The sequence below is a fragment of the Streptomyces humi genome, from assembly GCF_001005085.2.
In the GTDB taxonomy this organism is placed as follows: Bacteria; Actinomycetota; Actinomycetes; order Streptomycetales; family Streptomycetaceae; genus Streptomyces; species Streptomyces humi.
In genome coordinates, this window is record NZ_LBMU02000081.1 from 1 (window position 1) to 48618 (window position 48618).

The following is a 48618-nucleotide window of genomic DNA, read 5'->3' on the forward strand; positions in this document are numbered from 1 at the left end:
ACCAGCTCAAACCCCGCGACTGGGACCGCGCGGAGACGGACGGCATCGCCCCCCTCATCACCCGCCTCAACACCGTCCGGCGCGCCAGCCCGGCCCTGCGCCAGCTGCGCGACCTCCACTTCCACCACGCCGACCAGGAAGCGGTGATCGTCTACAGCAAGCGGAGCGGATCGAACACGGTTCTGGTGGTCGTCAACCTCGACCCCCACCACACCCAGGAGGCCACGGTCTCGTTGGACATGCCGCAACTCGGCCTGAACTGGCACGAGTCGGTGCCGGTGCGCGACGAGCTCACCGGCGAGACCTACAACTGGGGCAGGACCAACTATGTGCGCCTGGATCCGGGACACCGGCCCGCGCACGTTCTCACCGTCCTGCGACCGTCCCCGCAGATCGGAGGGTCACCCACACAATGATCGTCAACGAACCCGTCCCGGACACCTTCGAGGACACTCCCGCCAAGGACCGGGACCCCGACTGGTTCAAACGCGCGGTCTTCTACGAGGTCCTGGTGCGCTCCTTCCAGGACAGCAACGGCGACGGCATCGGCGACCTCAAGGGCCTGACCGCCAAGCTCGACTACCTCCAGTGGCTCGGCGTCGACTGCCTCTGGCTGCCACCGTTCTTCAAGTCCCCCTTGCGGGACGGCGGTTACGACGTGTCCGACTACACCGCCGTCCTCCCGGAGTTCGGCGACCTGGCGGACTTCGTGGAGTTCGTCGACGCCGCCCACCAGCGCGGTATGCGCGTCATCATCGACTTCGTCATGAACCACACCAGCGACCAGCACCCGTGGTTCCAGGAGTCGAGGAAGGACCCGGACGGCCCGTACGGCGACTACTACGTCTGGGCGGACGACGACAAGCAGTACCAGGACGCCCGGATCATCTTCGTCGACACCGAGGCGTCCAACTGGACCTACGACCCGGTCCGCAAGCAGTACTACTGGCATCGCTTCTTCTCCCACCAGCCGGACCTCAACTACGAGAACCCGGCCGTCCAGGAGGAGATCATCTCCGCGCTGCGGTTCTGGCTGGACCTGGGCATCGACGGCTTCCGCCTGGACGCGGTGCCGTACCTCTACCAGCACGAGGGCACCAACTGCGAGAACCTGCCGGCGACCCACGACTTCCTGAAGCGGGTGCGCAAGGAGATCGACGCCCAGTACCCGGACAAGGTGCTGCTCGCGGAGGCGAACCAGTGGCCGGAGGACGTCGTCGACTACTTCGGCGACTACCGCAGCGGCGGCGACGAGTGCCACATGGCGTTCCATTTCCCCGTGATGCCACGGATCTTCATGGCCGTGCGCCGGGAGTCCCGCTACCCCGTCTCGGAGATTTTGGCCAAGACCCCCGCCATCCCCTCCGGCTGCCAGTGGGGCATCTTCCTGCGCAACCACGACGAACTGACCCTGGAGATGGTCACCGACGAGGAACGCGACTACATGTGGGCCGAATACGCGAAGGACCCGCGTATGCGCGCCAACATCGGCATCCGCCGCCGCCTCGCCCCCCTCCTCGACAACGACCGCAACCAGATCGAACTCTTCACCGCCCTGCTGCTCTCCCTGCCCGGCTCGCCGATCCTCTACTACGGCGACGAGATCGGCATGGGCGACAACATCTGGCTCGGCGACCGCGACGCCGTCCGCACCCCCATGCAGTGGACCCCCGACCGCAACGCCGGCTTCTCGTCCTCCGATCCGGGGCGCCTGTACCTGCCCACGATCATGGACCCGGTCTACGGCTACCAGGTCACCAACGTCGAGGCCTCCATGTCCTCGCCGTCGTCCCTGCTCCACTGGACCCGCCGCATGATCGAGATCCGCAAGCAGAACCCCGCCTTCGGACTGGGCACCTACACCGAACTCCAGTCGACCAACCCGGCCGTGATCGCGTTCCTGCGGGAGTACGAGGACGACCTGGTCCTCTGTGTCCACAACTTCTCCCGGTTCGCCCAGCCCACCGAGCTCGACCTGCGGCAGTTCAACGGCCGGCACCCGGTGGAGCTGTTCGGCGGGGTGCGGTTCCCGGCGATCGGCGAGCTGCCGTACCTGCTCACCCTCGCGGGGCACGGCTTCTACTGGTTCAGGCTGCGCGCGGACACGGCCCAGTAGCGGACACGGCCCAGTAGCGCACACGGCCCTATAGCGGACACGGTCCAGTAGCGGACACGGTCCAGTAGCGGACACGGCCGACAGCAGACACGGCCCGATGAACGAGAGCCCGGGCGGCGGCGGTTTCCTCCGGCCCGCCCGGGGCACGCATCACTCACACCCCCGACGACCCGGGGAAAGGACGTACCGCCATGGCGGAAACGGTCACCCCCTCCACGCCCGCTCTTCTCGCCTCGCTCGACCCCCTGCTGCGCGAGTGGCTGCCAAGGCAGCGCTGGTTCGCGGGCAAGGGGCGCCCGGTCACCGGCTTCTCCCAGGTCGCCGAGACCGAGCTGCTGCCGTCGGACGGCAGGGTGGGCCTGCACCATCTGCTGGTCCGTACCGAGCAGCCGCCCGCCCCCGCCGAGGCCGGCGACTGCTACCAGCTCCTCATAGGCGTGCGCGAGGCGCTGCCACCCCGGCTGGCGCCCGCGCTGATCGGCCACGTACCCGACGGCCCGCTGGCCGGCCACACGGTCTACGACGCCCTGTACGACCCGCGGCCCGCCGAGGTGCTCCTGGAGGCGCTGCGCACGCGGGCCCGCATCGGGTCCCTGTGCTTCGAACGGGCTCCCGGCCGGGAGATACGCGACGGGCTTGCGGCCCGCCTGCTGACCGCCGAGCAGTCCAACTCCTCGGTCGTCTACGGAGATACGTTTATTCTGAAGCTGTTGCGCCGGGTGGTGCCCGGCGTCAACCCCGACCTGGAGATCCCCCTGGCGCTGGCCCGCGAGGGCTGTGCCCGGGTACCGGCCCCGACCGCGTGGCTGCGCGCGGAGCCGGCCGACGAACCCGGCGCCTCGTACGTCCTGGGCGTGCTGCAACCGTTCCTGCGCGGCGCGACCGACGGCTGGGAGCTGGCGCTGCGCGAGCTGGCCAAGGGTGAGGACTTCGCCGCCGAGGCGCGGGCGCTGGGCCGGGCCACCGCCGAGGTGCACACGGCCCTGGCCGACGCGCTGCCCACCGTCACCCTCGGCCACAGCCGGCTGGAGCCGCTGGTCGACGGCATGACCGAGCGGCTGGCGGCGGCCGTGCAGGCGGTCCCGGCGCTGCGGCCGTACGAGGACGGGCTGCGGTCCGCCTACACGGCACTGGCCGACCTGGCCGCCGAGGGCCGCACCTGGACCGCCCAGCGGGTGCACGGCGACCTGCACCTGGGGCAGTGCCTGCGCGCGCCGTCCGGGGAGTGGTCGCTGATCGACTTCGAGGGGGAGCCCGCCCGGCCGCTGGCCGAACGCCGGCTGCCGCAGCCGCCGGTGCGGGACATCGCCGGGATGCTGCGGTCCTTCGACTACGCGGCCCACTCGGCGACCTCGGCCGCCGAGGGCTGGGCGAACCGGTGCCGGGCGGCCTACTGTTCCGGCTACGCCGAGATCACCGGCACCGACCCCCGCACCGACCCCGTCCTGCTGCGGGCCTACGAGACCGACAAGGCCGTCTACGAGGTCGTCTACGAGGCCCGGCACCGCCCCGACTGGCTCGCCGTGCCCCTGTCGGCAGTCCACCGCCTCGCCACCTCCGACCCGACCTGATCCCGGGAGACGCGTCCGTGACCTCCACGAAGTCCGTATCCGTAGCACCCGACGACCGCGATCGGCTGCAACTCGGCACGCACCACGACCCGCACTCGGTGCTGGGCGCCCACCCGGTGCCGGGCGGCGGGATAGCCGTGCGCGCGTTCCGGCCGTACGCCCGCGCGGTGACGGTCGTCGCCGGCCGGGATCTGCGGGCCGAACTGCACGACGACGGCGACGGCTTCTTCTCCGCCCTGCTCCCGCTCTCCGACGTGCCGGTCTACCGGCTGCTGGTGGAGTACGACGGGACGGTCCAGGAGGCCGAGGACGCGTACCGTTTCCTGCCCACGCTCGGCGACCTGGACCTGCATCTGCTCGGCGAGGGCCGGCACGAGCGGCTGTGGGAGGTGCTGGGCGCGCATCCCATGACCCACCAGGGCGTGTCCGGCACCCGGTTCACGGTGTGGGCGCCGAACGCGCGGGGCGTGCGGCTGGCCGGCGGTTTCAACTTCTGGGACGGCACCGGGTATCCGATGCGCTCGCTCGGCTCCTCCGGGGTCTGGGAGCTGTTCGTGCCGGGGATCGGCGAGGGCGAGCTGTACAAGTTCGACATCACCCGCCCGGACGGTTCCCACACCCTGCGCGCGGACCCCATGGCCCGTCGTACCGAGGCCCCGCCGAGCACGTCGTCGATCGTCCACGCGTCCCACCACGAGTGGACGGACGGGCAGTGGATGAAGCACCGGGCCGACACGCCCGTCCACGAGGCGCCCTTCTCGGTCTACGAGGTGCACCTGCCGTCCTGGCGCCCGGGCCTGACCTATCGCGACCTGGCCGAGCAGCTGCCCGCCTACGTCGGCGAACTGGGCTTCACACACGTCGAGCTGATGCCGGTCGCCGAGCACCCGTTCGGCGGCTCGTGGGGCTACCAGGTCACCGGCTTCTACGCGCCGACGGCCCGGCTCGGCACCCCGGACGACTTCAGGTACCTGGTGGACGCGCTGCACCGGGCCGGCATCGGCGTGATCATGGACTGGGTGCCGGCGCACTTCCCGCGCGACGACTGGGCGTTGGCGGAGTTCGACGGCCGTCCGCTGTACGAGCACTCGGATCCGCTGCGGGCCGCGCACCCCGACTGGGGCACCCTGGAGTTCGACTTCGGCCGCCGGGAGGTGCGCAACTTCCTGGTGGCGAACGCCGTGTACTGGTGCGAGGAGTTCCACATCGACGGGCTGCGGGTGGACGCGGTCGCCTCGATGCTCTACCTCGACTACTCGCGCGAGCCGGGCCAGTGGACGCCCAACGAGCACGGCGGCCGGGAGAACCTGGACGCGGTGGCGTTCCTCCAGGAGATGAACGCGACGGTGTACCGGCGGGCCCCGGGCGTGGTCACGATCGCCGAGGAGTCGACGGCCTGGGAGGGCGTCACCCGGCCGACCGACGCCGGGGGCCTCGGCTTCGGGCTGAAGTGGAACATGGGCTGGATGCACGACTCGCTGGAGTACATGGCCCACGAGCCGGTGCACCGCAGGTACCACCACCACGAGATGACCTTCTCGATGGTGTACGCGTACAGCGAGAACTACGTGTTGCCCATCTCCCACGACGAGGTGGTGCACGGGAAGCGTTCACTGGTCTCGAAGATGCCGGGCGACTGGTGGCAGCAGCGCGCCGGCGAGCGCGCCTACCTGGGCTTCATGTGGGCCCACCCGGGCAAGCAACTCCTCTTCATGGGACAGGAGTTCGCACAGGGCGCGGAGTGGTCGGAGGTGCACGGCCCGGACTGGTGGCTGCTGGACCCGGCGTACGGCGCCGCGGCCGAGCACCGGGGTGTACGGGACCTGGTCCGTGACCTCAACACGGTCTACCGGGGGACCCCGGCCCTCTGGCAGCGGGACACGTCCCCCGCCGGTTTCCAGTGGGTCGCGGGCGAAGCGGCCGAGGACAACGTCCTCGCGTTCCTGAGGTACGACGCGGACGGCACCCCGCTCCTCGCGGTCTCCCACTTCTCCCCCGTGGTCCGCCACGACTACCGGCTCGGTGTCCCGGACGACGTCCCTGCGTGGCACGAGGCCCTCAACACGGACGCGGCCGGCTACGGCGGCAGCGGCATCACCAACCCCGACCCCGTCAAGCCCGAACCCCACCCCGCCCACGGCCGCCCGGCGGCCATCCGCCTGACCCTGCCCCCGCTCGCCACGGTGTGGCTGCGGCCGGCCTGAGGTCCCCGGCGGCCGGGGAGGAGGCCCGCGGGGCCTCCTCCGCCATGGTCGCCCGAGTGATCACTCGCGTGGTCACCCGGCGTCGGCCAGGCCCGCCGGCAGCCCCCCGGTGTGCAGCACCCCCAGTCGCTGGGTGGCGCGGGTCAGGGCCACGTACAGGTCGCTCGTGCCGTACCGGGACGGTTCCACCACCAGGACCGAGTCGAACTCCAGTCCCTTGGCCTGGCGGGGGTCCAGGAGGACGACCCGGCGGGTGAGGTCGGGTTCGGTGCCGGCCGTGACGCCGTCCAGGCGGGCGGCCAGGGAGCGGTGCAGGTCGCGTGGGGCGATCACCGCCAACCGGCCCTCCGTGGGCACGAGTTCGGCCACCGCCTTGCCGACCGCGCCCGGCAGGTCGTCGTGCACCCGCCGGACCCAGGGGTGCACGCCCGTCGAACGGACCGAGCTCGGCGGTTCGAAGTCCGGGTGCTGGGCGCGGACCACGGCCGCCGCGAGGTCCATGATCTCGGACGGGGTGCGGTAGTTGACGCCGAGGCGGGTGTGCTCCCAGCGGTCCGCCACGTACGGTTCGAGGATCTTCGACCAGGAGCCGACGCCCGCCGCCTCCGCCGTCTGGACCGGATCACCGACCAGGGTCATCGAACGGGTCGGGCTGCGGCGCATCAGCAGCCGCCACGCCATCGGGGAGAGCTCCTGCGCCTCGTCCACGATGATGTGCCCGAACGCCCATGTCCGGTCGGCCGCGGCCCGCTCCGCCGCGCTGCGGAAGTCCTCCTCCTCCTGGCGTTCGGCGAAGCGTTCGGCGTCGATGATGTCGTGCGCCGACAGCACCTCGGAGGCGTCCGGGTCGTCGTCCTCCTTGTCGTCGAACTCGTAGGTCCGGGAGGCGTACGACACGTCGAGCACGCCCTGCGCGTACGCGATCTGCGTTTCTCGCTCGCGTTCCGCCCGGGCCCGGGCGACGCGCTCGTCGACGCCCAGCAGCTCGGCCGCCTCGTCGAGGAGCGGGACGTCCGAAACCGTCCAGGCGCGTGTCACCGGGCGGCGGATCGCGGCCGCGTCCGCCTCGCCGAGGTAGCCGTCGGGCGCGGCGAGGAAGTCGGCGACCAGGCGCCGCGGGGTCAGCAGCGGCCACAGCCGGTCGACGGCGGCCCAGACCTCGGGGTTCTCGGCGAGTTCGTCCCGGATCTGGGTGATGTCGGAGGCGTCGAGCAGGCTGCTGCCGTCGAAGGGGTCGGTGCCGACCCGCTCGGCGTACAGCTCGGTGAGGGTGTTGAGGATGTGGCCCTCGAAGTACTCCCGGGCCACATTGTGCGGGAGCCGGGCGGCGCGGGTGCGCTCGCGGGCCATGTTGACCAGGCCGTCGTCGAGCATCAGCACCTCGCGGTCGTGCTCGACGGTGATCACCGGGTCGGGCAGCGCCTGCCGGTCGCGTACGACGGCGGCGAGCACGTCGGCCATGTCCGCGCGCCCCTTCACGGCGGCGGCCTGCGGGGTGTCCGCCGCCGTCGCCTTCACACCGGGGAACAGCTCGCCGACCGTCGCGAGGAGCACACCGGTCTCGCCGAGCGAGGGCAGCACCTCGCCGATGTAGCCGAGGAAGGCGGGGTTCGGGCCGACGATCAGGACCGCCCGCTTGGCGAGCAGTTCGCGGTGTTCGTAGAGGAGGAAGGCGGCGCGGTGCAGCGCGACCGCGGTCTTGCCGGTGCCGGGTCCGCCCTCGACCACCAGGATCCCGCGGTGCGGTGCCCGGATGATCTCGTCCTGTTCGGCCTGGATGGTCTGCACGATGTCGTTCATCCGGCCGGTGCGGGCCGAGTCGAGGGCGGCGAGCAGCACGGCGTCGCCGGACGGGTCCTCGTGCCCGGTGCGCTCGCGGTCGCCGAGGTCCAGGATCTCGTCGTGCAGGGAGGTGACCCGGCGGCCGTCCGTGCCGATGTGCCGGCGGCGCCGCAGGCCCATCGGGGTGTGGCCGGTGGCCAGGTAGAAGGGGCGGGCGACCTCGGCACGCCAGTCGACGAGGACCGGGGTGCGCTCGGCGTCGTCCAGGCGCAGCCCGATACGGCCGATGTGGTGCCTGGTGCCGGAGGTCAGGTCGATCCGGCCGAAGCAGAGGGAGCCGTCCACGGCGTTCAGCGCGGCGAGCAGTCCGGAGCGTTCGGCGACCAGGATGTCCCGCTCCAGTCGGGCCTGCATCGGCTTGTCACCGAGGGCGAGGGCGTCCGCGACCGCGCCCTCGGTGTCCCCGCGCAGCGCGTCCACCCGTTCGTACAGTCCGTCGATGAATTCCTGCTCGTGGCGCAATTCATCGTCTGGAAATTCGGTGTTTGACAATTCCGCTCCCGCCCGGATATACTGTGCCCACTGAACTTCTTCACGACCTCACCGACTTGGCTCGATGTGAAGTCACGAACTCTTGAATATACGCAAGAAAATCCCCCGAGCGCAATTGCCCGGGGGATTCTTCGTATAACCGGCCGGTTCAGTCCAGCACGTCGGACAGTTCCTCGATCAGCCGCCGCTTCGGCCGGGCGCCCACCATCGACCGCACCGGCTCCCCGCCGCGGAAGACCATGAACGTGGGCATCGACAGCACCTTGTAGGCGTTCGTCGTCTCCGGATTGGTGTCCACGTCCAGCTGGACCACCTTCAGCCGCTCGCCCTCCTCCGCGGCCAGCGCCGTCAGCACCGGCCCCATCTGCCGGCACGGCGGGCACCAGTCCGCGGTGAACTCCACCAGCACCGGCAGCTCCGCCCCGATCACCTCCGCCGCGAAGTCCGCGTCCGTCACCTCGGCCACACCCGCCGCCTTGATCATGGGTAGGTCCCTCCCAGCTCGCACACCGGTTCCGGGCCCCCCGGAACCAGCGCCTCGGCGGCCAGCCCGGCTCGGGCCCGCTCGGCCCGCTCCAGCTGGGCCCCGACCGTCGCCCGCACCGTCCGCAACTCGCCGATCAGCGAGTCCAGCTCCGCCAGCTTGCGCCGGTAGACCGCGAGCGAGGCGGGGCAGGTGTCGCCCTCTGGATGCCCGGCCCGCAGACACTCCACGAAGGGCCGGGTCTCCTCCAGCTCGAACCCGAAGTCCTGGAGCGTCCGGATCTGCGTGAGCAGCCGCAGGTCGCTCTCGTCGTACGTCCGGTGGCCGTTGTCGGCCCGCCGCGCGGGCAGCAGCCCACGCGCCTCGTAGTACCGCAGGGTGCGTGTGGTGGTCCCGGCCCGCGCGGCCAGCTCGCCGATGCGCATGGGTACGACCGTAGGCCTTGACGTCGGCGTCAAGGCAAGGTCGGTTGCAGCCCGGCCGACTCCTCGACCTCCAGCAGCGAGGCGCTGTGCCGTTCCTCGTCGAAGGCCCGGCGGCCGCCGCGCAGCCCGAACAGCCGCTTGGCGAGGGCGATGTAGAGCACGGCGAGGATGTTCAGCACCAGCGTCGCGATCTTCAGATAGCTCACTTTCTCGGTGAGTTCCCAGATCTCCAGCGGCAGGAACGCGGCGGTGGCGACCACGGTCAGGTATTCCGCCCAGCGCTTGGCGTACCAGAGGCCGACCGCTTCGACGAGTTCGATCAGCGCGTACGCCAGCAGTACTCCGGCCACCAGCAGCAGCGTGGAGTGTCTGTATCCGAAGGCCTTCTGGATGGAGCCGACGATTGGTGAATGGTCGAGGTCGTAGTGGAAGTGCCTGAAGACCGGCCGGAAGGTGTCCAGGTACTCGTTGAACAGCCGTCGTACCGCGTCCTGGCTGTTGCTGAATTTCCACACCGCGACCGCGACCAGCACGATGAACACGCCCCGCACGGCCCGCTCGACCGCCAGGAACCGCAGGATGAACAGGTCCCGCAGCACCTTTCCGCGCGGCACCAGCGGGGCGTCCGCGGCCGGTCCCGAGCCGTGCGGCTCGCCGAGCACGAAGTCACCGCAGCGCAGACACCGCCACACGTCCCCGACCGCGGTCTGGGCGTGCAGCCGCACCCGCAGCCGCGGGTCGTCCGGTGCGTAGGTGACGTGCCCCTTGCGCGCGCAGTGCCGCCGATCCCAGTCGATCTTCATCCCCCGTGCCTCCTGCCAGGAATGCCAACGTGCCGTTCCGGTTGGTCCGGAGCGGCACGTTAGTGGATCCGGGTGAGAAACGGCGGCCGGGGTCAGCGGGCCCCGGCGTCGGCCAACTCCCTTTCCTCGGCCGGGACCTCCGTGCGGGCCTTGCCGCGCCCCGACAGCAGCACGGTCCCGACGGGAGCCGGCGAAGCGGCGGTGGGCGAAGCGGCGGACGTCCAGGACCGGACGCGGGTGGCGCAGTTCCCAGAGGACGAAGGCGACCAGGTCCAGGACGAGCGCTCCCCGGCGGCTGTACTCGTCGCCGATCGCGCCGAGCAGCAGCATCAGGGCGGCGTACGGGACGGTGTAGCCGTCGATGACCCTCCCCCACTGCTAGACACGTGGGAGGTGCCCCCAGCGGTCGGAGCTGCTGAGCCCCGGGTCGGCGGTCATGTCGGGCGCGGCGACCGTGAGGGCGGTGTCGGCCATCACGAGTCGCATGGCAGGGATCGCCTTCCTCGCGGACGCGTACGACTTGCACAATGGCGTGCAATTACATAACCGCGTGCAATGCAGGGGGTCTGCACAGCACTGTGCAAATGGGGGAGGTGAAGCCCTTGCGGAGGGACCGTGCAGAGCCTCGCGGGGCAGGCAGAATGACAGCCATGACCACCGGTAACACGGGTGCCAGCGCCCGCGCCGACGCCAACCGGCGTCGCATCCTCGACGTCGCCCTCGCCGAGCTGCTGCACGACCCCGACGCCTCGATGGACCAGATCGCACGCGCCGCCGGGGTGGTACGCCGGACCGTGTACGGCCACTTCCCCAGCCGGGAGGCGCTGATCGGCACGCTCGTCGACGGCGCGGTGGAGGCGCTGACGGCCGCGGACGCCGGGGCCCGCAGGGAGACGGCGGACCCGGCGGAGGCCGTGGCCCGGTCGGTGCTGGCGATCTGGGAGATCGCCGACCGCTACCGGCTGCTGATCGGCCTCGCCCAGCGCACGGTCACCGTGCAGGGCATCCGCGACCGGCTGGCGCCACTGCGCGAGAACAAGGTGGCGGTGCTGCAACGCGGCCTGGACGAGGGCGTGTTCACCTCGCCGTTGCCGGCGCCGGCGCTGGCGTACGTCCACGAGCAGCTGCTGTTCGCGGTGATGGAGGCGGTGAACGACGGCCTGCTGGACGCGCGGGAGGCGGGCCGCGCCGCCGCGGTCAGCGTACTGACCGCGGCGGGCGTGCCCGCCTCGGAGGCCACCGCGCTGGTGGCCGGGTCGAGCCGGTAGACATGCCTCCGGGCGGCTGAGACACGGGGGGAGTCCTCAGCCGCCCGGAGAGCGGTGACCGGACGGCCGGCCCGGGTTCAGGCCGGGCCGGACGTCCGGTGTTCGTGGCGCCCGTGGCGCTCAGGCCTTCGCCAGCTCCTCGCGCTGCTCGGGCAGTTCGGGTGTGCCGTTCTCGCCCTCGTCCAGCAGCGTCTTCTCGTCGAACGGCAGCTCGCCGGCGAGCACCTGCTGCATCCGGGCCTTGTCGATGTCCTTGGTCCAGGTGCCGATCAGGACGGTGGCGACCGAGTTGCCCGCGAAGTTCGTCAGGGCACGCGCCTCGCTCATGAAGCGGTCGATGCCGACGATCAGTCCGACACCGTCGACCAGCGCCGGCTTGTGCGACTGAAGACCGCCGGCCAGCGTGGCCAGACCGGCGCCGCTGACGCCCGCCGCGCCCTTGGAGGCCAGCAGCAGGAAGAGCAGCAGCGGGATCTGCTCACCGACCGACATCGGCGTACCGAGGGCGTCGGCGATGTACAGGGACGCCATGGTCATGTAGATCATGGTGCCGTCGAGGTTGAAGGAGTAGCCGGTCGGGACGGTGATGCCGACCACGGCCTTGCTGACACCCAGGTGCTCCATCTTCGCGATGAGCCGCGGCAGCGCGGACTCGGAGGAGGAGGTGGACAGGATCAGCAGGAACTCGCGGGCCAGGTACTTGAAGAGCGTGAAGATGTTCAGTCCGGCCACGATCCGCAGCAGCGCGCCGAGCACGATGAAGACGAAGAGCACACAGGTCACGTAGAAGCCGAGCATCAGCACGGCGAGGCTCTTCAGCGCGTCGAGACCGGCGGACCCGACCACCGCCGCGATGGCGCCGAACGCACCGATCGGGGCGGCCCACATGATCATGCCCAGGATGCGGAAGACGAGCCGCTGGATGTGCTCGACTCCGCGCAGCACCGGCTGGCCGACCGAGCCCATGGCCTGCAAAGCGAACCCGGCGAGCAGCGCGATGAGCAGCGTCTGGAGCACCTGGCCCTCGGTGAAGGCGGACACGAAGGTGGTCGGGATGATCGACAGCACGAAGTCGACGGGGCCCAGCGCCTCGGAGTCCACCTGGCTGTGCCCGGTCGCCTTGATGGCGTTGGTGAGGTGCAGCCCGTCACCGGGGTGCAGGATGTTGCCGACGACGAGGCCGATGGCCAGCGCGACCAGGGACATCACCAGGAAGTAGCCGAGCGCGATACCGCCGACGGCACCGACCTTCGCGGCCTTCCGAACCGAGCCGATGCCGAGCACGATCGTGCAGAAGATGATCGGCGAGATCATCATCTTGATCAGGTTGACGAACCCGGTTCCGAGGGGCTTGAGCTCGACCCCGGCGTCGGGCCAGACCAGCCCCACGACGATACCGAGCGCCACGGCGACGATCACCGCGATGTAGAGGTAGTGGGTGCGGTCTCTCTTGGCGGTGGGTGCGGCTGGTGCCGTTGGCGTCGTCGTCACGGCTCGCCTCCTTGACGTCATCGTCGGCATCACCGGCGTGCGGCTCACGTCCGGGGGATGGGGTGGGGTGCGGCTTCGGAGGAGCGGAAGTCCTGGCCGGAACCGACTGTCCGACTTCCGTTCATTCCTCGTTGCGGTGACTATCTCCTGCCCTGTGAGGCCGGTCACCCTTGTGTTCATTGAGTACATCGGAGCCGGCGAAGCCGTGGGGGCGAGCTGCGGGAAAGGCCGCCGATCGGGGCGAGGCACACTGAGTCCATGCACATGCCCCGTGTCCCCGGACCGCGCAGCCTGGCCGGCCAGCTCTTCGCCATGCAGGCCGTGCTGATAGCCGTGGTCGTGGCCGGATACGCGCTCTTCACCTATGTCAGCGACCGGCACCAGGCGGAGGAGGCGGCGACCCGGCAGGCGACCGCCGTGGCCCGGTCGGTGGCCGACTCCCCCTCGGTCCCCGCGGCGATCCACACCTCGGACCCCTCCGCGCGGCTCCAGCCGTACGCCCTCCAGGTCATGCGGGACACCGAGGTCGACTTCATCACGATCATGACCCCGGACGGCATCCGCTGGACCCACCCCGACTACCACCAGATCGGCAAGCGCTACCTCGGTCACATCGACGCGGCCCAGCACGGCCGCACCTACAGCGAGACCTACAAGGGCACGCTCGGCGCGTCGGTGCGCACGGTGACGCCGGTGGAGGAGAACGGCCGGGTGATCGGCCTGGTGAGCGCCGGCATCAAGGTGGAGGCGATCAGCCAGCGGGTCCAGGAACAGGTGACGGCGCTGTTCGGGGTGGCGGCGGGCGCCCTGGTGCTGGGCGCGCTGGGCACCTACGTCATCAACGCCCGGCTGCGCCGCCACACCCACGGGATGAACGCGGCGGAGCTGAGCCGGATGCACGACTACCACGAGGCGGCACTGCACGCGGTGCGGGAGGGTCTGCTGATGCTGGACGGCCAGTACCGGGTGGCGCTGATCAACGACGGGGGCCGGGAGTTGCTGGGCGTGGGCACGGAGGAGGAGGTCGTGGGCCGCTCGGTGGCCGGGCTGGGGCTGCCGGCCCCGCTCACGGGCGCGCTGCTGTCCTCCGAGCCCCGCATGGACGAGGTGCACCTCACGGCGGACCGGGTCCTGGTGGTGAACACCTCGCCGGTCTCGGGCGGCGAACGCCGGGGCACCGTCGTCACCCTCCGGGACGTCACCGAACTCCAGTCGCTGATGGGCGAGTTGGACTCGGAGCGGGGTTTCACGCAGGCACTGCGCTCGCAGGCGCACGAGGCGGCGAACCGCCTGCACACCGTCGTCTCCCTGATCGAGCTGGGGCGGGCCGCGGAGGCCGTCGACTTCGCCACGGCCGAACTGGAGCTGGCGCAGGCCCTGACGGACCAGGTGGTGTCCGCCGTCGGCGAGCCGGTCCTCGCCGCGTTGCTGCTGGGCAAGACGGCCCAGGCCAACGAGCGGGGCGTGGAGCTGGTGGTCTCGGACGAGAGCCGGCTGGATGACGGTTTGCTACCGGAGAGCCTGTCGGCACGCGATCTGGTGACCATCCTCGGCAACCTGATCGACAACGCGGTGGACGCGGCCCAGGGGTCGGTGGGGGCACGCGTGACGGTGACCGCCTACGCGGAGGATGCCGAGCTGGTGATGAGGGTGACGGACACGGGGGCGGGGGTCGACCCCGCGCACGCGGAACTGGTGTTCCAGCGCGGCTTCTCCACGAAGCCGGCGGGACCGGGCGGCCGGGGGCTGGGCCTGGCCCTGGTCCGGCAGGCGGTCACGCGCCTGGAGGGGACGCTCACCGTGGCGGAGGCACCGGAGGGCGGCGCGGTGTTCGAGGTACGGCTGCCGTTGCGGAAGGCACAGCCGGCGTCCGGGGGCGAGGCGTGATGACGACCGGTGGTGACCCGATCCGGGTGCTCGTCGTCGAGGACGACCCGGTGGCCGCGGACGCGCACGTGATGTACGTCGGGCGGGTGCCGGGATTCGTGGCGGTGGGGAAGGCGCACACGGGGGCGGAGGCCCGGCGCATCCTGGACCGTACCCCGGTGGACCTGCTGCTCCTGGACCTGCATCTGCCGGACGTGCACGGCCTCCAGTTCGCCCGTTCCCTGCGGGCGGCCGGGCATCAGGCCGACGTCATAGCGGTGACGTCGGCGCGGGACCTGGCGGTCGTGCGGGAGGGCGTGTCGCTGGGTGTCGTCCAGTACGTCCTGAAGCCGTTCACCTTCGCGACGCTCCGGGACCGGCTGACCCGGTACTCGGAGTTCCGGGCGGCGGTGGGCGAGGCGAGCGGCCAGGACGAGGTGGACCGCGCCCTCGCGGCGCTGCGCGCACCGACCCCCGCGGCACTTCCGAAGGGCCTGAGCGCGCCGACCCTGGAACGGGTGACGGTCGCGTTGCGGGAGGCCGAGGAGGGCCTCACCGCGGCGGCGCTGGCGGAGGGCGTGGGGATCTCGCGGATCACGGCCCGCCGCTACCTGGAACACCTGGTGGAGGCGGGCCGGGCGGGCCGCAGCCCACTGTACGGACAGGTGGGACGGCCGGAGTTGGTCTACCGCTGGGGCAAGCGCTGAGGACACCGGCCGGAGTGCGTCGACGGTACGACGTCAGGCCGGGGTCCGTGCCGGTCGCGCCGGCCTCGTGTACAGCAGCACCTGCACCCCGAACCCGGCCACCGCGAGGGCCTCCAGCACCGACAGCACGACGAGCGGCCCGCCCCCGTCACCGCCCGCCCAGAACACCACCAGGGCCGCGAGCGGCACCGCGCAGAACGCGGTCAGGTCGATCGCGGCCTGGATCCTCTTGCGGGACCGCCGCCGGACGTCGGTCCGGTGGTACGCCTCCCAGCCGAAGGTGGCGAAGTCGGCCTCAGCGGCAGCGAGTCGTGCGAGCCGCGGCCCCAGTTCCTCGCGCACGTAGTGGCCGATCGCCGAGATCTTCTCGTCGTTGACCAGGTACGTCCACCCGAGCACCACGCACACCGGTGGCAACGCCAGCAGCATCGAGGCCTGCTTGGCCTGCGCCGCCGCGGCGATGACGGCGGCCACCACTCCGAGCGTCACGTACAGCAGGTTGTCCCGGAACCCGATCCGCGCCTTCTGCTCGTCCTTGACCGTCTGGTACTCGGCAAGCAACAACTGCCCCACGGTCACACCCTGCTCCGGCATACGGCTCCCCCGCTCGTCTCTTTCCGCCACTGGCGTCACGTTCCACAGGTGAGCGGCCACGGCGGGACCTGACACGCTCGCCTCACCACCGCCGAACTCGTCCAACCCCTGCACGCTCATTGACCTGACTAGACCACTCCACTTACCTTCGCACGGCAAGAGAGACGAACCCCCAGGCCACAGCACAGTGGCCGCCGAGGAGGTCGTGCCCGTGCGCCCCACCGCCGTCAGCATCCTTGCCCTCGCCCTCGTCACCACCGCCGCCACCGCGTCCCTCACCTCATGCGGCAGCGGATCCGGGAGCAGCCCCGACACCGTCAGGGTCTCCTTCAAACAGTCCATGGACAACTCCGTCAAGGTGACGGACAACTACCTCGCCGGCGTCAAGAAGCAGTTCGAGAAGGAGTACCCGGGGAAGAAGGTGGAACTCGTCCCCATCAAGGCCTCGGACGCCGACTACTACACCAAGCTCCAGCAGATGCTCCGGTCGCCGAGGACCGCTCCCGACCTCGTCTACGAGGACACCTTCCTCATCAACTCCGACATCACCAGCGGGTATCTGAAGCCCCTCGACTCCTACCTCGCCAAGTGGAAGGACTGGGACCAGTTCGTCGGCACCGCGAAGACCGCGGCCAGGGGTGAGGACGGGAAGACGTACGGGGTGCCGGACGGGACCGACACCCGCGGACTCTGGTTCGACAAGCGGGTGTTCAGGAAGGCGGGCCTGCCGCTCGACTGGCAGCCGAAGAACTGGGACGACGTGCTCGCCGCCGCCCGGACGATAAAGAACAAGGTCCCCGGCGTCACGCCCCTCAACGTCTACACCGGCAAGCCCGCGGGCGAGACCGCCGCCATGCAGGGCTTCGAGATGCTGCTCTACGGCACCGGTGACGGCACCTCCGACCCCCTGTACGACAAGGCGAGCAAGAAGTGGATCGCCGGGAGCCAGGGGTTCAAGGACGCGCTGTCGTTCGTGGAGACCGTGTACAAGGACAAGCTGGGGCCGGACGTCTCCGACGCGCTCGACCCCAACTACCGGACCACTGTCTGGGGTGAGCTCATGCCCGAGGGCAAGCTGGGCATCAACCTCGACGGGTCCTGGCTGCCGCAGACCTGGCTCCAGGGCAGCGGGCGGGCGTGGGCGGACTGGTCGAAGGACCTCGGGCTGGCCTACATGCCCACCCAGCACGGGCAGGCCCCGGGCAAGGTGAGCATGTCCGGCGGCTGGACCTGGGCGATCCCGGCCAAGGCCGGCAACCCCGGCCTCGCCTTCGACTTCGTCAAGACCATGCAGACCAAGGCGAACGCCGAGAAGTGGTACATCGCCAACTCGGGTATCGCGGTACGGAAGGACGTCGCGGACGATCCGTCGTACGTCAACGCCCAGCCCGGCATCAAGTTCTTCACCGACCTGGTCGCCAGCACCCACTACCGGCCCGCGTACCCCGCCTACCCGAAGGTGTCCACCGCCATCCAGGACGCCATGGAGGGGGTGACGACCGGGGACGCCTCGGTCGACAAGGCGGCGAGCCAGTACGACACGACGCTCAAGGACGTCACCGACAACCAAGTGACCACCAAGTGAGCGCGGGCTCGCGGAGGTTGCTCCGGGCGCTCCCCCTCACCCCCGCCCTCGTCCTGCTGCTCCTCTTCCTCGCGGGGCCGATCGCCTACTGCGCGTACATCGCCTTCACCGACCTCCAGCTCACCGGCCAGGCACACGCCTCCTTCGTCGGTTTCGCCAACTTCCGCACGGCGTTCCACGACGACGCCTTCCTGAACGCCGTGTGGCTGACCCTCGTCTTCACCGTGCTGTCCTCACTCCTCGGGCAGAACACGCTGGGGCTGGCGCTCGCCGCGCTGATGCGGCGGGCGTCGAAGCCGGTACGGACGCTCACCGGCGGGATCGTGATCACGGCGTGGGTGCTGCCGGAGGTCGTCGCCGGGTTCCTGCTGTACGCGTTCTTCCGGCGGGAGGGCACCCTGAACGCCATCCTGGACTTCCTCCGACTGCCGTCCCAGAACTGGCTGTTCACCCTGCCGGTCCTGGCCGTGTCGTTCGCCAACGTGTGGCGCGGCACCGCCTTCTCGATGCTCGTCTACTCCGCCGCCCTCGACGAGATACCGGACGAGATCGAGGAGTCGGCGGAGGTGGACGGCGCCGGCGGCTGGCGGCGGATGTGGCACATCACGCTGCCGATGATCCGGCGGTCCATCGGGACGAACCTGATGCTCAACACCCTCCAGACGCTCTCCGTCTTCGGGCTGATCTGGGTGATGACCCGGGGCGGTCCTGGCGACAGGAGCCAGACCCTGCCCCTGTTCATGTACGAACAGGCCTTCCAGAACAGCATGATCGGGTACGGCACCGCCGTCGCGCTGCTCCTGCTGCTCGTCGGCTCGCTCTTCTCCGTCGTCTACATGCGGCTGCTGCGCACGGAGGTGTGAGACCACCAGATGCCCCGCTCCAGAAGCCGTTCCCGGCGCCTCGCCGCCGACCTCGGGCTGCTCGTCGTGGCCGCCGCGTTCGTGCTCCCGCTCGCCTGGGTGCTGCTGTCCGCCGTCGACCCGCACGCCGATCTGCGGGTGAAGATCCCGGACGGGTTCACGCTCGGCAACTTCGACGCGATCCTCACCCCCGACATCACCTACACCCCGCTGCTCAACAGCCTGATCCTGTGCGGCGGCGCCACCGCGCTGACCGTCGCCTGCGCGGCCCTCGCCGCCTATCCGCTCTCCCGCTACCGGTCCCGGCTCAACCGGCCGTTCCTGCTGTCCATCCTCTTCGCGACCAGCCTGCCGATCACCGCGATCATGGTGCCGGTCTACGCGCTGTTCGTACGGGTCAACCTCATCGACACCATGCAGGGCACGATCCTGTTCTTCGCCGCCTCCCAACTCCCGTTCGCCATCTGGCTGATGAAGAACTTCATGGACGGCGTGCCGAAGGAGCTGGAGGAGGCCGCCTGGACGGACGGGGCCAACTCCGCCCAGTCGCTGGTGCGGATCGTGCTGCCGCTCATGGGACCCGGGCTCGCCGTCGTCACCGTCTTCGCCTTCGTGATGATGTGGGGCAACTTCTTCGTCCCGTTCATGCTGCTGCTCTCGCCGGACCAGATGCCCGCCTCGGTCAGCATCAACGACTTCTTCGGCAACCGTGGCCTGGTCGCCTACGGCCAGCTCGCCGCGTTCTCCGTCATCTACTCGACGCCGGTGATCCTGCTGTACGTGCTGGTCGCGCGGCGGCTGGGAGGCGGGTTCGCACTGGGCGGCGCCGTCAAGGGATGAACAGGACGACCAGGTGATCGAAACAGTACGTTCCCACAATCCGTGTTCCTGGCCGAACGGACCGTAGTCAGCACCCCCGCCCGCCCCTACCTTGTCGGCTGTGCGCCGACCCCCAGCTCTGCCGAACCAGCCAGGTCCCCCCTTCGACGCCCCCGCCGCGCGCAGACTCCGGTCCGCGCTCGGCATGGGGCCCGAGCACGTGGCCCACGACCTGCGGGCGTCGTACGGGATGCCGTACGCCACGCCCGATCTCGTGCGTGCCTGGGAGCAGGGGGCCGTGGTCCCCACCAGTCCCGAACTCACCGCGCTCGCGGGGGTGTTGTGGTGCTCGCCGGGAGACCTGATCGGCCGGCCGCGCACCCTGCGCGAACACCGGATCGCGCGGGGCGTCGCGCCGGAGGACGTGGCCATGGCGGTGGGTCTGGAACTCCTCCCCTACCTGGACATGGAGGAAGCCGGGGACTGGCGGGGCACGGAGCGGCAGTCCGCGGTCCTCGCCGACCTCCTCCAGCTGTCCCTGCCGGACTTCGTCACCGTCACCGGGAAGGAGGAGAAGCTGGCCGACCTGCTCCGCGGCGCGGTCACCACCCGCTGGCAGGCCCATGTCCGGCAGGTGGGCAAGCTGGTCCCGCTGGACAGACACCTGATCGAGAACGCCCTGCGCGAACTCCACGAGGACTACCAGGGCCGCATGACGGCAACGCTGTCATGGGGCGACTCACCCGCGTCGGCGCACGCCCAGCAACTGGGCGAGGACTTCCTGAGCCGGATAGTGACGCACTTCTGGAACGCGATGGAAAGGGGGGACTTCTGAACGCCCGAGGCTGAACGTGCCCCGTCAGGGGCGCCGGCCTAGAAGACCGACTCCGCCTCGTCCATCCGGTCCTTCGGGACCGTCTTCAGCTCGGTCACCGCCTCCGCGAGCGGCACCATCACGATGTCGGTCCCCCGCAGTGCGGTCATCTTCCCGAACTCCCCCTGGTGCGCCGCCTCCACCGCGTGCCACCCGAACCGCGTCGCGAGGACGCGGTCGTAGGCCGTCGGCGTGCCGCCCCGCTGGACGTGTCCGAGGATGACCGGCTTGGCCTCCTTGCCGAGCCGCCGTTCCAGCTCGTACGCCAGGGCCGTACCGATGCCATGGAAGCGCTCGTGGCCGTACTGGTCGATCTCGCCCTTGCCGTAGTCCATCGTGCCGTCGGCGGGATGGGCGCCCTCCGCCACGCACACCACGGCGAACTTCTTCCCGCGGGCGAACCGCTCCTCGACCATCTTCACGAGGTCGGCGGGGTCGAAGGGCCGCTCGGGCAGGCAGATGCCGTGCGCGCCCGCCGCCATCCCGGACTCCAGGGCGATCCAGCCGGCGTGCCGGCCCATCACCTCGACGACCATCACCCGCTGGTGGGACTCGGCGGTGGTCTTGAGCCGGTCCATCGCCTCCGTGGCGACGCCCACCGCGGTGTCGAAGCCGAAGGTGCGGTCGGTGGAGGAGATGTCGTTGTCGATGGTCTTCGGGACGCCCACCACCGGCAGGCCGGCGTCGGACAGCATGCGTGCCGCCGTCAGGGTGCCCTCGCCGCCGATCGGGATCAGCGCGTCGATGCCGAACTCCGCCACCATGTCGGTGGCCCGGTCGCACGCCTCGCGGAGCCGGTCCCGCTCCAGTCGCGACGAGCCCAGGATGGTGCCGCCGAGGGCCAGGATGCCGCCGACCGCGTCCAGCTCGAGGGGGCGGTAGTGGCCGTCGAGCAGACCCCGGAAACCGTCCTCGAAGCCGATGACCTCGTCGTCGTACTGTGCGACCGCGCGATGCACCACCGATCGGATGACGGCGTTCAGTCCGGGGCAGTCGCCGCCTGCGGTGAGAACTCCGATACGCATGGTGGTGTGTCTCCTGCTCGCTTTCGTGACCGATGAGCCGATCCGATTGTTTCATGTCGTGCGGGGCACCGAAATCCTGACGGGCGCCTTATCCGGCACCGGGGGTATTGTCAAGAGGGTTCTGCTCACCTCGGTGGGCGATTTTTATGCCGAAGACGAGATGCAGGGAACGGAGTGTGCGCACGTGACGCGCAGCGTGTACGTGACCGGGATCGACCGCGGCGACGGCCGGCAGGTCGTCGAGCTGGGCGTGATGGAGCTGCTGACCCGGCAGGTCGACCGGGTCGGGGTGTTCCGGCCCCTCGTCCACGACGGTCCCGACCGACTGTTCGAGCTGCTGCGGGCGCGCTACCGCCTCTCCCAGGATCCGGCGACGGTGTACGGCATGGACTACCACGAGGCGTCCGCCCTCCAGGCCGAGCAGGGCGCCGACGAGCTGGTCTCCACCCTGGTCGACCGGTTCCACCTGGTGGCCCGGGACTACGACGTCGTCCTGGTCCTCGGCACCGACTACGCGGACACCCAGTTCCCCGACGAGCTGTCCCTGAACGCCCGGCTCGCCAACGAGTTCGGGGCCTCGGTGATCCCCGTGGTCGGCGGCCGTGACCAGAACGCGGAGTCGGTGCTCGCGGAGACCCGCAACGCGTTCCGGGCGTACGACGGCCTCGGCTGTGACGTGCTGGCGATGGTCGCCAACCGGGTGGCCCGCGAGGACCGGGACGAGATAGCCGAGCGGATCGACGGGCGGCTGCCGGTGCCGGTGTACGTGCTGCCCGACGAGCCCGCCCTGTCCGCGCCGACGGTCGCCCAGATCAGCCACGCCCTGGGCGCGAAGGTGCTGCTCGGCGACGACTCGGGGCTGGCCCGGGACGCGCTGGACTTCGTCTTCGGCGGGGCGATGCTGCCGAGTTTCCTGCCCGCCCTGACCCCGGGCTGCCTGGTCGTGACCCCGGGCGACCGCGCGGACCTGGTCGTGGGTTCGCTGGCCGCGCACAGCGCCGGCACCCCGCCGATAGCCGGGGTGCTGCTCACCCTGGGCGAGCGGCCCACCGACGAGATCCTGACCCTCGCCGCCCGGCTCGCCCCGGGCACCCCGGTGCTCTCCGTGCCCGGCAACAGCTTCCCGACCGCCGCCCAGCTGTTCGCCCTGGAGGGCAAGCTGAACGCGGCCACCCCGCGCAAGGCGGAGACCGCGCTGGGCCTGTTCGAGCGGTACGTCGACACCTCCGGCCTCAACAAGCGGGTCTCGGCGCCGAGCACCGGCCGGCTCACCCCGATGATGTTCGAGCACAAGCTGCTCGAACAGGCCCGCGCCGACAAGCGCCGGGTGGTCCTCCCGGAGGGCACGGAGACCCGCGTGCTGCACGCGGCGGAGGTGCTGCTGCGCCGGGGCGTGTGCGACCTGACCCTGCTCGGCCCGGTCGACCAGATCCGCAAGAAGGCCGCCGACCTCGGTGTCGACCTGGGCGACGCCCAGCTGATCGACCCGGCCACCTCCGAACTGCGGGACGCCTTCGCCGAGCGGTACGCGCTGCTGCGCGCCCACCGGGGCGTGACCGTGGAGCTGGCCTACGACGTGGTCTCCGACGTCAACTACTTCGGGACGCTGATGGTCCAGGAGGGGCTGGCCGACGGGATGGTGTCGGGTTCGGTGCACTCGACGGCGGCCACCATCCGGCCGGCGTTCGAGATCATCAAGACGGAGCCCGGGTCGTCGATCGTCTCCTCGGTGTTCTTCATGTGCCTCGCCGACAAGGTGCTGGTGTACGGCGACTGCGCGGTCAATCCGGATCCGGACGCCGCGCAGCTCGCCGACATCGCCATCCAGTCGGCCGCCACCGCCGCCCAGTTCGGCGTGGAGCCGCGGATCGCGATGCTGTCGTACTCGACGGGTACGTCGGGTTCGGGCGCCGACGTCGACAAGGTGCGGGAGGCGACCGGGCTGGCGCGCTCGCGGCGACCGGACCTGATGATCGAGGGGCCGATCCAGTACGACGCGGCCGTGGAGCCGAGCGTGGCCGCCACCAAGCTGCCGGACTCCGAGGTCGCCGGGCAGGCCAGCGTACTGATCTTCCCGGACCTGAACACCGGGAACAACACCTACAAGGCCGTGCAGCGGTCGGCCGGCGCCATCGCGGTGGGGCCGGTGCTCCAGGGGCTGCGCAAGCCCGTCAACGACCTGTCCCGGGGCGCCCTCGTCCAGGACATCGTCAACACCGTCGCCATCACGGCGATCCAGGCCCAGAACCCGAGCGGGAAGGCAGCCCTCCAGTGAGCCCCAGTCGTGTCCTCGTCCTCAACTCCGGCTCCTCGTCGGTGAAGTACCAGTTGCTGGACATGCGGGACGGCAGCCGGCTGGCGACGGGGCTGGTCGAGCGGATCGGCGAGCAGACCTCCCGGCTGAAGCACACCTGCGCGGCCGGTGGCGGGACCCGGGAGCAGAACGGGCCGATCGCCGATCACGAGGCCGCCCTGAAGGCCGTGGCGGACGAGCTGGAGCGGGACGGCCTCGGGCTCGACTCGCCGGAACTGGCCGCGATCGGGCACCGGGTGGTGCACGGCGGGATGTTCTTCACCGAGCCGACGGTGATCGACGACGCGGTGCTCACCGAGATCGAGCGGCTGATCCCGGTCGCCCCGCTGCACAACCCGGCCAACCTGACCGGTATCCGCACCGCGCGGGCGCTGCGCCCCGACCTGCCGCAGGTCGCCGTCTTCGACACGGCGTTCCACACGACCATGCCGGAGGCGGCGGCCCGTTACGCCATCGACCCGAAGGTCGCCGACCGGTACCGCATCCGCCGCTACGGCTTCCACGGCACCTCGCACGCGTACGTGTCCCGGGAGACGGCGCGGCTGCTGGGGAAGGCACCGGAAGAGGTGAACGTGATCGTGCTGCACCTGGGCAACGGGGCGTCCGCCTCGGCGGTCCGCGGCGGCCGGTGCGTGGACACCTCCATGGGGCTGACGCCTTTGGAGGGTCTGGTGATGGGAACTCGTTCCGGCGATCTGGACCCGGCCGTCATTTTCCATTTGGCACGAGTTGGCGGAATGTCCATGGACGAGATCGACACTCTTCTCAACAAGGGGAGCGGTCTGTTCGGACTGTGCGGTGACAACGACATGCGGGAGATCCGGCGCCGGATCGACGAGGGCGACGAACAGGCGAAGCTCGCCTTCGACATCTACATTCACCGTCTGAAGAAGTACATCGGCGCCTACTGCGCGGTGCTCGGCCGGGTGGACGCGGTGGCGTTCACGGCCGGCGTCGGGGAGAACGCGGCGCCCGTGCGGGAGGCGGCCGTGGCCGGCCTCGAGGGACTTGGCCTGGCCGTCGACCCGGAGGCGAACGCCGTTCGGGCGGACGGGCCGCGGCTGATATCGCCGACGGGTGCGCGGGTGGCCGTCGCGGTGGTGCCGACGGACGAGGAACTGGAGATCGCCGAGCAGACGTACGCGCTGGTCGGAAGTAAACCCGGAAGTAACCACGGCGGCGCCGACGAATAACAGCTGAGCATATCGGCGCCCATTTGTATCTTCCGCCAGACCGAATATTCCGCAGCGAAACAAACCGATAGGATCGCCCCATGCGCCGTTCGAAAATCGTCTGTACTCTCGGCCCCGCGGTCGACACCCACGAGATGCTCGTCGCCATGATCGAGGCGGGTATGAACGTGGCCCGGTTCAACTTCAGCCACGGCTCCCACGCCGAGCACCAGGGGCGGTACGACCGCGTCCGGGCCGCCGCCAAGGAGACCGGCCGCGCCATCGGCGTCCTCGCCGACCTCCAGGGCCCGAAGATCCGTCTGGAGACCTTCGCCGAGGGACCGGTGGAGCTGGAGCGCGGTGACGAGTTCGTCATCACCACCGAGGACGTCCCGGGCGACAAGACCATCTGCGGTACGACCTACAAGGGCCTGCCGGGCGACGTCTCGCGCGGCGACCAGATCCTCATCAACGACGGCAACGTCGAGCTGAAGGTGCTGGACGTCGAGGGCCCGCGGGTGAGGACGATCGTCATCGAGGGCGGTGTCGTCTCCGACCACAAGGGCATCAACCTGCCCGGCGCGGCCGTCAACGTGCCCGCGCTGTCCGAGAAGGACGTCGAGGACCTGCGGTTCGCGCTGCGCATGGGCTGCGACATGGTCGCGCTGTCCTTCGTGCGGGACGCCAAGGACGTCGACGACGTCCACCAGGTGATGGACGAGGAGGGCCGCCGGGTCCCCGTCATCGCCAAGGTGGAGAAGCCGCAGGCGGTGGAGAACATGGAGGGCGTCGTGATGGCGTTCGACGCCGTCATGGTGGCCCGTGGCGACCTGGCCGTCGAGTACCCGCTCGAGAAGGTCCCCATGGTGCAGAAGCGGCTCATCGAGCTGTGCCGGCGCAACGCCAAGCCGGTGATCGTGGCGACCCAGATGATGGAGTCGATGATCACCAACTCCCGTCCGACCCGCGCCGAGGCCTCCGACGTGGCCAACGCGATCCTGGACGGCGCCGACGCGGTCATGCTGTCGGCGGAGTCCTCCGTCGGCGCGTACCCGGTCGAGACCGTCAAGACGATGTCGAAGATCGTCGCCGCGGCCGAGCAGGAACTGCTGAGCAAGGGCCTTCAGCCGCTCGTGCCGGGCAAGAAGCCGCGTACGCAGGGCGGTTCGGTCGCGCGTGCCGCGTGCGAGATCGCGGACTTCCTCGGCGGCCGCGGCCTGGTCGCCTTCACGCAGTCCGGTGACACGGCCCGCCGTCTCTCCCGCTACCGCGCCCAGCAGCCGATCATCGCCTTCACCACCGACGAGAACACCCGCAACCAGCTCACCCTCAGCTGGGGCGTGGAGTCGCACGTGGTGCCGTTCGTGAACAGCACGGACGAGATGGTCGACATGGTCGACCAGGAGATCGCGAAGATCAAGCGCTTCCACCCGGGTGACACCGTCATCATCACGGCCGGTTCGCCCCCCGGTGTCCCCGGCACCACCAACATGCTCCGCGTCCACCACATCGGCGGCATCAACAAGTGACGCCCCCGTGACGGGTTCCGCACGACGGAAAGGGCTGTGCCCCGCCGAACCGGTGTTCGGCGGGGCACAGCCCTTCTCGCGGCTCCCGGACGGGTCTGTGGTGGTGCTCAGCCGGCTCCGTCGGTGGTGTACACGTGCATCCCGGGCACGTGCAGGGTGCCGCCGAACTGGGCCGCCTGGACGACCTTCACGTTGGTGAAGTAGATCAGCGGGATGTTCAGCGGCGGCGGGCTGTCCGGGCTGAACGTGATCGGGATCAGACCGAAGAGGTTGCCGGAGATCGACTCCGTGTACATCGTCGTGTCGCCGTCGCGGATCGTGGACGTCGAACCCGAGGCCGCCTGCACGTGGTAGGTCTTGTCGATCTTCGTGTCCTTGACCGTCTGGTGCAGGTCGCCGATGTCGGTGCCGCCGGAGATGACGTACTTCAGCACCTTCTTCGTCTTGCCGCTGGCCGTCTTCACCTCCACGACACCCTGGTAGTCGGCGCTCTTCAGCAGCAGCGAGCTGGCACTGAGGTACCAGGGGTCGTCCGCCACCGCCACCTTGTTGTCGACACCGCTCACGTCGTCGGTGGCGGCCTCGCAGTCGTCCGCCGACGTGGTGGAGCTCGCGGACGGGCTCGGTGAGGCGCTGGAGGTGGCGTCGTCGGCCGCCTCGGTGGCGTCCTTGGTGACCTCGTCGGCCGCCTTGGTCGCCGTGTCCGTGGTGTCCTTGACGGTGTCCGTGACCTTCTTGACGGTCTTGGACACGGTGTCGGAACCGCTGTCCTTGCTCGACGACGAGGACGACGAGGACGACGACGAGTCGGAGCCGGCCGAGGCCGACGGCGTGGGGGTGGCGCTCGCCGTGGAGTCCGACGAGGACGAACTCGTCGTGCTGCCGCCGCTGAGGATGCCGGTGATGGCGTCCCCGATGGAGTCCAGCAGGCCGCCGCCGCTGCTCGCGGAGGCGGACGGCGACGGGGTGGCCGTGCCGTCGGACCCGGACGAGCCCGAGGAGGAGCCCGAACCGTCCGACGACGAGGACGACTTGGTCGCGGACGGCGTCGGCGTGGCCGTGTCGTCGGAACCTGAATCCGACGAGGACGACTTGCCGCCCGACGACGACGTGGAGTCCTTGGCGTCGTCCGACGCCGTGGCGGACGGCGTCGCCGAGTCCGTGGCCTTGTCGCTCGCGCTCGCCGAGGCGGAGGGCGAGGCGGAGTCCAGGGCGGAGACGCAGTTCTTGTAGTCCTCCGCGAGGCTCTTCGACGACGCCGACGTGTTGTTCGTGTCCGCGATGGCGAGCGTCGAGGTGAAGCCCATGCCCATGATGACGGCCGTCGGCATCGCCACGGAGGCTATCGCCTTGCCGGCCGGCATCTGGAATCTGGTGAACAGCGGCTTCTTGGGTGCCGCATGGCGCGGCCCGGTTCTCACACGGGACTCGTCCACCTCAGTCCCGTGGGTCACCTCGTCAGCCGGCACTGTGCCTCCCGTTCGCCCCGTTCACCGGGCTCGTTCCTGACAGGTCGTTCTCCTCCGGGGCGGTGAAGCCCTGGGAGGGGCCGCCGTCGACCACGCCGTCCGAACCCGCGAGGTAGGGGGCCTCGTCCGGTGCGCTGTCCCCGGCCGGGGGCATCTCGCCCTCCGGCTGCGGCTGCGGGGGAGCACCCGGCGCCCAGGCCACGGCCATCGCTCCGCCGATCAGGGCGAGCAGGAAGCCCATGACGAAGCCGCCGAAGTTGGACACGGGGAGGGACACCAGCGCCAGCAGGATCGCGGCGACTCCCGCGAACGTGCGGATGTGCTTCTGGTACCAGACGCTGACGCCCAGGACGATGAGCAGCACGCCGATGATCAAGGACCCGGCACCCGCGGTGGTCGCCATCGCGATCGTGAGGTGACCGACCTGGAGATGCGCGTACGGGAAGTACATGATCGGAAGGCCGGCGAGCAGCATGTAGAAACCGGCCCAGAACGGCCGGGTGCCCCGCCAGGCGCGGAACTGCTGCCTCCGGCGGGTGAACTGGCCGGGTGCGGCAGAGGTCTCGGCGCTCATGGAAACAGCTCCCTGGTGCGGCGTTGCTGTGGTGTGTTGCTGTGATCGGGCGGTGGTGGTGCGTTGTACCGCGTGTGAAGACCGTGGACAGAAGGGGCAAGGGCGGGGGTGCCGTCGGCTCCCCCGCCCGTCACGGAGTGCTTAGTAGCACTCCGCTCCCTTCGTCGAGATCGACATGTGCAGACCGCTCAGCTTGAAGGTGGCGGCGGTGGTCGCCCACGCCGTCTGCTTCACGCCGGTCAGCGAGGCGTGGTCCGCCTCCTGCGCGAACCCGTACGGGTTCGTCTTGCCGGCCTTGAGCTCGTCCTGCTTGATGCCCGGACCCTTGGTCGAGTCCTGCGCCGCGACACCGATGTTGATGTTGGTGAACGTCGCGTCGGCGTTGAGGTCGTCGAGGTCGATGTAGAGCTTGGTCGCCTCGACCGGCTTCTTCGGGTCGGTACCCGCGTGCAGGATCAGGCTGACGTTCCCGAAGAACGGCACATTCGGGGTGACCACGGACTGGCACAGGTTGGTGATCGTGGCGCTGTTGAACGCCGAGACCGCCACCGGGTGCGCCGTCTTGTCACCCGTGAGGGTGTAACCGGAGTCGACGGCACCGTACTGGACGAAGCCGTCACCTTCGAGCGAGTCCGCCGTGACCTTGAACTGCTGTCCCGACACACTGAACGACGCGGCGAGAGCGCCCTGCGCGAGGGCGACACCTATACACGCCGTGGCGGCCACGCTGGGCACCATGACCACAGCGAACCGCTTCCATCTGGTCCCGCCACGCACCTGGGACTCCATATTTCCTCCTTCTCGGACGTACATCTCCTGGCCCGGGATCGCCACCGGCGGCGGCTCGGCCGGGCAGGGATGGGAGAAGTGCTACGTCCTCGGAAGGGGAGCGCCCGCGCTCGGAGGCGCGAACCGCACCTCGATCACCGGCGATCACCCCCGAGCGACAACCACTGGTCGCGCCTGACACGCATCACGCACAACCTTGCCGGACAGGCTTCGCCGTACAGGCGAAGACCCCCCTGCCCAAGAGCCGGCGTCACTGCCGCCGACTCTGCTCGGTGGGGACCCAGATGAACCCGTGGACCCGACCGGCTGTCGGGGTACGGGAATGGACCGAGCGTCGCCGATCGTGGTGCATTCTCGCCGCCCGCACAAGGGCCTTCGTTACTCGGTAGTAACGGCCGGATAACCGAAGGACGACCCGCCGGTCTCGGAGTGCGACGCTGGGTGGCATTCAAGGGCAGAACAAAACAGTTGATCCCTGGACGGAATCGGACAGGCCAACGCCCCTGATTTACTGCGAGTAACAGCGACTGCGATTACCAAGATTTGGCAAAGAGCAGTCGCTGTGACCCCATGTCGGCCAATCTTTCACTCGGGCATCACAGGACGTGACGTTTAGCGACTGGTCAGAAGCCGGTTCAGAACAGCGCCCGTGCCAACGCCCGGCGTGCGCCGACGACTCGGGGATCGTCGGTGCCGACCACCTCGAAGAGTTCGAGCAACCGGCGCCGTACCGCGTCCCGGTCGTCCCCGGCGGTCCGCTGCACGGTCTCGATCAGCCGCCCGAACGCGTCCTCGACGTGCCCGCCCACCAGGTCCAGGTCCGCGGCGGCGATCTGCGCCTCGGCGTCGGCCGGCTTCTCGGCCGCGTCCTTGCGCACCTGCTGCGGGTCCATCCCCTGTACCCGCTGGAGCAACTCGGCCTGGGCCAGTCCCAGTCTCGCCTCGCTGTTGGCCGGGTCGTCGCTCAGCACGTTCCGGTAGGCCTGGACCGCGCCGCCGAAGTCACCGGCGTCCAGCGCCTGCACGGCGGCTTCGAGGAGGGCGTCGTGGGGACCCGCCGGCATCGCGGGCGCCGGCTGGGCACCGGGCTGCGCGTCGGCGTCGACGACGAGTCCGGTGAGCCCGAAGCGCTGCTCGGCGACCTGGATCAACTGGTCGAGGGTGCCGCGGATCTGCTCCTCGCCGGCCGCCCCCTGGAAGAGCGGCAGCGCCTGCCCGGCGACCACCGCGAAGACGGCCGGGATCCCCTGGACCCCGAACTGCTGCATCAGCATCTGGTTGGCGTCGACGTCGATCTTGGCCAGCAGGAAGCGGCCGTTGTACTCGACGGCGAGACGCTCCAGGACCGGGCTCAGCTGCTTGCAGGGCTGACACCACTCGGCCCAGAAGTCGATGACGACGGGGACTTCGGCGGACCGCTGGAGGACATCGCGCTCGAAGCCGGCTTCGTCGACGTCGATGACCAGGTCGGCCGGGGCGACGGCACCGGCACCACCCTGCCGGGCCGCTTCGGCGCGCGTCTGCTCGGCCTTGGCCTTGGCCTCCTGGGCCGCCTTCACCGCGGCGAGGTCGACGACGCCGCTCATGGACATGTTCCGTGGCTGCATGCGCCTATCCTCCCCCGTTCCCGCGCGCAAGTGAAAAGCGTGGTGAAAGCCAGGTCTGCGGTACGTTTTCAGCGGGTGCCGGGTCCCCACCCCACACCTGTGGTCGTCGCCCGTGCGGTCGCCACGAGCTTTCGCTACGAGTCGTAGCGTAATGCCATCGGGGTCCCGCGCGACACCGGTTTCCGGTGATCTCCCTCACGACCTCACACGAACCGCCGGTTATGGTCGAGGGATGCAGAGCCGCACCCCCGCCAGCCGTACCGGCCGCCCGCGCAGCGCCGCCGCGGACGCGGCGATCCTGGCGGCGACGCGGCAGGCACTGGTGGAACTGGGCTGGTCCAAGCTCACCCTGGGAGACGTGGCGACCCGGGCCGGGGTGGCGAAGACGACGCTCTACCGCCGCTGGGCCGGCAAGAACGAACTGGTCGTGGACGCGGTGGCGGAACTCTTCGACGAACTCGAACTCCCCGACCGCGGCAGCCTGGCCGACGACATCGAGGGCGTGGTGCTCCAGTTCGCGGCGATCCTGGACCGTCCGGAGGCCAGGAGCGGCCTGATGGCGGCGGTGGCCGAGTCGACCCGGGACGAGGCCCTGAGGGAACGTATCCGCACGTCCATCGTGGACCGCCAGAAGCGGCTCGTCCTGGAAGGCCGGACCCGGGCCCAGTGCCGGGGCGAACTCCCCACGGAACCGGACCCGGGCGCGGCCGCCCGCACGGTGGACCTGATCTTCGACATGGTGGCGGGCGCGGTCGTGCACCGCACCCTGATGAGCGGCAAACCGGCGGACGCGGACTGGGTACGCGACTTCACCCGGGTACTGCTCCAGGGCCTCGGCTCGGAGCGGGCCGAGGCGGCCGCCCCACCGGGCGACGGCGGTCAGGGCGTATCGGCGTCGTGAGGCAGGCGGGGCTTTCGCCACACGCCCCTAGAACCCGGCCGGCTCCGTGTACACCCCCCACTCGTCCCGCAGCACCCCGCAGATCTCGCCCAGGGTGGCCTCCGCGCGTACCGCGTCGAGCATCGGGGCGATCATGTTGGCGCCGGACCGGGCGGCGGCCAGCATGGCGTCCAGGGCGGTGCGCACCGCGGCGTCGTCGCGGGCGGCCCTGCGCTCGCCCAGCACCCGCACCTGCTCGCGCTCCACCTCGTGCGAGACCCGCAGGATCTCCAGGTCGCCGGTGACGGAACCGGTGTGCACGTTGACGCCGACGACCCGCTTGTCGCCCTTCTCCAGCGACTGCTGGTAGCGGAAGGCGGACTCGGCGATCTCCCCGGTGAACCAGCCGTCCTCGATGCCCCGCAGGATCCCGGAGGTGACCGGCCCGATCGGGTGCCGGCCGTCCGGGTGGGCGCGCAGTCCGCGTTCCTTGATCCGGTCGAAGATCTTCTCGGCGTCGGCCTCGATCCGGTCGGTGAGCTGCTCGACGTACCAGGAACCGCCCAGCGGGTCCGCCACGTTGGCGACCCCGGTCTCCTCCATGAGCACCTGCTGCGTGCGCAGCGCGATCTCGGCGGCCTGCTCGCTGGGCAGGGCGAGGGTCTCGTCCAGGGCGTTGGTGTGCAGCGAGTTGGTCCCGCCGAGCACCGCCGCGAGCGCCTCCACGGCCGTGCGCACCACGTTGTTGTACGGCTGCTGGGCGGTCAGCGAGACCCCGGCGGTCTGGGTGTGGAAGCGCAGCCACTGCGCCTTCTCGGACCGCGAGCCGTACACGTCGCGCATCCACCGCGCCCAGATCCGGCGCGCGGCCCGGAACTTGGCGATCTCCTCGAAGAAGTCGACGTGCGCGTCGAAGAAGAAGGAGAGGCCGGGCGCGAACACGTCCACGTCGAGCCCGCGGCTCAACCCCAGCTCCACGTACCCGAAACCGTCGGCGAGCGTGTACGCCAGCTCCTGCGCGGCCGTCGCCCCCGCCTCGCGGATGTGGTAGCCGGACACGGAGAGCGGCTTGTAGGCGGGGATGCCGGCCGCGCAGTGCTCCATCAGGTCGCCGATGAGGCGCAGATGGGGCTCGGGCTGGAACAGCCACTCCTTCTGTGCGATGTACTCCTTGAAGATGTCGGTCTGGAGCGTGCCGTTGAGGACCGACGGGTCGACGCCCTGCCGTTCGGCGGCGACCAGGTACATGCAGAAGACCGGTACGGCGGGCCCGCTGATGGTCATGGACGTCGTCACGTCGCCCAGCGGGATGTCCTTGAACAGGACCTCCATGTCGGCGGCGGAGTCGATGGCGACCCCGCAGTGCCCCACCTCGCCGAGCGAGCGCGGGTCGTCCGAGTCGCGTCCCATGAGGGTCGGCATGTCGAAGGCGACGGACAGACCCCCGCCGCCGTTGCCGAGGATCATCTTGTAGCGCTCGTTGGTCTGCTCGGCGTTGCCGAACCCGGCGAACTGGCGGATGGTCCAGGTCCGCCCGCGGTAGCCGGTCGGGTACAGCCCGCGGGTGAAGGGGTATTCACCCGGCCAGCCGATCCGCTCGAATCCCTCGTACGTGTCACCCGTCCGGGGCCCGTACACGGGCTCCACGGGGTCACCGGAGAGCGTCGTGAAGTCCGCGTCCCGCTTGCGGGCCGCGTCGTAACGGGCCTGCCACCGTCGGCGGCCCTCTTCGATGGCGTCAGCGTCCATACCCTCGAATTTACTAGGACGTCCAAGTAAATGTCGATGGAAACCGCCGCACGGGTGTCCGTACGGCGGTGTGCGCCGGATCTCAGGCCTTGGCGGCGACCGGGGCGCCCTCGGTCACCCTGGCGTCGAGCTCACGGGTGACCTTGCGCTCCACGAAGAAGGCGGCCGTCGGGATCGTGCCCGCCAGCAGCACCCACAGCTGCTTGCCGACCGGCCACTTCGCCTTGGAACCCAGGTCGAAGGCGAAGACCAGGTAGACGACGTAGAGCCAGCCGTGCGCGATGGCGACGACCCGCGTGACGTCGGCCGCGCCGTCGATGTCCAGCCCGTACTTGGCGATCATGCTCAGGCACAACAGCACCAGCAGCACACCGGTGACGTAGGCCAGGACGCGGTAGCGGGTCAGCACGCTCTTTTTCATGGGCACGAGCGTAACCACCCGTTCCGGTAGATCTTGCCCCGGGGCACCGCTCGGCGGGCGGCGCGTTCAGTCCTCGTCGAAGTCGTGCGCGGAGACCCTGAGCGGGCGCAGCATCGCGAAGATCTCGCCGCACTCCTCGGCGTCGTACACGCCGAGTCCGAAGTCCATCGCCATCAGGTCGCGGGTGGCCGCCTCGACGACCTCACGGCCCTTCTCGGTGATCGTGGCGAGCGTGCCGCGCCCGTCGTTGGGGTTGGGCCGCCGGGCGACCAGACCGGACTTGACCAGCCGGTCGACGGTGTTCGTCACGGAGGTGGGATGCACCATCAGACGCTCGCCGATCTTCGACATCGGCAGTTCGCCGGCCTTGGAGAAGGTGAGCAGGACCAGCGCCTCGTAGCGCGCGAACGTCAGCCCGTACGGCTTGACCACCGCGTCGACCTCGGCCAGCAGGATCTGCTGGGCCCGCATGATCGAGGTGATCGCTGCCATCGAGGGGACGCTCCCCCAGCGCTGCTTCCAGAGGTCGTCGGCACGGGCGATGGGGTCGAAGGGGAGACTGAGTGGCTTGGGCACGCCACCGACCCTACCGGCCGGTCATATAGCGGTCAGCCCTGTCTCGGCTTTCGGTCACCTCGGCCCGCGACCCGGGGCGCCCCCTCCGTCAGGACGCCGGCGGAACCGCCCGCCGGGCCGCCACGGCGAGGGCGCAGCAGCACACCACGCCCACCACCCCGGCCGCGGCCACCGTGGTCCGTACCCCCACCGCCTGAGCCGCCACCCCCGCCAGGGTCATGCCGACGCCCTGGATGGTCATCAGCCCCGCGCTGAGCACCGTCATGGCGCGGCCGCGCAGCTCCTCCGGCACGGCCCGCACGAACCACTGGTCCAGACCCAGCGTGTACGCCGACCCGGCGCCCGCGAGCAGCAGCAGGAGCAGCGAGCCGGTGAGGGAGGGGTGCAGGGCGTACCCCAGGTACGGCAGCAGGGTGAGGCAGACCAGCGGGAGGGCGATCCGCTCCCGGGCGGCGGGGCCGAGCCGGGCCCCCGCGTACAGCTCCCCGGCGACCGTGCCGACCGGCAGCGCGCACATCAGCAGGCCGAGGCCGGGGGATCCGGTGCCGAGCGCGTCGGCGTAGGGGGCGGCCAGCGCCTCGGGGACGACGGCGAACATCGCCGGGATCCAGAAGAGCAGGAGCAGCAGGCGGACACGGCGGTCGGCGAGCAGTTGGCGGGTGCCGCCGCCTTCGCGGACCCGGGCGCGGGCGGGCCGGTGCCGGGTGCCCAGGCGCAGCAGCGCGGCCGAGGCGAGGAAGCCGGCGACGGTGATCAGCAGCGCGTGGCGCGGGGCGAGGACGGCGAGCAGCAGGCCGCCGAGGCCGTAGCCGACGAGCAGCGCGCTCTGCGCGACGATGCGCAGCAGGGAGCGGCCGAGCACGAACAGGTCGCCGCCGCCGAGGATGTCGGAGAGGGTGGCCATCCGGGTGCCGGCGAACACCGGCGAGACGACGGCCAGCGCGCAGCGCAGCCCGAGCAGCACGCCGATCCCGGTTCCCGGTACGGCCATCGCGGCCACGCAGCCCGCGCACACCAGGTCGCACACCACCAGCACCCGGCGGGCCGGGAACCGGTCGCCCACTCCGGCCAGCAGGGTGCCGCCGACCAGGTAGGGCAGAAAGCCGAGCGCGAAGGTCAGCGCGCTGAGCAGCGGCGACCCGGTGAGGTCGTACACCAGCACGGACAGCGCGATCTCGCTGACGATCACGCCGAGCATGGACAGGACATGGGCGGCGAAGACGGCACGGAACTCGGGAACGGCGAGGACCCGGCCGTAGCCGACGGGCCCGGACAGGGCGGGAGCGGACATGGGCCCCAGCGTGCCCGCGCCAGGCCCGCCGGCTTAGAGTTTCGGCACCAGCCGAATCTTCACGCTCTCCCTCACACCGACACCGACGCCCCCACCCACACGTACAGGGACACGTACACCGCCTCTGTCTCCGCCCCGTCCGACCAGTCCGCGCACGTGGGCGCCGCCGGCCCGGGGCCCGATCCGCCGCCGTCGGCAGACCCGCCGCCACGCGCCGCCACGACTCCGGGCCGCCACGACTCCGGGCCGCTTCGCCTCCGTGGCGGGCGCCGTCGAGGCGACCGCCGTCGGAGCGGGCACCGTCGGGGCGGGCACCGGCCGGGAGCACCCGCTCCCCTTTCTCCTCCAGGATCCGCCATGCCCTCCCACCTTCACTTCGACGAGGACGACTTTCTGCGGTGCCGGTTCGTCGTGTCGCCGGTGTGGGAGACGCAGGAGGCGGTGCGTACGCTGCGGCGGCCGGACCGGCACGGTTATCACGCGCCGTGGCTGCGGCGGATCCGGGCGGTGGCCGACGGCCTCGATCTGACCCCGCTGTGGCTGCTGATGCCCCGGCGCGGTCACACCCCGGACTGGCTGGTGCCGCCGCCGTCCGGCCCCGCGGCCTCGATCGAGGAGGAGCTCGCGGTCCTGCGGGCGGTGGACCCGGAGACGGCGCGGGCGGACACCGCGCGGTCGCTCGCGGACACCCCCGGCGCGCTGGAGTCGGCGACGGGCCGGGCCTGGCTGGCCGATCCGGCGCGCCTGGTCCGGGAGCTGACGGACGCCCTGGAGGCGGCCTGGCAGGTCCTGGTCGCCCCGGACTGGCCAAGGCTGCGCGCCCTGCTGGAGGCGGACATCGCCTTCCACTCCCGGCGGCTCGCGGAGGTCGGTCTGGGCGGGCTGCTGCCCGAGATCCACCGCCGCTGCGGCTGGCGCAGCGGGACGCTGACCGTGCAGTCGGCGGGTGTGCACGAGCGGCGGCTCGGCGGTCAGGGCCTGGTGCTGATGCCCAGCGTGTTCACCTGGCCGGACCTGATCAGCTCCTTCGACCCGCCCGCGCACCCGACGCTGGTCTACCCCGCCCGCGGCATCGGCGGCCTGTGGACCGACCCGGCCGCCACCGCGCCGGACGCCCTGGTGCGGCTGCTGGGCCGGGGCCGGGCCGCCGTCCTCACCGCGCTCACCGACCCCGCCACCACCACGGCACTCGCCCACCGGCTCGGGCTGGCCCCGTCCTCGGTCTCCGCCCATCTGACGGCGCTGCGCGACGCGGGCCTGCTCACCTCCCGCCGCTACGGCCACCAGGTGCTGTACGAACGGACCCCGCTGGGCATCGCCCTGGCGTCGGGCGCCGCGGCCCCCGGAGACGACTGAGCGCCCCGGCCGTGGTGGCCCGGGGCGCTGTCCGCCGTCGACTGGCGGCTGGCGGCTACCCGGCGAGGTGCCGCTCCACCGTCTCCACCTTGCTGGTGAGTCCGTCGGTGACGCCGGGCCGGATGTCCGCCTTGAGCACCAGGGAGACCCGCGGAGCGCGTGCCTCCACGGCGGCGACGGCCCGCCTGACGACGTCCATGACCTCGTCCCACTCGCCTTCGACCGAGGTGAACATGGCGTCGGTGCGGTTGGGCAGCCCGGACTCGCGCACGACCCGGACCGCGTCGGCCACGTACTCCCCCACGTCCTCGCCGACGCCCAGCGGCGTCACGGAAAAGGCGACGATCATGCGTTGACCACGCCTTCCTTGCGGGCGCGGGCGGCGATGACCGCGTTCTCGGCCTCCCGGCGCAGCTTGCGCTCGGCGAAGAAGCCGCCGGTCGGCAGCACGGAGAGGACGAAGTACAGGGCGGCGGTCCCCAGGGACCACTTGGTGCGGCTCCAGGCGTCCGCCCAGAAGATCACGTACAGGATGAACAGGACACCGTGGACCGCGCCCATCACGGGCACCGCGTTGAAGTCCGTGGTCCGCTTCAGCACCGAGCAGAGGAGGAGGATCAGGAAGGAGACGGCCTCCGGGGCGGAGACCAGGCGCAGGCGGCGGATGGCGGTGGCGGTCTTGATGTCCACGAGTCACCTTCGGGGGGAGAGACGTCCACTCTTTGTGAACGCGGGCACAAACGTCCCCCCATTGTGGCAAGGGAGCCTCGCGGACCCGGCGCGGGGGTGCGGGGTGGCTCCGAGACGGAGGGGGGTGCCGCGCGATGACGAGGAGGACGGCGCGCCCCAGAGGTCCGGCGTCGGCCTGACGGCCGGCACTGCGGTCGTCCGGCTGCCCGGGGAACGGCGGCCGGGCCCCCTAGGGGACGGATCCGGGGTGACGTCCACCCACGGGACCTGTCGCCGCCGTCGGCCTGCGGCTACCTTCACAGCGTGGCGATGTTCCGACTTCAGGGCAGCAAGGTGCTCGCCGTCGAGATGACCGGGGACGCCGTGAAGGCGAAGAACGGCTCGATGGTCGCGTACGACGGGCAGATGACGTTCAAGAAGATGAGCGGTGGCGGTGAGGGTCTGCGGGGGATGGTGACCAGGCGGCTCACCGGCGAGCAGATGACGGTGATGGAGGTGAAGGGGCACGGGACGTGCTGGTTCGCGGACCGGGCGTCCGAGATCAACCTGGTCGGCCTCCAGGGCGACAAGCTGTACGTCGAGTCCAGCAACCTGCTGGCGACCGACGCCGGCCTGCGCACCGGCACCACCTTCACCGGCCTGCGCGGCGCCTCCCAGGGCAACGGCCTGTTCACGACGACCGTCGAGGGCCACGGCCAGGCGGCGATCATGTCGGACGGCCCGGCGGTGGTGCTCCGGGTGAGCGGGCAGTACCCGCTGACCGTCGACCCGGGCGCCTACATCGCCCACCAGGGCAACCTCCGCCAGTCCTTCCAGTCGGGTGTGACGTTCCGCACGTTCCTCGGGGAGGGCGGCGGCGAGGCCTTCCAGATCCGGTTCGAGGGGGACGGGCTGGTGTACGTACAGCCGAGCGAGCGGAACACGATCGCGGGAGACGTGTGAGATGGCCCTGCGCGAGGTGAACTCCAAGATGGTCGAGGCGACCGTCGTCCCCGGGCAGCGGCTGTTCAGCCAGCGCGGGGCGATGCTCGCGTACAAGGGCGAGGTGTCCTTCACACCCAACATCCAGGGCGGCCAGGGCGGGATGATGTCCATGCTCGGCCGCCGGGTGGCCGGCGAGGCGACCCCGCTGATGACGGTCGAGGGCAGCGGCACGGTCTTCTTCGGGCACGGCGGCCACCACGTCCAGGTGATCACCCTCACCGGTGACACGCTCTACGTCGAGGCGGACCGGCTGCTCGCCTTCGAGGGCACGCTCCAGCAGGGCACGATGTTCATGGGCTCGCAGGGCGGGGTGATGGGCATGGTGCGCGGCCAGGTGACCGGCCAGGGCCTGTTCACCACCACCCTCAAGGGCCACGGCGCCGTCGCCGTGATGGCCCATGGAGGCGTCTTCGAGATCCCGGTCACCCCGCAGCGCCCGGTCCACGTCGACCCGCAGGCCTACGTCGCCCACCACGGCGACGTCCGCAACAAGCTGTCGACCGCGCTCGGCTGGCGGGACATGGTGGGCCGCGGCTCCGGCGAGGCGTTCCAGCTGGAGCTCAGCGGCAACGGCATGGTGTACGTGCAGGCGTCGGAGGAGAAGCTGTGAGCGCATACGGGGCCGCCGGACCGGTCGTGTACGACCCCATGACCCTGCCCGTCGACGACAACGTGAACAAGTACACCTTCTGTGTGGAGCTCAAGGGGAGCCAGTGGTTCCTACAGAAGGGGAAGATGATCGCCTACTACGGCTCGATCGACTTCAACGGCGTCGGGCACGGCCGTCTCGACCGTCTGGTCCGCACTTCCTTCCATTCGCCTCTGCACGCGAGCGACTGGGTGGTGGCGGAGGGCTCGGGCCGGATGCTCCTCGCCGACCGGGCCTTCGACGTCAATTCGTACGACCTCGACGACGGCAACCTGACCATTCGCTCCGGCAACCTGCTCGCTTTTCAGCCAAGTCTCGCTCTGAAGCAATCAATCGTTCCGGGTTTTCTGACCCTTATCGGAACCGGAAAGTTTGTGGCCGCGTCCAACGGTCCGGTGGTGTTCATGGAACCCCCGATCCGGGTGGACCCTCAGGCGCTGGTGGGATGGGCCGACTGCCCCTCCCCCTGCCACCACTACGACCATGGCTACATGACAGGTGTCATGGGCGGTCTACGTGCGATGACGGGCCTCGGCGGGGCCTCCGGGGAGGAGCACCAGTTCGAGTTCGTGGGGGCGGGTACGGTCCTGCTCCAGTCCACCGAAACCCTGATGGCCGAGCAGGCCACGGGAGCGGTTCCGCACCAGCCCGGGGTACCCGGTGGCGGAGGCCCTTTCACAGGGCCTCCACAGCAGCAGCCCACACCGCGCCTTCCCGGACAGCTGGGAGACCTCCAGCGTCGCTTCGGGCTGTGAGCGGTAGTCTGCGGAGTGTGACATCGAACGCGTGCGCACAGTCACACCACCCTCACTAGTTCGCCTTTCAACATTTTAGGTAGACTTCATTCATGGAGACCGAGACGGCCACGCGCTGGCTGACCGATGCGGAGCAGTGCGCCTGGCGCACCCACCTGGAGGTCAACAGGCTGTTGACGTACCAGCTCGAAAAAGATCTACAGCCGTTCGGGCTGACGATGAACGACTACGAGATCCTGGTGAACCTGTCCGAGTCGGAGGACTACCGGATGCGCATGAGCGACCTCGCGTCCGCCACGCTCCAGTCCAAGAGCCGGCTCTCGCACCAGGTCACCCGTATGGAGAACGCGAACCTGGTCCGCCGTGAGAACTGCGAGTCGGACCGCCGCGGGCTGTACGCCGTCCTCACCGAGCACGGCATGGAGACGATGAAGAAGGTGGCGCCACATCATGTCGCCTCCGTGCGACGGCACTTCATCGACCTGCTGTCGCCGGAGGCACTGATAGAGCTGGACAAGGGCCTGAAGCCGATCGCGGAGCACCTGAGGGGCCAACGCGGGCGCCCGTGACGGCAGACGGCACACGAAAGCGGCGGACGAGGGTTCAGGTCTCGTTCGCCGCTTGCCGTACCGCCCGGTGACTAGCCCTCCGTCAGCCCCGCCACCAGTTCGTCCGCCGCGCGGTACGGGTCCAGTTCACCGGCCACGATGCGTTCCGCCAGCGCGTCCAGGTGACGGTCCCCGTGCAGGTCGCCGATGCGTTCACGGAGCGCCGTCACGGCGATCGTCTCGACCTCCCGGGAGGCGCGGGCCAGCCGGCGCTCCGCCAGGACACCCCGCTCCTCCATCCACGCGCGGTGCTTCTCCAGGGCCTCCACGACCTCGTCGACGCCCTCGGCGCGGGCCGCGACCGTCCGCACGATCGGAGGGCGCCAGTCGCCGGGGCCGCGGGACTCGCCGAGGCCCAGCATGTGGTTCAGTTCGCGGGCCGTGGCGTCCGCGCCGTCCCGGTCGGCCTTGTTGACGACGTACACGTCGCCGATCTCCAGGATCCCGGCCTTGGCGGCCTGGATGCCGTCACCCATGCCGGGGGCCAGCAGGACGACCGAGGTGTCGGCCTGGGAGGCGATCTCGACCTCCGACTGGCCGACGCCCACGGTCTCCACCAGGATCACGTCACAGCCCGCCGCGTCCAGCACCCGGATGGCCTGCGGGGCCGCCCAGGCGAGGCCGCCGAGGTGGCCGCGGGTGGCCATCGAGCGGATGTAGACACCGGGGTCCGAAGCGTGGTCGGACATCCGGACGCGGTCGCCGAGGAGGGCGCCGCCCGAGAACGGCGAGGAGGGGTCGACGGCCAGCACGCCGACCCGCTTCCCCTGTTTGCGGTAGGCACTGACCAGTGCCGAGGTGGAGGTCGACTTACCGACACCGGGCGAGCCGGTCAGGCCCACCACGTACGCGTTGCCGGTCAGCGGGGCGAGTGCCGCCATGACCTCCCTGAGCTGCGGGGACGCCCCCTCCACCAGGGAGATCAGCCGGGCCACCGCACGCGGTCGGCCTTCTCTGGCCCCGGCCACCAGTGAGGAGACGTCCTGCATCACAGCTCCGTTCGCTTCAGAAACGTACTCAGGCCTTCGGTACCCGCACGATCAGGGCGTCACCCTGCCCGCCGCCACCGCACAGCGCGGCCGCGCCGACCCCGCCGCCCCGCCGCTTGAGCTCCAGGGCCAGGTGCAGCACGAGACGCGCGCCGGACATGCCGATGGGGTGGCCCAGGGCGATGGCGCCACCGTTGACGTTCACCCTTTCCGTGGACACGCCGAGGTCCTTCATTGACTGCACGGCGACCGCGGCGAAGGCCTCGTTGATCTCGATGAGGTCGAGGTCGGAGACGTCCAGGCCGTCCTTCTTCAGGGCGTGCCGGATCGCGTTGGACGGCTGGGACTGGAGCGAGTTGTCCGGTCCGGCCACGTTGCCGTGGGCGCCGATCTCGGCGAGCCACTCCAGGCCCAGTTCCTCGGCCTTGGCCTTGCTCATCACGACCACGGCGGCCGCGCCGTCCGAGATCTGCGAGGAGGTGCCGGCCGTGATCGTGCCGTCCCGGGTGAACGCGGGGCGCAGCTTGCCCAGCGACTCCGCGGTGGTGTCGCCGCGGATGCCCTCGTCCTTGCTGAAGACGACCGGCTCGCCCTTGCGCTGCGGGATCTCGACCGGGGTGATCTCGGCCTCGAAGAGCCCGTTCTTCTGGGCGGCGGCGGCCCGCTGGTGGGACAGCGCGGCGACCTCGTCCTGCTCGGGGCGCAGGATGCCGAGGCGCGTGTTGTGCTTCTCCGTGGACTCGCCCATGGCGATGTTCTCGAAGGCGTCGGTGAGGCCGTCGTACGCCATCGCGTCGAGCATCTCGACGGCGCCGTACTTGAAGCCCTCGCGGGACTTGGGGAGCAGGTGCGGGGCGTTGGTCATGGACTCCTGGCCGCCCGCGACCACGATGTCGAACTCACCCGCGCGGATCAGCTGGTCGGCCAGCGCGATGGCGTCGAGTCCGGACAGGCACACCTTGTTGACGGTGAGCGCCGGGACGTTCATCGGGATGCCGGCCTTCACGGCGGCCTGGCGGGCCGGGAGCTGGCCGGCGCCGGCCTGTAGCACCTGCCCCATGATCACGTACTGCACCTGGTCGCCCCCGATGCCCGCGCGGTCGAGGGCTGCCTTGATCGCGAAGCCGCCGAGGTCGGCTCCGGAGAAGGACTTCAGCGAGCCGAGCAGTCGTCCCATGGGCGTCCGGGCGCCCGCGACGATCACCGAGGTGGGCCTGCCGGGAGTTTCAGAAGTCATGAGCGGTGATTCCCCTTACCGGCTGCACTGCCGAGGAGTGAACGAGGGTTTACTTCGAATGTATTGCGTGGCACTCCGTGCCGTCATCGGGCCGTCAGTGTGATCGCTGGCACGTTGCGTAACCATCGCGGTGGCGCTGCACTGAATCCATGCTGACGCGAATCGACCACATCGGGATCGCCTGCCACGACCTCGACGCGACCGTCGAGTTCTACCGGGCCACGTACGGCTTCGAGGTGTTCCACACCGAGGTCAACGAGGAACAGGGCGTGCGCGAGGCCATGCTCAAGATCAACGAGACGTCCGACGGAGGCGCCTCCTACCTGCAACTTCTGGAGCCGACCCGGGAGGACTCGGCGGTCGGGAAGTGGCTCACGAAGAACGGCGAGGGGGTCCACCACATCGCCTTCGGCACGGCGGACGTCGACGCCGACGCCGCGGACATCCGTTCCAAGGGCGTACGCGTTCTGTACGAGGAGCCACGGCGCGGCTCCATGGGGTCGCGGATCACCTTCCTGCATCCCAAGGATTGCCACGGAGTACTGACAGAACTGGTCACTTCGGCGGCTGTTGAGTCACCTGAGCACTGACCCTCGTACATATGGGCCGGTAGGGTTGGGGGCGGTCGTCCCTTCGCAGGTTCGCAGGGCCGGGGCGGCCGCATGCCGGGGTCCGGGTTTCGGGGGACGAGCGTCGGGGCAGCAGCCCGTGCTCCGCCGTTGATCTGACACCATTCCCCGGGGGCCCCGTTCGGCGGAAGGACGGAGCTCGTACGGAGAAGGTTGCGACCAGGGGACGGATGGGACCGCGCAGTGCGGGGCTACGAGAGCCAGGAGCGAGAGCCGGCGGCTGACGTCGACCACCTCACTCGTTTCGAAGCCGAGATGAAGCGGCTGAAGACCGAGCGGGAAAAGGCGATCCAGCATGCCGAGGACCTCGGCTACCAGGTCGAGGTGCTGCGCGCCAAGCTGCACGAGGCGCGGCGCACCATCATGTCCCGGCCCGCGTTCGACGGCGGTGACATCGGCTACCAGGCCGAGCAGATGCTCCGCAACGCCCAGATGCAGGCCGACCAGATCCGCCAGGAGGCGGAGCGGGTGGCCGCGGAGGCCCGGGCGCAGACCCAGCGGATCCTCCAGGAGCACGCCGAGCAGGCCGCGCGGCTCCAGTCGGAGCTGCACCAGGAGGCGGTGACCCGTCGCCAGCAGCTGGACCAGGAGCTGGCCGAGCGCCGCCAGACCGTCGAGTCGCACGTCAACGAGAACGTGGCGTGGGCCGAGCAGCTTCGGGCGCGCACCGAGTCCCAGGCCCGCCGGCTGCTCGACGAGTCGCGGGCCGAGGCCGAGCAGGCGATGGCGGCCGCCCGCACCGAGGCCGAGCGGCTGACGAACGAGGCCCGGCAGCGGCTGAGCAACGACACCGAGGCCGCGCGCACGGAGGCCGAGCAGATCCTGCTGCGTGCCCGCCGGGACGCCGAGCGCCTGCTGAACGCTGCCTCCACCCAGGCCCAGGAGGCCACCGACCACGCGGAGCAGCTGCGCAACTCGACGGCGACGGAGTCGGATTCGGCCCGCCGGCAGGCCGGTGAGCTGAGCCGGGCCGCCGAGCAGCGGATGGCGGAGGCCGAGGAGGCGCTGCGCAAGGCGCAGGCCGAGGCCGAGAAGCTGGTCACCGAGGCCGAGGCGACCGCCGCCAAGGCGCTGGCGAGCGCCGAGGCCACCAACGAGCAGCGCACCCGTACGGCCAAGGAGCAGGTCGCCCGGCTGGTCACCGAGGCCACCAAGGACGCCGAGGTCACGAAGGCGGACGCCGAGCAGATCGTCACGGACGCCAAGGCCGAGGCCGAGAAGATCATCTCGGAGGCCTCCGAGAAGGCCCGCACCCTCACCGCCGAGGAGAGCGCCTCCCAGCTGTCCAAGGCCGCGAAGACCGCCGAGGACGTCCTCAACCGGGCGGCCGAGGAGGCCAAGCAGACCACCAAGGCCGCCGCCGAGGAGGCCGAGCGGATCCGCACCGAGGCGGAGACCGAGGCGGACCGGCTGCGCGCCGAGGCCCACGACATCGCCGAGGGCCTCAAGGGCGCCGCGAAGGACGACACCAAGGAGTACCGCGCCAAGACGGTCGAGCTCCAGGAGGAGGCCCGTCGGCTGCGCGGCGAGGCCGAGCAGCTGCGTGCCGACGCGATCGCCGAGGGCGAGTCGATCCGTGCCGAGGCCCGGCGCGAGGCGGTGCAGCAGATCGAGGAGGCGGCCAAGTCCGCCGAGGAACTGCTCGCCAAGGCCAAGGCCGACGCCGACGAGCTGCGGCAGACCGCCACCACGGACAGCGAGAAGGTCCGCACCGAGGCCATCGAGCGGGCGACCGCGCTGCGCCGGCAGGCCGAGGAGACCCTGGAGCGCACCCGTCAGGAGGCCGACCGGCTCCGCGCGGAGGCCCAGGAGCAGGCCGACAGGGTCCAGGCGGACGCCGAGCGGGCCGCGGCCGAGCTGCGCGAGGAGACCGAGCGGGGCGTCGAGGCGCGGCGCGCGGAGGCCGCCGAGGAGCTGGCCCGGCTGCACACCGAGGCCGAGGACCGGCTGGCGGGCGCCGAGCAGTCGCTGACCGAGGCCCGCGAGGAGGCCGGCCGGATCCGCCGGGAGGCCGCCGAGGAGAGCGAGCGCCTGCGGTCCGAGGCCGCCGAGCGCATCCGTACGCTCCAGCAGCAGGCGGAGACCGAGGCCGAACGGCTGCGCAACGACGCCGCCGCGGACGCCTCCGCGTCCCGTGCCGAGGGCGAGAGCATCGCCGTACGGCTGCGGTCCGAGGCCGCGGCCGAGGCCGAGCGGCTCAAGCAGGAGGCCCAGGACACCGCGGACCGGGTCCGTGCCGAGGCCCAGGCGGCCGCCGAGCGGCTGTCCACCGAGGCGTCCGAGACGCTGGCCGCCGCGCAGGAGGAGGCCACCCGGCGCCGTCGCGAGGCCGAGGAACTCCTCGGTTCCGCCCGGCAGGAGGCCGACCAGGAGCGGGAGCGCGCCCGCGAGCAGAGCGAGGACCTGCTCGCCTCCGCCCGCAACCGGGTCGAGGAGGCGCAGGCCGAGGCGGTACGGCTGGTCGAGGAGGCGGACCGGCGGGCCACCGAGATGGTGTCGGCCGCCGAGCTCCACGCCCAGCAGGTGCGGGACTCGGTCTCCGGGCTGCACGAGCAGGCGCAGGAGGAGATCAGCGGGCTGCGCTCGGCCGCCGAGCACGCGGCGGACCGCACCCGGCGGGAGGCCGAGGAGGAGTCGGACCGGGTCCGCGCCGACGCCTACGCCGAGCGGGAGCGGGCCAGCGAGGACGCGACCCGGATCCGGCGGGAGTCCGGCGAGGCTTCGGAGGCGGCGAAGGCGCTCGCCGAGCGGACCGTCGCCGAGGCCATGGCCGAGTCCGAGCGGCTGCGGTCCGAGGCGGCCGCGCACGCCCAGCGGGTGCGCACCGAGGCCTCCGACACCATCGCCCAGGCCGAGCAGGACGCCTCCCGTGCCCGGGCCGAGGCCCGGGAGGACGCCAACCGGATCCGTTCCGACGCGGCGACCCAGGCCGACACCCTCATCACGGAAGCCCGCAACGAGGCCGAGCTCCTCCAGAACGAGACCATCGCCGAGGCCGACCGCGTCCGCGCGGACGCCATCGCCAAGGCGGAGAAGCTCATCTCGGACGCCACCGGGGACGCGGAGCGGCTGCGCGCCGAGGCCGCCGAGACGGTCGGTTCGGCCCAGTTGCACGCCGACCGCACCCGCAGTGACGCCGAGCGGCTCAAGGCGGAGGCGGAGGCGGAGGCCGAGCGCATGGTCAACGCCGCGCGCGAGGAGTCCGACCGGACGCTCGACGAGGCCCGCAAGGACGCCAACAAGCGGCGCCAGGACGTGGCCGAGCAGGTGGACACGCTCATCAACGAGACCACCGCCGAGGCCGACAAGCTGCTCACCGAGGCGCAGGCGCAGGCCCACAAGACCACCGCGGACGCCGAGTCGCAGGCCGACCTCATGGTGGGCGCGGCCCGCAAGGAGGCCGACCGGCTGGTGTCCGAGGCCACGGTCGAGGGCAACTCGCGGGTGGAGAAGGCCCGTACGGACGCGGACGAACTGCTCGTCGGTGCCCGCCGGGACGCGACCGCCATAAGGGAGCGGGCCGAGGAGCTGCGGGACCGCATCACCAGCGAGATCGAGGAGCTGCACGAGCGGGCCCGCCGTGAGGCGGCCGAGACCATGAAGTCCACCGGTGACCGCTGCGACGCGCTGATCAAGGCCGCCGAGGAGCAGCTCGCCAAGGCCCAGGTCAAGGCGAAGGACCTGGTCTCGGAGGCCAACTCCGAGGCGGGCAAGGTCCGGATCGCGGCCGTCAAGAAGGCGGAGGGGCTGCTCAAGGAGGCCGAGCAGAAGAAGGCCACGCTGGTGCGGGAGGCCGAGGAGCTCAAGGCCGAGGCGATCCGCGAGGCCCGGCGCACGGTCGAGGAGGGCAAGCGCGAGCTGGAGATCCTGGAGCGCCGGCGGGAGAACATCAACGGCGAGATCTCCCGTGTCCAGGACGTCCTGGAGGCGTTGGAGTCCTTCGAGGCGCCGTCGGGCGGCAAGGACGGCGGGGTCAAGGCGGGCAGTTCGGTGGGTGCCCCCCGATCGGGTGGCAAGTCGTCAGAAGGCTAGGGGCCAAGGGTGATTCTGTAGCGGTCTGTGGCGTTTGCCCGTTTCATCCATCGAGGCTTTGGCAAGCGTTCTCACAGCTAGCCACCCAAAAGGGGTGTCATTCTCCAGATCAAACGCGCATCCGCTCGATGACACACCGCTTTCGCCCCTAGGATTCCACCTATCACCTCACCGGTCTCACTCGACAGGAAACCCATGAGCGACACTTCCCCCTACGGCTTCGAGCTAGTGCGGCGTGGGTACGACCGCGCTCAGGTGGACGAACGGATCTCCAAGCTCGTCTCCGACCGTGACAGCGCTCTCGCCCGCATCACCGCTCTGGAAAAGCGCATCGAGGAGCTCCACCTCGAGACGCAGAACGCCCAGGCCGCCGTTACCGACGCCGAGCCGTCGTACGCCGGTCTCGGCGCGCGTGTCGAGAAGATCCTCCGCCTCGCCGAGGAGGAGGCGAAGGACCTGCGCGAGGAGGCCCGCCGGGCCGCCGAGCAGCACCGTGAGCTCGCCGAGTCGGCGGCCCAGCAGGTGCGCAACGACGCAGAATCGTTCGCTGCGGAGCGCAAGGCCAAGGCCGAGGACGAGGGCGTCCGGATCGTCGAGAAGGCCAAGAGCGACGCGTCGCAGCTGCGCTCCGAGGCCCAGAAGGACGCGCAGTCGAAGCGCGAGGAGGCGGACGCCCTCTTCGAGGAGACCCGCGCCAAGGCCGCGCAGGCCGCCGCCGACTTCGAGACGAACCTCGCGAAGCGCCGCGAGCAGTCCGAGCGTGACCTGGCGTCCCGTCAGCAGAAGGCCGAGAAGCGCCTCGCGGAGATCGAGCACCGCGCCGAGCAGCTCCGCCTGGAGGCCGAGAAGCTCCGCACGGACGCCGAGCGCCGCGCGCGTCAGACCGTCGAGACGGCTCAGCGTCAGGCCGAGGACATCGTCGCGGACGCGAACGCCAAGGCCGACCGGATCCGTTCGGAATCGGAGCGCGAGCTCGCGGCGCTGACGAACCGCCGCGACAGCATCAACGCCCAGCTCACCAACGTCCGCGAGATGCTGGCGACGCTGACGGGCGCCGCGGTGGCCGCGGCCGGCTCCCCGGCCGAGGACGAGCCGATCTCCCGCGGTGTCCCGGCCCAGCAGTCCCGGTAACACCTGAAGTCCAGGTAACGCCTGACGAGAACGAGGGCCCGCATTCCCTTCGGGGGTGCGGGCCTTCGTCGTGGGCCGCGGGCCCGGTGGGGGTTGCTCGCGCAGTTCCCCGCGCCCCTGAAGGGGCGCCGAGGTGGACGCCCCTGAAAGGGGCGCGG

The 48618-nt window shown here is 70.6% G+C and carries 42 protein-coding genes and 2 pseudogenes; 24 read left to right on the plus strand and 20 right to left on the minus strand.

What is annotated here, in order from left to right:
- From AAW13_RS32190 to glgB, 4 genes and pseudogenes are all read left to right on the plus strand, one after another.
- Nucleotides 1-416 (plus strand): annotated as a pseudogene (locus tag AAW13_RS32190) (DUF3459 domain-containing protein); the annotation flags it as partial.
- Nucleotides 413-2116, plus strand: a complete 1704-nt coding sequence (gene treS / locus AAW13_RS32195) for a maltose alpha-D-glucosyltransferase (protein ID WP_071659748.1) — start codon at nucleotides 413-415, stop codon at nucleotides 2114-2116. The pseudogene AAW13_RS32190 and the gene treS, both read left to right, overlap by 4 nt.
- A 191-nt stretch (nucleotides 2117-2307) precedes the next feature.
- The gene (locus AAW13_RS32200; protein WP_046730863.1) at nucleotides 2308-3687 is read left to right on the plus strand and encodes a maltokinase N-terminal cap-like domain-containing protein; all 1380 of its coding nucleotides are present in this window, start codon (nucleotides 2308-2310) and stop codon (nucleotides 3685-3687) included.
- Between the two features lie 17 nt (nucleotides 3688-3704).
- A complete protein-coding gene (gene glgB / locus AAW13_RS32205) occupies nucleotides 3705-5891 on the plus strand; it encodes a 1,4-alpha-glucan branching enzyme (protein WP_046730862.1) in 2187 nt (728 codons plus the stop codon).
- Between the two features lie 72 nt (nucleotides 5892-5963).
- Here the strand turns inward: glgB and AAW13_RS32210 are convergent, their stop codons facing one another.
- From AAW13_RS32210 to AAW13_RS46115, 5 genes and pseudogenes are all read right to left on the minus strand, one after another.
- Complete coding sequence (locus AAW13_RS32210; protein WP_071659749.1) at nucleotides 5964-8195, minus strand: HelD family protein; 2232 nt, start codon at nucleotides 8193-8195, stop codon at nucleotides 5964-5966.
- Between the two features lie 178 nt (nucleotides 8196-8373).
- Nucleotides 8374-8691, minus strand: a complete 318-nt coding sequence (locus AAW13_RS32215) for a thioredoxin family protein (protein ID WP_206306303.1) — start codon at nucleotides 8689-8691, stop codon at nucleotides 8374-8376.
- A 14-nt stretch (nucleotides 8692-8705) separates the two neighbouring features.
- Nucleotides 8706-9134, minus strand: coding sequence for a MerR family transcriptional regulator (locus tag AAW13_RS32220; RefSeq protein WP_046730860.1), 429 nt, complete (start codon nucleotides 9132-9134; stop codon nucleotides 8706-8708).
- A gap of 29 nt (nucleotides 9135-9163) precedes the next feature.
- A complete protein-coding gene (locus AAW13_RS32225) occupies nucleotides 9164-9937 on the minus strand; it encodes a DUF2127 domain-containing protein (protein ID WP_046730859.1) in 774 nt (257 codons plus the stop codon).
- A gap of 258 nt (nucleotides 9938-10195) precedes the next feature.
- Nucleotides 10196-10417, minus strand: a pseudogene (locus tag AAW13_RS46115) (hypothetical protein); the annotation flags it as partial.
- 161 nt (nucleotides 10418-10578) lie between these two features.
- Between AAW13_RS46115 and AAW13_RS32230 the strand changes: the two are divergent.
- Nucleotides 10579-11205 (plus strand): TetR/AcrR family transcriptional regulator, encoded by a 627-nt coding sequence (locus AAW13_RS32230; protein ID WP_046730858.1) that lies wholly within the window; start codon nucleotides 10579-10581, stop codon nucleotides 11203-11205.
- A 120-nt stretch (nucleotides 11206-11325) separates the two neighbouring features.
- Here the strand turns inward: AAW13_RS32230 and AAW13_RS32235 are convergent, their stop codons facing one another.
- Entirely contained in the window at nucleotides 11326-12717 is a 1392-nt protein-coding gene (locus tag AAW13_RS32235) for a cation:dicarboxylate symporter family transporter (protein WP_046730867.1), read from the minus strand.
- Between the two features lie 237 nt (nucleotides 12718-12954).
- Between AAW13_RS32235 and AAW13_RS32240 the strand changes: the two genes are divergently transcribed.
- Nucleotides 12955-14583 carry a sensor histidine kinase gene (locus AAW13_RS32240; protein ID WP_046730857.1) on the plus strand — a complete coding sequence of 543 codons (1629 nt, stop codon included), beginning with the start codon at nucleotides 12955-12957 and terminating at the stop codon, nucleotides 14581-14583.
- On the plus strand, nucleotides 14583-15269 hold the full coding sequence (locus tag AAW13_RS32245) for a response regulator (protein WP_046730856.1): 687 nt from the start codon (nucleotides 14583-14585) through the stop codon (nucleotides 15267-15269). Before AAW13_RS32240 ends, AAW13_RS32245 begins: the two co-directional genes overlap by 1 nt.
- A 33-nt stretch (nucleotides 15270-15302) precedes the next feature.
- Here AAW13_RS32245 and AAW13_RS32250 read toward each other — a convergent pair whose 3' ends face one another.
- Complete coding sequence (locus AAW13_RS32250) at nucleotides 15303-15863, minus strand: hypothetical protein (protein WP_046730855.1); 561 nt, start codon at nucleotides 15861-15863, stop codon at nucleotides 15303-15305.
- A 211-nt stretch (nucleotides 15864-16074) separates the two neighbouring features.
- On the opposite strand from AAW13_RS32250, the gene AAW13_RS32255 reads away from it, so the two are divergent.
- From AAW13_RS32255 to AAW13_RS32270, 4 genes are all read left to right on the plus strand, one after another.
- On the plus strand, nucleotides 16075-17448 hold the full coding sequence (locus AAW13_RS32255; protein ID WP_046730866.1) for an extracellular solute-binding protein: 1374 nt from the start codon (nucleotides 16075-16077) through the stop codon (nucleotides 17446-17448).
- Complete coding sequence (locus tag AAW13_RS32260) at nucleotides 17445-18311, plus strand: carbohydrate ABC transporter permease (protein WP_046730854.1); 867 nt, start codon at nucleotides 17445-17447, stop codon at nucleotides 18309-18311. The genes AAW13_RS32255 and AAW13_RS32260 overlap by 4 nt, the downstream gene beginning before the upstream one ends.
- 9 nt (nucleotides 18312-18320) lie before the next feature.
- A complete protein-coding gene (locus AAW13_RS32265; protein WP_046730853.1) occupies nucleotides 18321-19151 on the plus strand; it encodes a carbohydrate ABC transporter permease in 831 nt (276 codons plus the stop codon).
- Nucleotides 19152-19251: 100 nt separating this feature from the next.
- Nucleotides 19252-19965: a helix-turn-helix domain-containing protein gene (locus AAW13_RS32270; protein ID WP_071659750.1), complete on the plus strand. Its 714-nt coding sequence runs from the start codon at nucleotides 19252-19254 to the stop codon at nucleotides 19963-19965.
- A 38-nt stretch (nucleotides 19966-20003) separates the two neighbouring features.
- On the opposite strand, the gene AAW13_RS32275 is transcribed toward AAW13_RS32270, so the two are convergent.
- A complete protein-coding gene (locus tag AAW13_RS32275; protein WP_046730851.1) occupies nucleotides 20004-21029 on the minus strand; it encodes an ATP-dependent 6-phosphofructokinase in 1026 nt (341 codons plus the stop codon).
- A 184-nt stretch (nucleotides 21030-21213) separates the two neighbouring features.
- Here AAW13_RS32275 and pta point away from each other — a divergent pair, with 184 nt between their 5' ends.
- From pta to pyk, 3 genes are all read left to right on the plus strand, one after another.
- Entirely contained in the window at nucleotides 21214-23304 is a 2091-nt protein-coding gene (gene pta, locus AAW13_RS32280) for a phosphate acetyltransferase (protein ID WP_046730850.1), read from the plus strand.
- Entirely contained in the window at nucleotides 23301-24536 is a 1236-nt protein-coding gene (locus tag AAW13_RS32285; RefSeq protein WP_046730849.1) for an acetate kinase, read from the plus strand. Before pta ends, AAW13_RS32285 begins: the two co-directional genes overlap by 4 nt.
- Before the next feature lie 80 nt (nucleotides 24537-24616).
- Nucleotides 24617-26044 carry a pyruvate kinase gene (pyk, locus tag AAW13_RS32290; protein WP_046730848.1) on the plus strand — a complete coding sequence of 476 codons (1428 nt, stop codon included), beginning with the start codon at nucleotides 24617-24619 and terminating at the stop codon, nucleotides 26042-26044.
- A 107-nt stretch (nucleotides 26045-26151) separates the two neighbouring features.
- Here the strand turns inward: pyk and AAW13_RS32295 are convergent, their stop codons facing one another.
- From AAW13_RS32295 to AAW13_RS32305, 3 genes are all read right to left on the minus strand, one after another.
- Nucleotides 26152-27513 carry a hypothetical protein gene (locus AAW13_RS32295; protein WP_206306302.1) on the minus strand — a complete coding sequence of 454 codons (1362 nt, stop codon included), beginning with the start codon at nucleotides 27511-27513 and terminating at the stop codon, nucleotides 26152-26154.
- Nucleotides 27503-28087, minus strand: a complete 585-nt coding sequence (locus AAW13_RS32300; protein WP_046730847.1) for a DUF6114 domain-containing protein — start codon at nucleotides 28085-28087, stop codon at nucleotides 27503-27505. The genes AAW13_RS32295 and AAW13_RS32300 overlap by 11 nt, the downstream gene beginning before the upstream one ends.
- A gap of 141 nt (nucleotides 28088-28228) precedes the next feature.
- On the minus strand, nucleotides 28229-28876 hold the full coding sequence (locus tag AAW13_RS32305; protein WP_046730846.1) for a DUF6230 family protein: 648 nt from the start codon (nucleotides 28874-28876) through the stop codon (nucleotides 28229-28231).
- On the opposite strand from AAW13_RS32305, the gene AAW13_RS47105 reads away from it, so the two are divergent.
- On the plus strand, nucleotides 28824-29054 hold the full coding sequence (locus AAW13_RS47105; protein WP_143145058.1) for a hypothetical protein: 231 nt from the start codon (nucleotides 28824-28826) through the stop codon (nucleotides 29052-29054). The two genes, AAW13_RS32305 and AAW13_RS47105, sit on opposite strands and share 53 nt — an antisense overlap.
- Nucleotides 29055-29511: 457 nt before the next feature.
- Here the strand turns inward: AAW13_RS47105 and AAW13_RS32315 are convergent, their stop codons facing one another.
- Nucleotides 29512-30483, minus strand: coding sequence for a tetratricopeptide repeat protein (locus AAW13_RS32315; protein ID WP_046730845.1), 972 nt, complete (start codon nucleotides 30481-30483; stop codon nucleotides 29512-29514).
- A gap of 232 nt (nucleotides 30484-30715) precedes the next feature.
- Here AAW13_RS32315 and AAW13_RS32320 point away from each other — a divergent pair, with 232 nt between their 5' ends.
- Nucleotides 30716-31384: a TetR/AcrR family transcriptional regulator gene (locus AAW13_RS32320; protein ID WP_046730844.1), complete on the plus strand. Its 669-nt coding sequence runs from the start codon at nucleotides 30716-30718 to the stop codon at nucleotides 31382-31384.
- Between the two features lie 27 nt (nucleotides 31385-31411).
- Here AAW13_RS32320 and AAW13_RS32325 read toward each other — a convergent pair whose 3' ends face one another.
- The 4 genes from AAW13_RS32325 to AAW13_RS32340 all read right to left on the minus strand — a co-directional run bounded on the left by AAW13_RS32325 (nucleotide 31412) and on the right by AAW13_RS32340 (nucleotide 35400).
- The gene (locus AAW13_RS32325) at nucleotides 31412-33112 is read right to left on the minus strand and encodes a coenzyme B12-dependent isobutyryl-CoA mutase large subunit (RefSeq protein ID WP_046730843.1); all 1701 of its coding nucleotides are present in this window, start codon (nucleotides 33110-33112) and stop codon (nucleotides 31412-31414) included.
- Between the two features lie 82 nt (nucleotides 33113-33194).
- Nucleotides 33195-33533: a DUF3817 domain-containing protein gene (locus AAW13_RS32330; RefSeq protein WP_046730842.1), complete on the minus strand. Its 339-nt coding sequence runs from the start codon at nucleotides 33531-33533 to the stop codon at nucleotides 33195-33197.
- Nucleotides 33534-33599: 66 nt separating this feature from the next.
- Nucleotides 33600-34109 carry a MarR family winged helix-turn-helix transcriptional regulator gene (locus tag AAW13_RS32335; protein WP_046730841.1) on the minus strand — a complete coding sequence of 170 codons (510 nt, stop codon included), beginning with the start codon at nucleotides 34107-34109 and terminating at the stop codon, nucleotides 33600-33602.
- Between the two features lie 88 nt (nucleotides 34110-34197).
- The gene (locus AAW13_RS32340; RefSeq protein WP_046730840.1) at nucleotides 34198-35400 is read right to left on the minus strand and encodes an MFS transporter; all 1203 of its coding nucleotides are present in this window, start codon (nucleotides 35398-35400) and stop codon (nucleotides 34198-34200) included.
- A 357-nt stretch (nucleotides 35401-35757) separates the two neighbouring features.
- On the opposite strand from AAW13_RS32340, the gene AAW13_RS32345 reads away from it, so the two are divergent.
- Nucleotides 35758-36756, plus strand: a complete 999-nt coding sequence (locus tag AAW13_RS32345) for an ArsR/SmtB family transcription factor (protein ID WP_046730839.1) — start codon at nucleotides 35758-35760, stop codon at nucleotides 36754-36756.
- Nucleotides 36757-36811: 55 nt separating this feature from the next.
- Here AAW13_RS32345 and AAW13_RS32350 read toward each other — a convergent pair whose 3' ends face one another.
- Entirely contained in the window at nucleotides 36812-37105 is a 294-nt protein-coding gene (locus AAW13_RS32350) for an MTH1187 family thiamine-binding protein (RefSeq protein ID WP_030187368.1), read from the minus strand.
- A complete protein-coding gene (locus tag AAW13_RS32355) occupies nucleotides 37102-37446 on the minus strand; it encodes a DUF3817 domain-containing protein (protein ID WP_046730838.1) in 345 nt (114 codons plus the stop codon). The genes AAW13_RS32350 and AAW13_RS32355 overlap by 4 nt, the downstream gene beginning before the upstream one ends.
- A gap of 309 nt (nucleotides 37447-37755) precedes the next feature.
- Here AAW13_RS32355 and AAW13_RS32360 point away from each other — a divergent pair, with 309 nt between their 5' ends.
- The 4 genes from AAW13_RS32360 (at nucleotide 37756) to AAW13_RS32375 (ending at nucleotide 40403) form a co-directional block, all read left to right on the plus strand.
- Nucleotides 37756-38388, plus strand: a complete 633-nt coding sequence (locus AAW13_RS32360) for an AIM24 family protein (protein ID WP_046730837.1) — start codon at nucleotides 37756-37758, stop codon at nucleotides 38386-38388.
- A 1-nt stretch (nucleotide 38389) separates the two neighbouring features.
- On the plus strand, nucleotides 38390-39040 hold the full coding sequence (locus AAW13_RS32365) for an AIM24 family protein (RefSeq protein WP_046730836.1): 651 nt from the start codon (nucleotides 38390-38392) through the stop codon (nucleotides 39038-39040).
- The gene (locus tag AAW13_RS32370; RefSeq protein ID WP_046730835.1) at nucleotides 39037-39834 is read left to right on the plus strand and encodes an AIM24 family protein; all 798 of its coding nucleotides are present in this window, start codon (nucleotides 39037-39039) and stop codon (nucleotides 39832-39834) included. The genes AAW13_RS32365 and AAW13_RS32370 overlap by 4 nt, the downstream gene beginning before the upstream one ends.
- A 92-nt stretch (nucleotides 39835-39926) precedes the next feature.
- On the plus strand, nucleotides 39927-40403 hold the full coding sequence (locus AAW13_RS32375; protein ID WP_046730834.1) for a MarR family winged helix-turn-helix transcriptional regulator: 477 nt from the start codon (nucleotides 39927-39929) through the stop codon (nucleotides 40401-40403).
- A 71-nt stretch (nucleotides 40404-40474) separates the two neighbouring features.
- On the opposite strand, the gene meaB is transcribed toward AAW13_RS32375, so the two are convergent.
- Nucleotides 40475-41431, minus strand: a complete 957-nt coding sequence (meaB, locus tag AAW13_RS32380; RefSeq protein WP_046730833.1) for a methylmalonyl Co-A mutase-associated GTPase MeaB — start codon at nucleotides 41429-41431, stop codon at nucleotides 40475-40477.
- Between the two features lie 28 nt (nucleotides 41432-41459).
- Nucleotides 41460-42668 (minus strand): acetyl-CoA C-acetyltransferase, encoded by a 1209-nt coding sequence (locus tag AAW13_RS32385; RefSeq protein ID WP_071659751.1) that lies wholly within the window; start codon nucleotides 42666-42668, stop codon nucleotides 41460-41462.
- Between the two features lie 149 nt (nucleotides 42669-42817).
- Here AAW13_RS32385 and mce point away from each other — a divergent pair, with 149 nt between their 5' ends.
- From mce to AAW13_RS32400, 3 genes are all read left to right on the plus strand, one after another.
- Nucleotides 42818-43258 (plus strand): methylmalonyl-CoA epimerase, encoded by a 441-nt coding sequence (gene mce / locus AAW13_RS32390; RefSeq protein ID WP_046730831.1) that lies wholly within the window; start codon nucleotides 42818-42820, stop codon nucleotides 43256-43258.
- Between the two features lie 222 nt (nucleotides 43259-43480).
- The gene (gene scy / locus AAW13_RS32395) at nucleotides 43481-47329 is read left to right on the plus strand and encodes a polarized growth protein Scy (RefSeq protein ID WP_046730830.1); all 3849 of its coding nucleotides are present in this window, start codon (nucleotides 43481-43483) and stop codon (nucleotides 47327-47329) included.
- 195 nt (nucleotides 47330-47524) lie between these two features.
- Entirely contained in the window at nucleotides 47525-48460 is a 936-nt protein-coding gene (locus AAW13_RS32400; protein WP_046730829.1) for a coiled-coil domain-containing protein, read from the plus strand.
- The last annotated feature ends 158 nt before the right edge of the window (nucleotides 48461-48618 follow it).

Excerpts from the sequence above, each read along its gene's own strand:
- treS (WP_071659748.1), top strand. The coding sequence starts at position 413 with ATGATCGTCAACGAACCCGTCCCGGACACCTTCGAGGACACTCCCGCC.
- AAW13_RS32200 (WP_046730863.1), top strand. The coding sequence starts at position 2,308 with ATGGCGGAAACGGTCACCCCCTCCACGCCCGCTCTTCTCGCCTCGCTC.
- AAW13_RS32220 (WP_046730860.1), bottom strand. The coding sequence starts at position 9,134 with ATGCGCATCGGCGAGCTGGCCGCGCGGGCCGGGACCACCACACGCACC.
- AAW13_RS32225 (WP_046730859.1), bottom strand. The coding sequence starts at position 9,937 with ATGAAGATCGACTGGGATCGGCGGCACTGCGCGCGCAAGGGGCACGTC.
- AAW13_RS32230 (WP_046730858.1), top strand. The coding sequence starts at position 10,579 with ATGACAGCCATGACCACCGGTAACACGGGTGCCAGCGCCCGCGCCGAC.
- AAW13_RS32235 (WP_046730867.1), bottom strand. The coding sequence starts at position 12,717 with ATGACGTCAAGGAGGCGAGCCGTGACGACGACGCCAACGGCACCAGCC.
- AAW13_RS32240 (WP_046730857.1), top strand. The coding sequence starts at position 12,955 with ATGCACATGCCCCGTGTCCCCGGACCGCGCAGCCTGGCCGGCCAGCTC.
- AAW13_RS32245 (WP_046730856.1), top strand. The coding sequence starts at position 14,583 with ATGACGACCGGTGGTGACCCGATCCGGGTGCTCGTCGTCGAGGACGAC.
- AAW13_RS32250 (WP_046730855.1), bottom strand. The coding sequence starts at position 15,863 with ATGCCGGAGCAGGGTGTGACCGTGGGGCAGTTGTTGCTTGCCGAGTAC.
- AAW13_RS32265 (WP_046730853.1), top strand. The coding sequence starts at position 18,321 with ATGCCCCGCTCCAGAAGCCGTTCCCGGCGCCTCGCCGCCGACCTCGGG.
- AAW13_RS32275 (WP_046730851.1), bottom strand. The coding sequence starts at position 21,029 with ATGCGTATCGGAGTTCTCACCGCAGGCGGCGACTGCCCCGGACTGAAC.
- pyk (WP_046730848.1), top strand. The coding sequence starts at position 24,617 with ATGCGCCGTTCGAAAATCGTCTGTACTCTCGGCCCCGCGGTCGACACC.
- AAW13_RS32300 (WP_046730847.1), bottom strand. The coding sequence starts at position 28,087 with ATGAGCGCCGAGACCTCTGCCGCACCCGGCCAGTTCACCCGCCGGAGG.
- AAW13_RS47105 (WP_143145058.1), top strand. The coding sequence starts at position 28,824 with ATGACCACAGCGAACCGCTTCCATCTGGTCCCGCCACGCACCTGGGAC.
- AAW13_RS32305 (WP_046730846.1), bottom strand. The coding sequence starts at position 28,876 with ATGGAGTCCCAGGTGCGTGGCGGGACCAGATGGAAGCGGTTCGCTGTG.
- AAW13_RS32315 (WP_046730845.1), bottom strand. The coding sequence starts at position 30,483 with ATGCAGCCACGGAACATGTCCATGAGCGGCGTCGTCGACCTCGCCGCG.
- AAW13_RS32320 (WP_046730844.1), top strand. The coding sequence starts at position 30,716 with ATGCAGAGCCGCACCCCCGCCAGCCGTACCGGCCGCCCGCGCAGCGCC.
- AAW13_RS32325 (WP_046730843.1), bottom strand. The coding sequence starts at position 33,112 with ATGGACGCTGACGCCATCGAAGAGGGCCGCCGACGGTGGCAGGCCCGT.
- AAW13_RS32330 (WP_046730842.1), bottom strand. The coding sequence starts at position 33,533 with ATGAAAAAGAGCGTGCTGACCCGCTACCGCGTCCTGGCCTACGTCACC.
- AAW13_RS32340 (WP_046730840.1), bottom strand. The coding sequence starts at position 35,400 with ATGTCCGCTCCCGCCCTGTCCGGGCCCGTCGGCTACGGCCGGGTCCTC.
- AAW13_RS32345 (WP_046730839.1), top strand. The coding sequence starts at position 35,758 with ATGCCCTCCCACCTTCACTTCGACGAGGACGACTTTCTGCGGTGCCGG.
- AAW13_RS32350 (WP_030187368.1), bottom strand. The coding sequence starts at position 37,105 with ATGATCGTCGCCTTTTCCGTGACGCCGCTGGGCGTCGGCGAGGACGTG.
- AAW13_RS32360 (WP_046730837.1), top strand. The coding sequence starts at position 37,756 with ATGTTCCGACTTCAGGGCAGCAAGGTGCTCGCCGTCGAGATGACCGGG.
- AAW13_RS32365 (WP_046730836.1), top strand. The coding sequence starts at position 38,390 with ATGGCCCTGCGCGAGGTGAACTCCAAGATGGTCGAGGCGACCGTCGTC.
- AAW13_RS32375 (WP_046730834.1), top strand. The coding sequence starts at position 39,927 with ATGGAGACCGAGACGGCCACGCGCTGGCTGACCGATGCGGAGCAGTGC.
- meaB (WP_046730833.1), bottom strand. The coding sequence starts at position 41,431 with ATGCAGGACGTCTCCTCACTGGTGGCCGGGGCCAGAGAAGGCCGACCG.
- AAW13_RS32385 (WP_071659751.1), bottom strand. The coding sequence starts at position 42,668 with ATGACTTCTGAAACTCCCGGCAGGCCCACCTCGGTGATCGTCGCGGGC.
- mce (WP_046730831.1), top strand. The coding sequence starts at position 42,818 with ATGCTGACGCGAATCGACCACATCGGGATCGCCTGCCACGACCTCGAC.
- AAW13_RS32400 (WP_046730829.1), top strand. The coding sequence starts at position 47,525 with ATGAGCGACACTTCCCCCTACGGCTTCGAGCTAGTGCGGCGTGGGTAC.